General features: G+C 36.0%; 42 protein-coding genes, 1 tRNA gene and 1 pseudogene (1 of these 44 running past the window's edge). 9 read left to right on the top strand and 35 right to left on the bottom strand.

Annotated elements, in window-relative coordinates; all coding sequences use genetic code 11:
• Nucleotides 1-1,118: 1,118 nt before the first annotated feature.
• Nucleotides 1,119-1,370, top strand: a complete 252-nt coding sequence (locus tag A0O34_RS00015; protein ID WP_066749867.1) for a response regulator — start codon at nucleotides 1,119-1,121, stop codon at nucleotides 1,368-1,370.
• A gap of 89 nt (nucleotides 1,371-1,459) precedes the next feature.
• Here the strand turns inward: A0O34_RS00015 and A0O34_RS00020 are convergent.
• Nucleotides 1,460-6,885, bottom strand: a pseudogene (locus A0O34_RS00020) (N-6 DNA methylase).
• Nucleotides 6,872-7,309, bottom strand: coding sequence for a DUF1896 domain-containing protein (locus A0O34_RS00025; RefSeq protein WP_066749868.1), 438 nt, complete (start codon nucleotides 7,307-7,309; stop codon nucleotides 6,872-6,874). The pseudogene A0O34_RS00020 and the gene A0O34_RS00025 overlap by 14 nt, the downstream one beginning before the upstream one ends.
• Nucleotides 7,310-7,461: 152 nt before the next feature.
• Between A0O34_RS00025 and A0O34_RS00030 the strand changes: the two genes are divergently transcribed.
• A complete protein-coding gene (locus A0O34_RS00030; RefSeq protein WP_066749871.1) occupies nucleotides 7,462-7,638 on the top strand; it encodes a histone H1 in 177 nt (58 codons plus the stop codon).
• A gap of 337 nt (nucleotides 7,639-7,975) precedes the next feature.
• On the opposite strand, the gene A0O34_RS00035 is transcribed toward A0O34_RS00030, so the two are convergent.
• From A0O34_RS00035 to A0O34_RS00080, 11 genes are all read right to left on the bottom strand, one after another.
• Nucleotides 7,976-10,060, bottom strand: coding sequence for a type IA DNA topoisomerase (locus A0O34_RS00035; RefSeq protein ID WP_066749873.1), 2,085 nt, complete (start codon nucleotides 10,058-10,060; stop codon nucleotides 7,976-7,978).
• Between the two features lie 31 nt (nucleotides 10,061-10,091).
• Nucleotides 10,092-11,603 carry a DUF3945 domain-containing protein gene (locus A0O34_RS00040; RefSeq protein WP_066749875.1) on the bottom strand — a complete coding sequence of 504 codons (1,512 nt, stop codon included), beginning with the start codon at nucleotides 11,601-11,603 and terminating at the stop codon, nucleotides 10,092-10,094.
• Nucleotides 11,604-11,700: 97 nt separating this feature from the next.
• Complete coding sequence (locus A0O34_RS22015; RefSeq protein ID WP_082891058.1) at nucleotides 11,701-11,994, bottom strand: helix-turn-helix domain-containing protein; 294 nt, start codon at nucleotides 11,992-11,994, stop codon at nucleotides 11,701-11,703.
• A gap of 382 nt (nucleotides 11,995-12,376) precedes the next feature.
• Complete coding sequence (locus tag A0O34_RS00045; protein WP_066749877.1) at nucleotides 12,377-13,225, bottom strand: RteC domain-containing protein; 849 nt, start codon at nucleotides 13,223-13,225, stop codon at nucleotides 12,377-12,379.
• 750 nt (nucleotides 13,226-13,975) lie between these two features.
• The gene (locus tag A0O34_RS00050; RefSeq protein WP_157885918.1) at nucleotides 13,976-14,485 is read right to left on the bottom strand and encodes a hypothetical protein; all 510 of its coding nucleotides are present in this window, start codon (nucleotides 14,483-14,485) and stop codon (nucleotides 13,976-13,978) included.
• A 392-nt stretch (nucleotides 14,486-14,877) separates the two neighbouring features.
• A complete protein-coding gene (locus A0O34_RS00055; protein WP_066749881.1) occupies nucleotides 14,878-15,204 on the bottom strand; it encodes a hypothetical protein in 327 nt (108 codons plus the stop codon).
• A 15-nt stretch (nucleotides 15,205-15,219) separates the two neighbouring features.
• Nucleotides 15,220-15,408, bottom strand: a complete 189-nt coding sequence (locus A0O34_RS00060; RefSeq protein WP_066749884.1) for a hypothetical protein — start codon at nucleotides 15,406-15,408, stop codon at nucleotides 15,220-15,222.
• Between the two features lie 61 nt (nucleotides 15,409-15,469).
• Nucleotides 15,470-15,661 carry a hypothetical protein gene (locus A0O34_RS00065; protein WP_066749886.1) on the bottom strand — a complete coding sequence of 64 codons (192 nt, stop codon included), beginning with the start codon at nucleotides 15,659-15,661 and terminating at the stop codon, nucleotides 15,470-15,472.
• Between the two features lie 357 nt (nucleotides 15,662-16,018).
• Nucleotides 16,019-18,658, bottom strand: coding sequence for a peptidase associated/transthyretin-like domain-containing protein (locus A0O34_RS00070; protein ID WP_157885919.1), 2,640 nt, complete (start codon nucleotides 18,656-18,658; stop codon nucleotides 16,019-16,021).
• Entirely contained in the window at nucleotides 18,659-19,411 is a 753-nt protein-coding gene (locus A0O34_RS00075) for a GLPGLI family protein (protein ID WP_066749890.1), read from the bottom strand.
• Between the two features lie 68 nt (nucleotides 19,412-19,479).
• Complete coding sequence (locus tag A0O34_RS00080) at nucleotides 19,480-19,647, bottom strand: hypothetical protein (RefSeq protein WP_157885920.1); 168 nt, start codon at nucleotides 19,645-19,647, stop codon at nucleotides 19,480-19,482.
• Nucleotides 19,648-19,958: 311 nt separating this feature from the next.
• Between A0O34_RS00080 and A0O34_RS00085 the strand changes: the two genes are divergently transcribed.
• Together A0O34_RS00085 and A0O34_RS00090 are read left to right on the top strand one after the other, a co-directional pair.
• Nucleotides 19,959-20,666, top strand: coding sequence for a LytR/AlgR family response regulator transcription factor (locus tag A0O34_RS00085; protein WP_066749894.1), 708 nt, complete (start codon nucleotides 19,959-19,961; stop codon nucleotides 20,664-20,666).
• 1,055 nt (nucleotides 20,667-21,721) lie between these two features.
• Entirely contained in the window at nucleotides 21,722-22,090 is a 369-nt protein-coding gene (locus A0O34_RS00090; RefSeq protein WP_066749896.1) for a LytR/AlgR family response regulator transcription factor, read from the top strand.
• Between the two features lie 223 nt (nucleotides 22,091-22,313).
• Here the strand turns inward: A0O34_RS00090 and A0O34_RS00095 are convergent, their stop codons facing one another.
• Nucleotides 22,314-22,622: a hypothetical protein gene (locus A0O34_RS00095; RefSeq protein WP_066749898.1), complete on the bottom strand. Its 309-nt coding sequence runs from the start codon at nucleotides 22,620-22,622 to the stop codon at nucleotides 22,314-22,316.
• A 337-nt stretch (nucleotides 22,623-22,959) separates the two neighbouring features.
• On the opposite strand from A0O34_RS00095, the gene A0O34_RS00100 reads away from it, so the two are divergent.
• Nucleotides 22,960-23,229 (top strand): helix-turn-helix domain-containing protein, encoded by a 270-nt coding sequence (locus A0O34_RS00100; RefSeq protein WP_066749900.1) that lies wholly within the window; start codon nucleotides 22,960-22,962, stop codon nucleotides 23,227-23,229.
• A 302-nt stretch (nucleotides 23,230-23,531) separates the two neighbouring features.
• Here A0O34_RS00100 and A0O34_RS00110 read toward each other — a convergent pair whose 3' ends face one another.
• From A0O34_RS00110 to A0O34_RS00135, 6 genes are all read right to left on the bottom strand, one after another.
• The gene (locus tag A0O34_RS00110; RefSeq protein ID WP_066749905.1) at nucleotides 23,532-25,001 is read right to left on the bottom strand and encodes a site-specific integrase; all 1,470 of its coding nucleotides are present in this window, start codon (nucleotides 24,999-25,001) and stop codon (nucleotides 23,532-23,534) included.
• A gap of 272 nt (nucleotides 25,002-25,273) precedes the next feature.
• Nucleotides 25,274-25,358 (bottom strand) — tRNA-Ser (locus A0O34_RS00115).
• Between the two features lie 165 nt (nucleotides 25,359-25,523).
• The gene (locus tag A0O34_RS00120) at nucleotides 25,524-25,718 is read right to left on the bottom strand and encodes a cold-shock protein (protein WP_054510986.1); all 195 of its coding nucleotides are present in this window, start codon (nucleotides 25,716-25,718) and stop codon (nucleotides 25,524-25,526) included.
• Between the two features lie 32 nt (nucleotides 25,719-25,750).
• On the bottom strand, nucleotides 25,751-26,179 hold the full coding sequence (locus A0O34_RS00125) for a cold-shock protein (protein WP_066749907.1): 429 nt from the start codon (nucleotides 26,177-26,179) through the stop codon (nucleotides 25,751-25,753).
• A 16-nt stretch (nucleotides 26,180-26,195) separates the two neighbouring features.
• Nucleotides 26,196-26,957, bottom strand: a complete 762-nt coding sequence (locus A0O34_RS00130) for a DEAD/DEAH box helicase (protein ID WP_082891059.1) — start codon at nucleotides 26,955-26,957, stop codon at nucleotides 26,196-26,198.
• 510 nt (nucleotides 26,958-27,467) lie between these two features.
• Nucleotides 27,468-28,970 (bottom strand): acyl-CoA dehydrogenase family protein, encoded by a 1,503-nt coding sequence (locus tag A0O34_RS00135; protein ID WP_066749909.1) that lies wholly within the window; start codon nucleotides 28,968-28,970, stop codon nucleotides 27,468-27,470.
• A 537-nt stretch (nucleotides 28,971-29,507) separates the two neighbouring features.
• On the opposite strand from A0O34_RS00135, the gene A0O34_RS00140 reads away from it, so the two are divergent.
• The 3 genes from A0O34_RS00140 (at nucleotide 29,508) to A0O34_RS00150 (ending at nucleotide 34,603) form a co-directional block, all read left to right on the top strand.
• Nucleotides 29,508-30,371 carry an NAD(P)-dependent oxidoreductase gene (locus A0O34_RS00140; protein ID WP_066749911.1) on the top strand — a complete coding sequence of 288 codons (864 nt, stop codon included), beginning with the start codon at nucleotides 29,508-29,510 and terminating at the stop codon, nucleotides 30,369-30,371.
• 142 nt (nucleotides 30,372-30,513) lie between these two features.
• Complete coding sequence (locus A0O34_RS00145) at nucleotides 30,514-33,324, top strand: TonB-dependent receptor (protein ID WP_066749913.1); 2,811 nt, start codon at nucleotides 30,514-30,516, stop codon at nucleotides 33,322-33,324.
• 253 nt (nucleotides 33,325-33,577) lie between these two features.
• On the top strand, nucleotides 33,578-34,603 hold the full coding sequence (locus A0O34_RS00150) for a phytase (protein WP_082891230.1): 1,026 nt from the start codon (nucleotides 33,578-33,580) through the stop codon (nucleotides 34,601-34,603).
• Between the two features lie 62 nt (nucleotides 34,604-34,665).
• Here A0O34_RS00150 and A0O34_RS00155 read toward each other — a convergent pair whose 3' ends face one another.
• Nucleotides 34,666-35,466 (bottom strand): Cof-type HAD-IIB family hydrolase, encoded by an 801-nt coding sequence (locus A0O34_RS00155; protein ID WP_066749916.1) that lies wholly within the window; start codon nucleotides 35,464-35,466, stop codon nucleotides 34,666-34,668.
• A 130-nt stretch (nucleotides 35,467-35,596) separates the two neighbouring features.
• Nucleotides 35,597-36,469: an AraC family transcriptional regulator gene (locus A0O34_RS00160; protein ID WP_066749917.1), complete on the bottom strand. Its 873-nt coding sequence runs from the start codon at nucleotides 36,467-36,469 to the stop codon at nucleotides 35,597-35,599.
• Nucleotides 36,470-36,612: 143 nt separating this feature from the next.
• On the opposite strand from A0O34_RS00160, the gene A0O34_RS00165 reads away from it, so the two are divergent.
• Entirely contained in the window at nucleotides 36,613-37,209 is a 597-nt protein-coding gene (locus tag A0O34_RS00165) for a hypothetical protein (RefSeq protein ID WP_066749919.1), read from the top strand.
• Between the two features lie 358 nt (nucleotides 37,210-37,567).
• Here the strand turns inward: A0O34_RS00165 and A0O34_RS00170 are convergent, their stop codons facing one another.
• The 13 genes from A0O34_RS00170 to A0O34_RS00230 form a co-directional block, all read right to left on the bottom strand.
• Nucleotides 37,568-39,604: an alpha-glucuronidase gene (locus A0O34_RS00170; protein WP_066749921.1), complete on the bottom strand. Its 2,037-nt coding sequence runs from the start codon at nucleotides 39,602-39,604 to the stop codon at nucleotides 37,568-37,570.
• A gap of 75 nt (nucleotides 39,605-39,679) precedes the next feature.
• Complete coding sequence (locus tag A0O34_RS00175) at nucleotides 39,680-40,651, bottom strand: glycoside hydrolase family 43 protein (RefSeq protein WP_066749922.1); 972 nt, start codon at nucleotides 40,649-40,651, stop codon at nucleotides 39,680-39,682.
• A 108-nt stretch (nucleotides 40,652-40,759) separates the two neighbouring features.
• Nucleotides 40,760-41,875: an endo-1,4-beta-xylanase gene (locus A0O34_RS00180; RefSeq protein WP_066749923.1), complete on the bottom strand. Its 1,116-nt coding sequence runs from the start codon at nucleotides 41,873-41,875 to the stop codon at nucleotides 40,760-40,762.
• Between the two features lie 82 nt (nucleotides 41,876-41,957).
• Nucleotides 41,958-43,400: an MFS transporter gene (locus A0O34_RS00185; RefSeq protein WP_066749928.1), complete on the bottom strand. Its 1,443-nt coding sequence runs from the start codon at nucleotides 43,398-43,400 to the stop codon at nucleotides 41,958-41,960.
• A gap of 120 nt (nucleotides 43,401-43,520) precedes the next feature.
• Entirely contained in the window at nucleotides 43,521-45,428 is a 1,908-nt protein-coding gene (locus A0O34_RS00190; protein WP_082891060.1) for a sialate O-acetylesterase, read from the bottom strand.
• A gap of 61 nt (nucleotides 45,429-45,489) precedes the next feature.
• A complete protein-coding gene (locus A0O34_RS00195) occupies nucleotides 45,490-47,199 on the bottom strand; it encodes a GH35 family beta-galactosidase (RefSeq protein ID WP_066749930.1) in 1,710 nt (569 codons plus the stop codon).
• A 526-nt stretch (nucleotides 47,200-47,725) separates the two neighbouring features.
• Nucleotides 47,726-48,778, bottom strand: a complete 1,053-nt coding sequence (locus A0O34_RS00200) for an aldose epimerase family protein (protein WP_082891061.1) — start codon at nucleotides 48,776-48,778, stop codon at nucleotides 47,726-47,728.
• 48 nt (nucleotides 48,779-48,826) lie between these two features.
• Nucleotides 48,827-51,340: a glycosyl hydrolase 115 family protein gene (locus A0O34_RS00205; RefSeq protein WP_066749934.1), complete on the bottom strand. Its 2,514-nt coding sequence runs from the start codon at nucleotides 51,338-51,340 to the stop codon at nucleotides 48,827-48,829.
• A 29-nt stretch (nucleotides 51,341-51,369) separates the two neighbouring features.
• A complete protein-coding gene (locus A0O34_RS00210; protein WP_066749936.1) occupies nucleotides 51,370-53,058 on the bottom strand; it encodes a glycoside hydrolase family 43 protein in 1,689 nt (562 codons plus the stop codon).
• Nucleotides 53,059-53,243: 185 nt separating this feature from the next.
• Nucleotides 53,244-54,059, bottom strand: coding sequence for an SDR family oxidoreductase (locus tag A0O34_RS00215; RefSeq protein ID WP_066749938.1), 816 nt, complete (start codon nucleotides 54,057-54,059; stop codon nucleotides 53,244-53,246).
• Nucleotides 54,060-54,156: 97 nt separating this feature from the next.
• A complete protein-coding gene (gene uxuA / locus A0O34_RS00220) occupies nucleotides 54,157-55,332 on the bottom strand; it encodes a mannonate dehydratase (RefSeq protein ID WP_066749940.1) in 1,176 nt (391 codons plus the stop codon).
• Between the two features lie 186 nt (nucleotides 55,333-55,518).
• Nucleotides 55,519-57,462, bottom strand: a complete 1,944-nt coding sequence (locus A0O34_RS00225; RefSeq protein ID WP_066749942.1) for a RagB/SusD family nutrient uptake outer membrane protein — start codon at nucleotides 57,460-57,462, stop codon at nucleotides 55,519-55,521.
• Nucleotides 57,463-57,473: 11 nt separating this feature from the next.
• A protein-coding gene (locus A0O34_RS00230) for a SusC/RagA family TonB-linked outer membrane protein (protein WP_066749943.1) crosses the window boundary here: on the bottom strand, nucleotides 57,474-57,671 show its 3' portion. It continues 2,682 nt past the right edge of the window; only the last 198 of its 2,880 coding nucleotides appear in the window; the start codon falls outside the window, past its right edge; it ends in the stop codon at nucleotides 57,474-57,476.

Genomic DNA, 57,671 nt, shown 5'->3' on the forward strand with positions numbered 1-57,671 from the left:
CTACTGTTCAGATACTCCTTTACAAGATTTTCCATGCCCCAAAATACTCGTAAATGAGTTTCCGGTGTAGATTTGCTTTTGTCGCTACCTGCTACATTTAAACCTGTAAAACCTTCTTTCTTTAAGATCACCAACCGCGGTCAAAAGCTTCATTTTAGTTCTTTCCTTATCCCTGATCGGGCCACTGGTAGTCTTTCTTGTCATTTGCATCAAATTATAGAGGCAAATTGCCATTTTTTTCCTTGGGATTCAAAGATTCTTACCATTTTGTTTACAGCTCTTAGGGAGGGAGATGCCAAAGGGATGCTCATATAGAGGCGCCTTGAAATGGTTTAGGACTTTTACCACCACTCTTCAGCTCAATTCATTCTGGAATTAAAGTAGTAGAATTTTATTTTTCACGAATTTTCTGGGATTGGTTTAAATTTATTTGAATTAAGTAGCGAGGCAATGCCTCGCTACTTAATAAGACAAATTTAGCTGTTGTGATTAATCCAAATCTGCATCTGTACGTGTGCCCAGTATAGAGAATCTGCCTGTCCCCAACCATGTGACATTCCATACTCATATCCCTCCGCCCAGGCAGCCAATGCATTAGTAGGTTGTTTTGGTCTTGAGGAAATGGCGTGTTTGATTTACTTTGAGCGTTGGAAGATGTTGGCATAAAGGCTACCGTGACAAAGCAAAAATTGCTGATAAAATAATTTTTTTCATGATTTGTAAATTGAGTTTATATTAAATATTTAGTAATTGTGTTTCTAAGTACAGGGTTAATCAATATCAGTAATAATCAATCCAGTAACTGGCCCTTTAATGTTATGAATATGATTGCGACACAATTATAAATATTTTATTTCACAACAACGAGAAATAAAATAAATTTGTTTTTTATTATGTTGTTTAATGAATACACAAAGTCTTAGCACTAACATATCCGGAATAATTTCCGTGCAACGCTAACATTAGATTCAAAGGTTCTTACTATTTTATGCCGCTGATTTTCCCATTATCGGTTTTTCGAACGCTCTATATTCTTTTTCATACATTTACATTATATACTGACAGTTTATGAAAAGAAAGTTGTTCTTATTCAGGATAATCAAGATATACTGGATATCATGGATCATGTATTGACGGAAGAAGGTTATGATGTTACTCCATCACTAACAACTAAGCCTATTGATAACATTGATGAGATTAAACCTGATGTAGTGATCGTAGATGACCACATTAAGGGAAATAAGAAAGGATCAGAGGTAATTGAAGAACTAAAATCTGATACGGAAACGGAAGATCTATCAGCGGTACTGACTTCTACATCTCCCGATGTACCAAAAAAGCAAAAGAATGCAAAGCGGATGACTATATAGAAAAACCTTTTGATATCGATCAAATGATTGAGGTCGTTAAGAAAATGCTTAATTTATAGGATTAAAAGTTGTTCCTAATGAGTTGATCATTACAATTTCACTTTAATATGCGGTGCATTCATTTCTTTATTTTTATCATCGTCAGTTTCTACCGCCTGACCTTCTGGGGCGGGTGCACGTTCTTCTTTATCAGCAATTGATAACTGTATCTGTCTTTCCATGGCTGAAAGTTCTGTTTTCAGTTCCGAAAGTTTGTGTTCTTTTGACCAGGTGCTTTCTACTACCTCCCGAAGCACAGGGAGATCCCTCTCAAGCTCATCAGCTTTCTTTTGTTCCTCCCGCATCAATCCCGGTATTTTTTCCAGGGCACTTAAAAAGTTCATTGCCGCCAATTTTGGTTCTGAGGCCATCATTCCATTGTTATACGTGTACTTGATATTGCTTTCACCCATCACGAAAAATTTATTAAGTTTAATTTCCGTATCCTCTTTCTTAGAAATCTCAGTTTTGACCAGCAAGGTAAAACCGTACAGACTGCCTATCTCTTCGTATTCTCCACCCGTTCTTGCTTTTTTTGAAATTTCACCCAGTGTCATCCCGACATGTTTTACCTCTGCATCCGCAGCAAGCCCCAGGAGCTTAATGGGATTTAACACGACTCCATCCTGATTTTTCTCTAGCCTTTTCTCCAAATTGTTCCAATCCAGCTTCATCCGATCCAGTCTTGATTTGATAGCCTCTACGGTTGCAGTCATATCTTCCAATTTGTATTTTGAGGTAAACTTAGAGCGGTTGAATGCCTGTCTTTCACTCTCCAGGCCTGCAATCTGTTTTTCTAGCTTCGCTTTTTCCAGTAATTCCGTATTGCCGGAGAGGATCGCTACATATTCTGAAAAGTTCATGCCCGATTTCTCGTCCATGCTGCCTTCATCAATGGTACGCTTTCCAAGGCTATTGTTTTTAAGCTGGTCAATAAACAACTGCTTATTATAAAGCAGGTTAAATTTATAACTGTCCAGCGATTTTTCTACCGCATAAATAATAACGTCCACGATGTTTTCTGCAAAGAATTTCGCGATCTCATTGCCTTTTCTAATGGCCCGGCCATCCCGTTGAGCCAGATCACTTGGCCGCCAAGGAGTATCCAGATGATGAATCGCCACCGCTCTTTTCTGAGCATTGACCCCCGTGCCCAGCATATCGGTTGACCCGAACAGCACCCGTATCTTTCCTTCATTCATCCATCGAATGAACTCCCTGCGCTGTGTATCGTTCTTCGCTTCCTGAATAAACCGGATCTCTTGAGCAGGAATACCATGATCTTCGACCAGCTTGCGCTTGATCTCAGAATACACATTCCAGACCTCCGGTTTATAGGTGCCCAGATCAGAAAATACAAATTGGGTTCCTTTTTGGGCATTGAACTTTTTATAATACTTAGCAATAGTAGCAGCGCAGTGTGAAGCCTTACTATCGGGATGATCCTCATATTCTTGGCTGATCATTCGCATGTCTAACGACATCTTACGGGCATAATCCGTAGCAATCAGCATTTTGGCTTTTTCCTCACTTTTAGATAAGGGAGCTCTTCCAAGCAATGTTGCATTCCCTGTTTTCGCAAACTCCATCAGCTTTTTGATGAACGCTTCCTGCTGCGGCGTTGGAGGAATATTATACAGGATCTCGTTCTTCTCTGGTCGGTCGATCCCGATGTCCTTTGCCGTACGGTAATCGGTGATCTCAGAGTAGAACTGAGCCAGCTCAGGCACTTTGATAAAATAACGAAAGCGTTCTTTTTGTACAATATTATTGGCTACCGAAAATTCATAATCGGTGGTTTTCCTGGCGTAGATCGCTGCCCAGGCATCAAAACAGGTAATACCCTGCTTTTCCAACGCCTGCGGGCGTAGGTATTTAAAGAGTAAATACAATTCTGTCAATGAATTACTGATTGTAGTCCCAGAGAGAAAGGTTGCTCCCATATCTTTACCGGTTCTTTCCTGAATAGTACGAATGGCAAAGAGTAGATTGAGTGCTTTTTGGCTTCCCTGCATGTTTCCAAGCCCTGCAACACGGTCATGACGGGTGTTAAACATCAGATTTTTAAACCTATGGCTTTCATCTACCAATAAATGATCAATACCCATCATCTTAAAATCCACCACATCATCCTTGCGGTTTTCGATATCGTGTTCCAGCGTTTTAAGCTTAACCTCCAGATTTTGTTTTCGGATCAAAACGCCTTTGAGCATGGCTCTCGAAATTTCACTGCCCTGAGCTTGCAAGGCAGAAAGGTTCTCTTCTACACTATTTAATTCTATCTGTAGAATTTCCTTTTGCAGTTCGGGCGATTGGGGAATCATACCAAACTGATCATGGGTAAGAATGATGCAATCCCAGTCATTATTCTTGATATCACCAAATATTCGTAATCTTTTTTGGGGCGTAAAGTCTTCTTTTCCCGGATATAAGATCTTTGCATGGGGATAGGCGGTACGGTAGATTTCTGCAATTTCATGGACATTGGCTTTGAGTCCGATCACCATGGGTTTATGAGCCAGTCCCAAGCGTTTCATTTCCTGCGCTGCGGTACACATGATTAGGGTTTTTCCGGCACCTACTTCATGGTCACATATGGCCCCATTATTAAGTTTTATCATCCAAACGGCATCTTTTTGGCTTGAGTACAGATCCTCGATACCCAATGCTTTTCTATCTAACCCCGGAAAGTCCTGATGGCTTCCGTCGTACTGCGGGCGTACAAAACAGTTGAAGGTATCGTTGTATTTATCAGTCAAACGTTTTTTAAATTCATCATTCTGATCATGAAGCCAATCAGTAAAGGCTTTACGGATCTCGTCTATTTTGCTGTTAGCCATCTGAATGGCTTCCATATCCCGAACTTTCACTTCCTGGTCACCAATTGTTACCTTCTTCGTAATATCCGGAGTCGTATTAACTAGTGCATTTTTGAGCAGTGTAATACCATCATAAGTCCGGCTTTCTGATTTAATGGCATATTTATCCCTTATATGCGCATTCTTTTGATCGCACTTAATAGAAAAGTCATCGGTGTTTTCAGTATAATGAATACGAACCTCAGTATCAAAAAGGTGCGAAGCGAATCGTTCATAGATGCCGGTAGGTATCCAACGTTCACCGAGATTGAAATCCAATTCTTCAAATTCAATCTGCCGGGGTTTTGCTTCTTGCAATGCAGCAAGACTTTCTTTTGCTTCTTTATCATCCGGATGATGATCTAAATAAGCTTCCAATTCTTTGGCTTTTTCTACCACATTACCCGAAACCCACCTTTCTGAAATATCATACTCTTGCGTCAGTGGATTATAGAAGATACGGCCGTGTAATGAATCCTTCAAATCTTCAGCAGCCATATCGCTGATCTGCGACATATAAGACAAATTCACGTTCCCGTATCGGTTCAGTGATGCAGCCAATGCTTCATCAGGATTATTGGTAGCCAGTGTTGTGGTAGAAAAACTGACCGGGCGGTGAAAAATATCCGCTTTATGTACCACCCCACCCACTACCCGCTCCAGATAAGGGATTTCTTTGCCGGCAGCGTCGGTCTTGATGAGCTTGATGTTTTCGGCAGCGTTCAGATTGCCGTATCGTTTTATAAACGCATCATATAGCTTATTTAAGGTTTCTCTTTCCGGCTTATGTTCGGTCTGCTGTTCTGCTTCCTTTTCGTAGAGATCGATGTAGGTATCCCTTACCAAAATATAGGCTTCTGCTTTTGCTTTCTGGGCAGTTGGTAGTGATAATGGATGGAACATGGCTTTTCCATTTTCTTTATTAAGATCTTTCAGATAACCGACCTGTCCATGATTCGTCACCAGGCAGTCGTTTCGATGGAAAGACCGGATCGTTCCGGTATACACTCCAGGCTGAGGAAGACTGCTCGTTACAAGACCCGTTTCATTTTGGGTATTAGCATTAACATTTGAGAACAGATCGCCAAGCGAAGTCTTTGACTTACTATTTATCTGCTGATTGTTATTGACAGGGCTTGTACCCGTAGTCTTCGCAGAAATATCCTGCACCTGCATGGTTGCACTAAATAAAATCCCCTGACGGGCACGGTCATTGAATGTTTTTTTCTTTATTGTGGTTTTCTTTTGTTGAACCGGTGACTTTTTTGTTTTGGTATTTTTTGCGACGTCTATTGCTGATCCCTCATTTTCAAACAGATCAAACAAACTCAATTGTACTTCACTTTTTGCAGGAATATGAGTAGAGGTACCCCCATCCTGTTTTTCCTTTTTTGTAGGTACGGTTTCCGTGACAGGAGGTGTTATTTGTGGCGTAGCTGAAACCTGTACAAAAGATTTTTCATTTTGTACACCTTGATATAATCCCAGATTGAAATGATCCCGGAAGTCTTCCGAAAGCATTACTTTTAAGTCACCTGCAATGCCCCCACACCATCTTTGTGAGTGTAGACCAATGCTGGCTGTCCGTAAGGATCTGTACCCAGTACACTGGATGTATGTATGATCCTTTTATTATCATGAAAAAAGGCATTACCTGTCGTTTGGTATTCTGTTAATCTGCTTTCACAAAACAATTCTTCCGCTTCGCTTACACCGTGTTTTAAACTGTTCTTTTGAAGAATGATCAGATCACTGCCAACCTCTGTGCCGGCATGTTCCGTAAAAAGATTGTTGGGTAAACGCACCGCGGAAACCAAATTACAATCTCTCATCAATGCCCTGCGGATTGGTTCATTCTTCGGGCTGTTGAGTACACCCTGTGAGGTAATAAATGCCAGTATACCGCCTTCACGCAGCATATCGCTTCCTTTGAGAAAAAAATAATTATGAATACTTCTTGTGGCCTGTTTCTTGGCCTCGTCTCCACCTCTTGAAAAAGACAGGTCAAAAACAGAAGTATCGCCAAAAGGTATATTACTGGCAACAACATCGTACTTTTCTTTCTCACTGTCAGGAATCTCTTCAAAACCCGATGTATGAATATTACAATCAGGATACAGTTGTGTTAGCACCTTTCCTGTAAGCAGATCCTTTTCATACGCAGTAACACTGCCTATGTTTTGGCGGGAAAAAGAATTTAGAAAGGCACCTATTCCGGCCGATGGTTCCAAAAAATTTTGGATTTTTACCCCACTGTTGTCTAAACTGTCCGCTATCGCATCAATTATTTCCGGCGGGGTATAAAAGGCAGATAACACAGAACTCCGCATGCTATCTACATAGCGGCGGTACTGTTTTTCATCCAGTGCATTGCTTTTGAGAAGCTGATGAAGTTGCTGCGTGAGCGGAAAAAGATCATGTTCTGTTTTTCGCCAATGGTTAACATCGATCTCATTTTCCACCGGATTGAGGATAAATTTCAACCCGCCAAATCCGCTGTACTCAAGTAAAAGTTTCTGCTCTCTTTGTGTAGCCGGGCGTTTCTCCCTCTCTAACTGAAAGACAACTTTTAAAGCATCGATGTTCTGGCGAAGATGCTCCTTCTTATTGAAGCCCATTCTCTTCAATCCAGAGTTGAATCGTGCCCGTTAATTCTGTATACAATACATCATATGCGATACTATAGGCAAAGTCATCAGTCAGCTCATACCCTTTAAAGACAGATTCACAAACCGGGAACATTTGTAAAGCAAATGGCCGCAGCGCCTCATCAGCCATAATCGTGTCGAACTCATTGCAGACTACACGCAATACCATATCGAATTTTGAAAAATGCAGGTTCTCAAATAAGATGAAATCCGCAATTTCATTGCACTGTTCAATCGAATTTCCTGAAAGAAATGCTCCTTCATAGGCACTGGCAGCGAGCGAGGAACGGCGCGAAATAAATGTTCTGTCTCCTGATAATTCCGGAAAACTGCTGTTGATATGTCCCTGTAATCTTAAGGTGAAATACGAAAGGTCGTTTGTTGTTGTTTTCATAAAATATTCTATTTTTTTTAATTGTTATTTTTAATTGGGAAGGCATCACTCCAATTGGTAATTGGGCTTTGATTGGCATTTTTACAGGTTATTATTGACTTGAATAGGTTATAATTCCTACTTTAGCAGCTCATTATTAGAAAAACCATACAATGAAAGAGTTATTGGAAAAAATCAGTGCAGAGCTGGAAAAATTCAAAGCAGATGCTGATTTACAGGCTGAAAAAGGAAACAAGGCAGCCGGTACAAGAGCCCGTAAATCGGCTCTGGAACTAAGTAAGCTATTTAAGGAATTCAGAAAGGTTTCTGTTGATGAAGCTAAAAAGTAAAAACAATCCCTGTCGTAAAACAGGGATTTCTTCTTTTCAAAACTACACGGGATCAATAAAATTGTAATTGCCTGTCAAAACTTCAATTTTCCTTTTTCCCTTGACCTCTACCCCGCTTGAAACACTTACTTTTTTTTCGAGTTTTTTTGCTAAACCAATATTTTTCTCAGTTTAGAGATTCAGCAAATCTCTTGGGTTTCTTCTTACCCCAAAATACAGCGCCGCCACCAATAAAAGGTTCAATACCTATCGTGCGGAGGATCAGCGGTAGAATTACCGGAACTAGCGATTGTTTACCCCTATGGTAGGTCAGCGAAGTTTTGCTTACTATCCCGGATTATTTTTTGTGAAATCTGTTCTTATCAAATTCAAAAGCTGTTTCTGTCTGTTCATTCAATACGATCCGTGCATCGAATTTCTTCCCCGCCTTACTTGTCATTCCTTTTAGAAGCGTAGTCTTTCCTGTATTAACAAGATTCTCAACTTCTTTTACATTTAACTGTACCCCGCAGATGCTGCGAAATAAAATCCAATTACAAACCGCATCAGGACATTTAACGATCTTGTCCCTGATGAGTAAATGCATGGTCTTACATTTCGGACAAATTAAATCAGGCAGGTTTTCGGTATTTAGAGAAACTGATAACAATTCTTCGGTAATGGATCTCGTATAATTTTCAATTTCCAATTGAAAATCTTCTGCACTAGCCTCTCCGTTTTCAATCTTTTGTAAAGCAAGCTCCCATTCGCCCGTCATAGCCGCATCAGCAATTTTCTTTTCCTTGATCAAGTCATACACTTTAAGTCCCTTTTCTGTTGGAAAAAGTGATTTTTTTTCACGTTTGATATAATCTCGGCTAAATAAAGTCTCAATAATTGCAGCCCGGGTTGCCGGTGTACCAATACCCACATTCTGCAATGCTTTGCGTTCTTCCGCATTTTCAATTTCCTTTCCACAATTTTCCATAGCGGACAGAAGACTTGCCTCGGTATATAGGGGTTGTGCTTTGGTCTGTTTCGCTATCGCGTCAGCTTCCTGTATGATTAGATTATCACCTATTTTTAGTATCGGAAGTGGCTCTGTAGCATCTTCGCTTTCATCACTAAAGTTTCCCTGGATGATGCGCCAGCCCGGTTCTTTAATCACAATTCCTTTTGAAGAAAATTCGTAATGAAGAACCTCTGCGCTGATCGTGGTAATTTCCTTTTTGCAGGGCTGACAGACTGATTCCAGCAGACGAACGGCGATCATATCGTAAACGGCAGATTCGTTGCCCGACAAAGCAGAAGGAATTTTATCCGTAACGAGTAAACCATGATGGTCGGTTACCTTTAAATCATTAACGATCCTTTTATTAAAGTGTCCCCACTTTAATTTTGAAACGGCTTCGGTTAACGTCTTACGGTCATTCAGTGACTTGATTAAATGTGGAATTTCTGCCCAGACATCTTCGGGAATGTAGCAGCTTCCTGTGCGCGGATAAGTAATGAACTGCTTTTCGTAAAGGCTTTGCGCTATAGTGAGCGTTTGTTCTGCGGAGAGATTCAGCTTCTTATTGCATTCCTTTTGCAGACCGGTTAAATCAAACAACAAGGGAGCCTGTTCTGAAACTTTTTTGGTGTCAATTGTACTGACCTCGGCCGTTCCACTTTTAAGGATTAACTTTAACGCATCCTCAGCTTTCTTTCGATCATCCCACCTGGTTTGTGAAATACTTTTAAAATCTATAGACTCCTTGCTATGTTGCAGTTGTATCTGCCAGTATTTCTGAACCAAAAAATTTTTATTCTCTATAAATCGTTTGCAGATCAAAGCTAAAGTTGGAGTCTGCACCCTACCCAATGAATAAATGCCGTTTCCGGCGGAAATACTTAATGCCTGTGAGGCATTAATTCCTACCAGCCAGTCTGCCCTGCTCCTGCTTTGCGCCGCATAAAATAACTGATCAAAATCATTTCCCGGTTTAAGGTTCATAAAACCCTGCTTGATGGCTTTTTCTGTTAAAGAACTGATCCACAAACGTTCAAATGGTTTTTGACACTTCAAGTATTGATAAATATACCGGAAGATGAGTTCTCCTTCTCGCCCTGCATCAGTAGCTACAATAATGCTTTCACATTCTTTTAATTTCCGTTCAATGATTTTTAGCTGTTTGGCAGCTCCGGAATCAATGACGTAAGACTTTTCCTTTTTGACTTTCCGTACGATCAGTTCAAAGGGGTTTGGCAGGATGGGCAGGGATTCTTTACTGAAGCCCGCTATACCGTAATCTTCCGGCATAGCAAGGGTGATCAGATGTCCAAATGCCCATGTTACACAATATGAATTTCCGGATAGATAACCATCGTTTTTCTCTGTAGCACCTAATAATGCGGCAATTTCACGGCCAACACTCGGCTTTTCTGCGATAACTAATTTCATCTTAATTATTTTTTTATTTAGTATGCCCGAATTATGCTTTAAGACCTTTTCTTACAGGTCTTTTGTTTTCAGCTTTCTGTGTGTCTTGCTGTTTCTCACTGTCCGGTCCTTTCTGTCCCGATTTTAAAGGCTCTTTGATATTTTTTGTCGACTCATTGGTTTTACCCTCTGAATTAACAGCGACCTGGGTTTTGTGCCCTTCTGCCGGCTGAACATTTGCTTTCAGATCATTTGGATTTTTAAAGTCAAAATCTGTCCTGCCTGTCCCTTTATTAAAGGTGATGTACCCCTCGTATTTCTTTCCTTTTTTATCCACTAACCCCGAAATTTTTACAGTCTTACCGTCTTTTAGATCTGTATGCTGTTTATCGGTAAGCTCTTTATCCCTGAAAATTTTGTTGGGTTCTGTGGCTATATTTTGCTGTAATTTGCTGCTGAGATCATCATTACGTAAAAATTGTACGTAACGCTTTTCGGCATTAAACTGTACCTTACCATCAAAGAGTTCCCCTTTATTCGACGTCATCCCCTCCAGATAAAGGGGCTTCCCTTCCATCAAAGTTTGCTTTTGTTCGGCAGTCAATACAAGTCCCTTGAGATTATCCGGAATTTTGATCTTGTCTGTTCTTAAGGCCACGATTTCATTGGTCAGCTTATCAATACTAATGATAGAAGGGATCTTCTCACCATTTTTAAGATTTTCAAGCTCTACAACCCTTCCCATATTTCCAGTTTTCAATAAGTTTTCCTTATCTTCTTTACTAAACTCGTGTCCGAAGAATTTGAAATCCAGATTGGGTTCTTTGCGGATACCATGAATGGCAACGGTAACTTCTCCTTCAGCATTTCTTTGCAGAGACAACCTTGCATCCATGCGGGTGATGACCGTACCAAGGTTAAGACTTACCGGAACAAGTTTATCTGTTTTAAAGCCTTTTAGTAAATCCTCTAAAACGTTCATTTTCTCCAGTTTTTCCTGGTTAAGACCCAATTTGGACATGGTATTCCAATCGATGTCTTCCGCTTTGTAACGGTTTTCGGTGGTTACCGGAGCTCCTTGATTTGCCTGCGTCGTGTTTTGTGCCGCCTGCTGGTTTGTTTGTGATGTTTCCATATTATTTTGATTTTGAGGTTTATTTTCCTGCTGTTTATGACCAGTTACTTCGTATTTGGATAAGATTTTATTTCCGTCTGCTGATGGAACATCAATAGACTTTTGAATTTCATCAGCTGTTTTAACAGCAGTTTTAGCCGGTACTTTAAAAAAAGAAAAGTTGGTGGGATTTTTAAGCTGGCTGAAAAAATTGGAAAAGAAGTTGGAAAAGAGATCTCCATTTTTATCCACCTTCATGAACTGGTTTTGATTTTTCTTATCAGGCGGGACAGTTTCCAGCTCGCCATTTTGTCCGATTCCCTTAACTGCCTCAATTCTCATTTTTTCTTTGTTTAAAACCAGTAAAATATCCGACAGCTGATCGGGAGAAAACTGACCGGGTACTTCCTGTTTAGGATTTTCTTTTGCTGCGTTTTCTAATTCACTCATGATACGATTGTTTAAGATTTGTGCTCAAAAGTAGAAGCCTCGTCGCGCTGGCACACCAGATTGACTTTCCAGCGGTATTATTTGTCTTTTACTGGCTTTATGATGGCCTCGTTTTGTTAGAACTACTGTGTATAAAATTCCTGACATCAGATAATTTGTAATACAATTTGCCGCTAATGGTGAAGTACTTTAATTTACCGGAAGAGCGGTACCGCTGCAGGGTACGCGGACTTATTTTAAGGGTGTGAAGGATATCCTGATTATCCAACAGCTCCTCATCATCAAGCACCATACGTTCTCTGATGTTCAAATTCAGATGATCTGAAAGGATATCAAATCGCTGCATGATTCTTTTCATCCAAAAGCTGAATTCCATTTTGTCTATTTCCATGGCCTATAATTTTTTTGGTTAATACAACCGTTACCCTTTCACTTCTGGGTTTCAGGATAATGCCATACAAAATTGACCAGACGCCATTTTATTCTCTGCCAAGTTTTTTTAAAAAAAATATGGGCAGACAAGTAAAAGCAAAGAGGTATTTTACGCTCCCGATGTGTGGTTTGAGATGGAAAGGACTAAACAATTCCAGTAATGGGAAGGTTTTTGGATTTTTGCCGTAAAAAAGTGATAACATGCCAATGGGCTGGTCATGGGCAAATAGGATAGAAAGGTGCAAGAGTGTAGAGCAGATAATAAAGGCAGTTTCATTAATCAATCAATAGGCATTACTGCCTTTACTATTGAGTCTAGGTTAATTTGATATCAAAAGAAATCACATAAATTCTTTATCCATGTATTGTTCCAGCGAAGATTTCATACGTTCCAGAAAAATACTGCGGCTGCCGCTGCGGTATTTCATGCGGTGGAACGCATGATGAACATCACCAAGATGGATATTAAAAAGACTTTGAAAAGCCAGGGTGACCTTTTTAATACCAACGTTTCCATTACCTATACATTCTGTAGCATATAACGCGTAGATAAGTTCAATGAGCGCATTTTTAGAATCGGTCCAGTTAACAGATTCATTCCCGAAATCGGATAGTAAAAGACGGCTGTTTTCGAGATCATTACTCGTTCGCATCAAAAGGTATTCATACAATAAATCACTTTCTATAATCCGTGATACCTTATAATCATAGTAAGTGGAAAATAGCGGATCTGATTCAAAAAAATGACTTTGGAGGCCGGTATCGAAATCCATTCTTCCACGGGTAAAGTAACAGTTATCCCTTTCCCTGCTGCCTGACCGATAATACCGATAGAACTCGGAACCCGAAATATGTTCATTATAATTTTCTTCCAACCGTTGCAACTGAGTCAAAAAGTACGTCTGGTAAATAGTACCAAAATTCACCGGACGCCCGATCTCAATACGGAATACCTTATTGTAATACAGCAGCTTTCCCTGAACTTCAGGTTTTATTTTACGGAAAAATTCTTTTTCCTCCTCCCCATCTTGAAATCCGCCTGTTAAAACGCGCGCCCTTAATTCATTTAACAGCTCCTTTAATAAGATGGTCATTCTTCTAGATTCGTCAATGGCATTTTCTGAATCCAAACTGATCTTTTGTTCAGCATTTTTAATTGTTTCCTGAACGGTTTTGTAAAAAGTTTTCATGGTTATTTGGGATTTAGTTAGTGATGACATCCTACACGGATGCCTTTTTAATCAGCAACTTAATCATTTATTATAAATATTTCTCACTAATGAGATATAATAAAATCACGCAAAACCTCCATCTATCTAGTCCTGCTAAAAACTTTTATTTCAATCCGGATCATAAATAGTATAGGTATGTCTTTCAATACCACTTATGAATTGTAGACCTCCAGGCTATAAATCAACCCCACAGCATCACAAAGAAGGTGTAGTACGATATTTAGATTTGTAAAGAAATTAAGTAATCAGTAATGGAAATGTCCCTACTCGCACTTAAGGGCATATCTTATTTTACCATATTAATAATTACTATAACAATTATTAATACAATAAATAATTGAACGTCCACAGGATGTGCAATAAGTCTAGCTTATAACCGAATTAATTTGAATATGCTTTTCTATAAAGTAAAAAAGAAATTAGAAGTCCTTGACAGAGAAATCTGGTGTGATCGTTCAAATCCTAGACAAAAGGTAGCAACTAAAAGTATTGAAGTGCGTATTAGAACTAAGAAAATTCTGTCAAATTCGATAAAATCAAAGTAATTTTTTTCAATTGCGAAGAAGTGTGTTAAAAACAGTAGTGATAAAAAAATTGATATGAAGATATAGAGTCTACTTCATTCGATTGGATTATTGACTTGCTTTTCATCATACAGAATGAAGCAGAAAAAACCTAATTAATAAGTTTTTTCCCGCTTATACTATTTTACTTATCGAAACTGATACTTGGCATTAGTGATTCTAATGTTGTACCCGCCTTTGATTTTGATCTTTCATTAAACTCCAAAAGTCCGTTTACTGAAGAGGTGCCCTCTGGGTTTGTCCCATAGAAACGGATCTTGCTTTCTGTATTATTTTGGGTTATGAGGAATTTATTTCCGTTAACCTCAATAATTTTTGAACTATATCCAGCAAGGGTTTTCCCCCATTCGTCAAGACCTTTTTTTAGTTTAACAAGATCAACCTGTTCCTTTTTTTTAGAAGCGAACAATGTTATTATTACATCATCTTTAATATAAGTGCTTTTATTTTCAGAATTTGGAAGTACAGCCAATTTAATATCGTTCTGTTTGGCAACAACAGCTACGTTGGCATTGCTGATCTTTTCTACTTTAGGTGGAAGCTGAATATTTACACGGTCATTTAAACCAATTTTCTGAGCCATGATGCTGGACGATGACAGGATAGCTAGGCATATCAATAGTATTATTTTCATTTTTATTTTGTTTGCTAAAGTTAATAAACACATGCCTTATCCGTGACACCAAGACGATTATGGTTCATTATCACTTTCACTATTTTTCACATTTCTATTTTCAATAACACTCATTGTATGTTTCAAATTACCAATCATTTACGGCAATATTTTTTTTGAAAATAGAAATTATAAATTATTTATAGTAGTTTAGTCTCGTGGGGGTGAGAGCCCACGATCATTATTTACATAATGAGAGCGTTAATTTAGATTGGCAGGCGCATTAAGTTGTGTCTGCTTTTTTTCTGAAGCTTTTCTCCACTGGCTTTTAACTTTCTGTTTAGCTGATGGAAGTGGGATATGGATAATCATAATTCTTTTTTTTATGAATTTCTGACCAAAGGAAGTAATATTTATTCAATCTTTAAAAAACGCTGATGGTTCCAGTAACCCAATTTTGACCATTCTGAAGCCGTCGGAATTCTAATTAAGTACAACTCCATTTCATGGGCTGGGTCATCGGTCCAATCCTGAACCTTAATTTGATAATTTCCTAATATAGTTAATTTAATATCTGCAACTTTGCACGAATTAAATCTTTCATTCACCCAATCCTCTAATGCAATCACAAGATCATCGTAATTAGTTACAATAAATAGATACTTTAATGACTTTCCATGGAAATATCCATCTTCCCCTTCTTCGTCATTGAGAAAATATATTCCTTGATCTATTTTCATAATTTTAATTGTTCCCTATTGAGATTTATTATTTCTTTCTTGAAAGACTTTTAGAGCATCTTCGTGAGTCAAATTTTCTTTTTTTGCAATTGCTATTATTTTTTCAAAATTTGATCTGCCTTTACCACTCGCACCCAAAATAATTCCATTGGAAAAATTATCAGTACTATTTTCTTTAATTACTTTTTTGATTTCATTTTTCATATCATTGTTTTTCACTTGGGTTCGTTTTTTTTTAAAAATTAAATGTTTGTCTTACATAAAGTTAATTAGGCCATTCAACAAATAGATAAGAGTAGAACCCAGGTGTTAACTTATCAGTTGAATCCTCAATCTCTTGATGTGGGTAATTTATTGTTGCTTTATCAATAAATACAGTGATTTCGTTATCCGTCATTTTGCGGAAGCTTTCAAGAAAATCAATATTAGTTCCTGCCAAACGTTGGACTTCGAGCATTACCAAATAATGTATTTTATAATCCTTTACCAGCCTATTCTTCTTTTATAAAGGCGTTCCGATCGCGATATTGTATTTTTTCTATTTTCTTAAATACTACCTATTATAAGCGGTTACAGTGATAAAGTAACAATAAAAATCCGAAGTGGCATCATCGGATTTTTTTTATTGCATTTTTCATGAGCTATAATTATTTGGATTCTTACTCTCATTAAGCAGAAACCTAGATGTACTTCCATTCGTTGGCAACACGTAGGGTATATCCGAAATATCTAGGTTTTACCATTAACTAATAAATTTACGATTGTATAATGTTGCGTATAGCCATTGTTCAATATTTTAACTGAAATACACAGCTTAAAACTGAAATCCAACCTTAAACATCAGGGTTCTTTCACGCAACGTATAATCTGAGTTGATAAGAATATTCCCGTCATTTGAATAATTATTGTAAGATCTGACATTAAAAATATTTGAGAGGGTAATAGAAAAATCAAGCTTTGGTTTAGTCAGACTCTTTAGAAGCGTAAGATCTGCGAAATAGTGATTTTGTCCTTTCGAAATACCTCCCTGATTGTAATACTGCTCCATGTTTAAATGGGTCTGAAACTCATTTGGCAAAAAACACTTAACCATCAATGTCTGCTTCAGTGTTTTGGTTCCGGGATAAAGGACCGGCTCCGGTAATGAAGCACCTGATGTTTTATCAACTGTTAAATCAAGGGAATGTTCAATGGCAATGCTCTTCCCTACTTTGGTATTTATCTTTGTTCCGGCGATGTATGTATTACTTGAAAAATCGATTAACGAACCTTGCTGCAACTGCCTTGATTTTCCTCTATTATATTTAAGATAGAGATCAAAAGATGTTTTTAAGCTGAGATAATATTTATTGATATTCCAGCCTAAACCAATATTCCAATACGGATTTTCCTGAACCAATGCTTTTCTGGTTGTTAAAATTCCATCAAATGTGGTACTCACCAAAATGTTAGATCGGTTATAGGAATAATTAACATCAAAATTTGAATAAACTGCATTGATAATATTTTTATATCCGAGACGATATAAGATATTTTTACCACTAACCCTTTTGGCAGGAATATCATTACTGACCAGGCTTCGATAGTTCTGCAGAATAAAGGCTGGATTAGAATCAAAGCTTATCGTATTTGATGTCGCTCCACTGATACTTGACTCCCAAAAGGCATTAAACTTGTACAGCACGTTAAAGTTAGGATTGAAAAACAAACCGGTTACTTGCTTTTTAGCGCCCGGCTTCCCATTATTCAATAGATTGAAACTTGTCCTAAGTCCAACCGAAAAGTTAAATCCATTGGTGGAAAAATTTCCATTGATTTCATCGTATAACTTAATGCGCATCCTTTCCAGTTCATTGAAAAAATTACCACTTGCGCTTTTCTCAACGCCATCTTTCAGGATGATAAGATCATTATTAAGGGTTTGAAAATGAGCAAGGGCACCCAGCTTGTTACTGATGGTTACATTTCCCGTTTTTTTTGTAAATGATGCTGAATTGTCGGTGAAGAACCCTTTAAGTTGAATCTTTTCCGAAAGCTGATCAAATGGCTGACCGCCATTCAGAACATCGTCAAATTGTCCCGGTTGAACCGTTAACCGCTGTGGAAGATCGCTATACGAGGTGTAAGAACTGATACCGACTAAATTGTTCCCTAATTTAATCAAGGCGGAAAGATCGTTTATCAGATTAATGAAAGGATTTCGGACATTCTGATGTATGTTTGTCGAGGTGATATAATCATTCGCGCTGCCCCAGACCCTCTGGAATTGTAGGCCATCTTTCAAATAAATCTTTTGGGTATTTGCCTCAAGGGTTAAATTAGTCAGTAATTTAGAATAAACATTGAGGCCCGTATGGCCTTCATCTATCACAATCGTATCATTGGGCAGATAGACCCTTGTCCGGGCATAGGTATTGTCCTTGATCCGGTCATGTTCAAATGCTGCCCCAAATTTAAGGTCAAAAGTCTTACTCAGTCCGAAAAGATAATTACCGGTAGCCAGTGCATTACTGTTAAACCAATATCTTGATTGATCAACTGGCGGTACACTGGTCTTTACCAAAGAAATAAGATCCTGCTTTACACTTCCACTGTTGAATAAATTCGGTGAAAAATTCTGTTCTGTAATTTCGTCGTCCAGATTAAACCCGGCATTATTATATTTTAAAGAATTTATATACTGAATACCTTTTGCAAATTTTAGAAGCGTGAGGTTATTGTCCGTAACGAGCGGACTTAATCCAAGGCCCACATTACCATTACCCAGCATACGCATTTTAGATTTTCGATTGAGTTTGATGTTGATGGCTGCCCTGTCACTCTGTTCTATCCCGTTCAATAATGCGATGGGCTGATGATCCTGTAAAAGCTGTATCTGCTCGACGGCATCCGCTGGTAAATTATTACTGGCTATACTGTAACGGTTTTCCAAAAGGTCTTTCCCTTCAATATAAAATTTGTTGATGGCTTTGTTATTGAAGAGTATCTGACCTGTTTCGGTCACTTTTATACCAGGAAGTTTACGGATAACGTCGACAATTACACGGTCACTTTTATCCGAAAACGATCGTGTATTATAGCTTATCGTATCTCCCTTAACCTTAATTGCCTCTTCCTTAATGATCACATCTGGCAAAAGGTTGATTGCCGATTTAAGGATCAGGTTGATTTTCTGTCCTTTTTTATTGGCTAAGAACACCGCTGCCTTTTCATAACCTACAAGGCTAACCTCCAGCTTTAAACTGTCAGAATCACTATTAAAAGACAGTGAGAAATTACCATTTCCGTCAGAAACAGAATAAGCGACGATATCGTCGCTTTTCCTCTCATAGAGAATGACATTTGCATTCTCTACAACGGTATTAAGTTCATTTTTTAAATTCCCAGAGATTACCGTCTGGGCGACCGAATCACCACCAAACAGTAAAACAGTCAATAAGACTAGGTATTTCAATTAGTTTTTTACCTTTTCAACTTTGTCGCCATTTGAATAAATACCCTGCTCTGCCAATGCTTTGGCATTCTTTTTCGCTTTGTCTAACTGCTTTTCAGAAACCATGGTGTAACGTGGGATTTTTATAATTTTGCCCTTGTTGGTGTTCGCATTGGAATTCTCCAACTGCGCCTCCCAGCCAAGGCTGTTTTTTACGCTTACAATAAGACCAGGCAGACCATAGTAATAGAAAGGACCTTCCTGCAATGGTATCGATGTAGTAAACCAGGCAGTCGTGATGACATCGCCCTTTTTGATCTCAGCTTTATAGCACACGATGTTATTAATGACTTTCTTCTCTTTGGCAATCATCCAGCCTTTAGAGGACAGTGTATCCTGCACGATAGCCAACTGCTGGCTACTAACCCTTTCAGAAACAATTACCTGTTTGGATTTATAATTTTTAATGGTTGAATATCTGTAAATATTTTTTTTGTAATCTTTACTGGTCAGCGTTGCTACAGTTCCGGTCTGTTGAGCCTTTACGAATGCCTCTGTAATTTTTTTCTTTCGGTCTTCATTGCCCAAACTATAGAAATAGCTTTGATTTTTTGAAACATCCAGCTGGCAGATATCATCAACTACCGTTTTGCCCTTATCAACGAAAGAAACATGATAACGGTAAGATGAAGAAATTACATCGGCTGTCTGACCAAACGCTGTTGTTAATGATAGGAGAAGAATGGAAAATAAAATACTTATTTTTCTGTACATACTAAAATTATAAAGGTGGCAACGGATTGCCACCTAATTGTTTATTAAATGATAGAGATATTTTAACTCTATGTAGGCGTATCGGCACACTTTTGTTCCAAGCCGTCAATCAGGTCCCCGTAGTGGCTTGCTCTTTCGTTGTTGTTATCTGTTTCGTTACCTTGATCCTCAAAATGAATGATCAAAATCCAATTGTTTCCACAAGAGTCTTTATACTTCATTGTTTCTCTGAGCATTGGAGCACTTTTGCTAACTAAGCCGGCGTGAGATGCAATGTTTAACATTAACAAACATAGCGTCAATTTTAAAATTTTCATAATTTTTTCTTTAAAGTTTATTATTGAATAAATTCCCCAAACATATTTCAAAAAGCATTAATAAAAAATTTTTTGCACCAATGACAATCCAGACGACATGAACGACAAACGAGGCTACATGAACGACATTTCACCAGGAAACTGACAAGAAATGACTTGCAAAAGAAAATACAGAACCTTATTTTTACGACAGATATCCCTGATAAAATTAACCTCTTAACTACTGGGGAATGTATACCTGTTTTATTATTGATGATGAATTCTCTGCGTTGGAACTTTTATCGGATTATATCGCCCTGACGCCTGAACTAAAACTGCTTAAATCTTTTAATAATCCATTGACCGCCCTGGCAGAAATCGGGAAGTTAAAAAAACCGGTCGACATCGTATTTTTGGATATCGAAATGCGGGAAATGAATGGTATTGAGCTTGCCAGCTTGATCAAAGACAAGACTAATAAATTTGTTTTCACAACTGGTTTTGCAAATTACGCTGTTGATTCTTACGAATTGGAAGCTGACGGATTTCTATTGAAACCTATATCACCATCCAAATTTTTCCATACAGTAAAAAGACTGTTCCCTGTTTATGAGAATTATAGTAAAAGGGATTTCATTGATATGGTGATAGTTAAAAGCCCTGAGCAAAGAAACCGCTTGTTGAATATCAGGGCTGCTGACATTATTGCCGTTGAGGCTCAGGAAAGAGCTACGAAAATCTACACAACCCAGGAAATTATTCTTTCCAAGTCGACATTATCCGAAGTTTTTGCATTGTTGCCCCGCGACAGAGGCTTTTTTCAGATACACAGATCATTTATAATTGCCGAAAGCCATATTAAAACTTTAGAAAGGTCTTATCTAGTTTTAAGTAACGATTTAAGAATATCAATCGGCAGAAAATATGCCGGATTTTATTATACGAAAGCAAATAAATAATCCATAGTCAACCAAAATAACCAATCTAAACCACCCGAGTAAGCCCCCTTTGTTAAGTCAAAACATACTGCTCGCCAAAGTAAAATGCTCACTTTGCACCAGTTCAAACTGCCACCCTTGAAAAAACCTGGTTATTTGTGCCAACTGGTTTTAGAACACATGGTTTAGTTTTGAGCTGAACCTAAACCTATGATTATCATGTCGAATAAACCGATCAGAAATGAATAAACTAAGACATACCATCCGTCTGTACTGTCATTGTCATATAGCTCCCTACATCCATTTATCTCCAATGATACTGACTTTTGATATTCCCTCATTGTAAGTGACCACCACAACTAACTTAATCAATTAAAAAATCCGAAGTGACGCTCTTCGGATTTTTATCTTGCATTTTTCACAAACTATTAAATTATCTCTAATCTTTTAGGTTTTTATTCTCATTAAGCAAACCTAAATTGACTTCCTTTTGTTGGATGCAACCTCCGGAAATTTCGATATCCCCAAATTACACCAATTCACTAATAAACTTATGATAAGTTACAATATTGCATAGGTGCGAGTTGGACTTTAGTTTATACGTCTAGTATTAAAAAAACCTACAGTAACTTTTTTCGTGCTCGATTATTTATTGGACTGTTCTTGTACCTTTTATTTAAAGTAAGTCATTCATAAAGGAAATAATACGATGCATGTAGAAAATGCACCGATATATGTAACCGACGGACTTTTTACTTAGATTAAATATATTTTCGATGTAGTGATATACGCACAATACAATTAGTATAAAAACGCTCAATCGCTGTCTGTTAATACTGATCCATACGTTGAATTTTATGAACATTAATTATATTAATCCACATATTTAAAAACAACTTATGAGTACAAATTATCTAATGAAAACACGAAAGTATTTGACCATTGGAACAAAAAAGTGCCTGACCTCATTTGTGGTACAGCCAATTTTTTTTATTACCAACGGAAATAACAAGACCCTTAATTGTTTAAAACAGATCCAAGACATCTCTTCAGAATAATCACTTGACAAATTAATTATGAACCTTACATGCTACATTGTTGATGATGAACATCATTGCATCACTTTTATTACTGACCTTATCAGGGAAACACAGTTATTCAGGATTATCGGTACTACGACCGATCCAAGAACTGCAGTAACGGAGATAAAAGAACTAAAGCCTGATGTTATATTTACAGATATCAATATGCCATATATTTCGGGTATTGATCTAGCCGCCCAAGTTGAGCACATAGGGTTAGTGGTATTTATTAGTTCTGACATACTATATTCGCACCCACGGATAGATCTTCAGAAGTCCATGTTTCTAGGTAAGCCGGTGAGCTCACGTGAGTTCTCAAAAGCTGCCGCTCAAATTAAATCAAGATTAGGTCATAAGGGATAACAGCAGTATAAATGTAATAGGCATAAGGTCAGCCAAGAGGATTGATTATTTATGGCATCCCTGTCGGGCGGGCTTTCCGCTATATCTCCCATACCGGAGGATGCCGCTGCAATCCCTGATGCAGAAAAACCGCATTTTCAATGCACTGATTTTTACGGATCAGTAGTAACCTGCACCAATCCATATTTTTATACAGTTAATTTCAATGGATGATTGTATCCGTCTATTCTATGTTTGGCTTTAAATCTGCTTTTTTATCGATATGAACTCTCTTTGTTTTAAATATATCTTTTGCGAGATTTATCATTCGTAAAGATGTTAAGTATTCCGAGGGGTCATCGACAATTACATTCTCCATGATCAGCAATTGCTCACCTGGCATAAATTTCAAAACGTGTTTTTCATTTTTAATTCTAATTGTAATTATATAATAATCACCGTCCTGCTCAATTTTGCGGATTAATCCTAAATTGATCAGATAATTCCCAATTTTAAGATCTTTAGCTTCAACCTTTTTTATACCCTCAATCATATCATTAGGTTAGTGAAAATAAATACTAATATAAATATAATCTGCACCTTTGACTAAAGTACGAGGATAGTAAAGATTTTAAACCTTGATGTGAAACTATACGCAGTTTGATCAGGCACTTGCCAAATAACATGGTAAAATATATGATTATTAAACTCTTTGAAAAGCGTTAATTAATAACCACAAAATTGCAGATTAAAAAATTGAACTCTACTTTATTACTAGCACCAAAAATAATTCATAAAGCCTAAAAGCGCAAAAGAAAGCCTCTCAAAGCCACATTAGCTATTTAATAACCAGAGAGGTATACATTTATTCCATTCAAATACTTCTCAAAATGGAAAATGTTACTAAGGATGATCTTAGACAGTTTAGAATGTTGCTCTTAAATGATCTCGAAAAATTATTCAATCAAAAAAAATCACCAGATATTGAGCCTGAATCCGAGGAGTGGCTCCGAAGTAAGTCTATTCGTAAAATATTAGATATTTCACCTGCTACACTTCAAAATATCCGTATCTCAGGAAAAATCCGTTTTCGAAAGGTGATGGGCTCTTACTATTATAGCAGAACAGACCTGTTAAAACTATTTGGAGATGGAAACTAATAGTGCTGATCAATGGTTAATCTACCTAAAGAAGGTAGCAAAAGACCCTCGACTGAATGTCTGGCATATGACATTATTGATCGCCTTGGTTCAGCTTGCCTATTTTCAGAATGAAAAAAAATTAATACATGTAAGCCGCAGTAAATTAATGGTATTATCACATATAAATACGCTGCCTACGTATCACAAATATTTTAAACAGCTTCAGGATTTGGGCTATATAAAATATAGCCCATCATATCATCCTGCATACCGAAGTACTGTAGAGTTTTTAAACCTTTAGAGTCCATACACTAATCTTGTTAGATTTTATTCGCCTGCCCACGATTACTATTCCGGTCTCCCCGGGTGATGCTCGGAAAGACAAGCCTATCAGGTTGATTGGAATTAACATTCAACACTTTTAATGCATTAAGCCTTTCTCCAAAATCAAAAAGCATCTGCTCATAAATCTCAGGATTTATGGCAAGCTGATTTTCTTTTAATTGTTCAAGATCATTTCCGAACTGTTCCAATAAGCTCTTTAAATCATCGTCATTTTTTTCCTTAATTACCACGGACAATCTTTCTCCTAACCCTGTCATTTCTTTACTAATTGATTCATGTTCAGTAATAGCATACTCCTCGGTTTGCCTCACCGAATGATGTCCCAGCAGTTCTTTCACAACGTGAATAGGGACGCCATTATTAAGGGTGACCGTACTGGCAAATGTTCTTCGCGCTTTATGGGTGTTGAGCGCAGTGTAAACATTACTTAGCTCTGCAACTTCTTTCAGATATTCATTCATCTTTTGATTCGATTTCACTGGAAGTACAATTCCTTTCTTTACACAGACAGGATTATTTTTATATTTTTCCATGATCTCCATCGCTTTTGGAAGTAAGGGAATATCAGTATTGGATTTTGTTTTTTGTCTGTTGCTCATAATCCATAATTGTCCATCCACTCCCTGCTTTATATCATCTTTTTTTAATTGATAAACATCGATGTAAGCAAGTCCGGTATAGCATTGAAAAATAAATATGTCCCGGATTGTCGCAAGCCGTTCACTGGAAAATTTTTTATTTTCCAGCAGATCTAATTCTGCTTTGGTCAAAGGATATTTCTTAATCTTCACCTTTTTACCCTTAAATAAGGTAAAAGGGTCTTTAGAAATAATCTCCTTTGCGATAGCCCGCAGAACAATCTTTTTTAAATTGGATATATATTTCAAGGTGGTGTTATTCGAACAGTTCCTGACGGTCTTTAAATAAAACTCATAGTCTGTGACAAATTCATAGTTAAGCTCACGAAATTCCAAATCGTCCTTTTTGTATTTAAAAAGTATAAATTCATGCACATGAGATCGTGCAGTAACATACCGTGTATGGGTTCCCTTTGCGACTTCTTCCGTTTTAATCAAAGCCTTCATTTCATCATTGTGCAATTGGAACTCCTCAAGCACTTTTGCTTTCGAAACTGTTTTTCCCTTCACAAAATCAATAATTCCATTGGCAGTAATCGTCTGTTCTTCATTGATTAATTCCGTTTTAAACTGGTTTACTTTTGTGATTAATGATTCCAGGAAAAAATTGAGCGTGCGGGCATCTTCTTTAGTGCCCACTGCCCGACCTGAGTCTTGGTCCCATCTGCGGGCATCCCATTTCATCTTTGTAGAAGTCTCTTTTGGAATTCCGTCTACGGTAACTCTCAGATAGATGTATCTGATCTGTGTGGTTTTCTTTTGTGGGCTTTTCAAAAAGAAAGTGAGCCCATAGCTTGTTTCTAACATAATTCAACATTTTAAAGTTTAATAAATGTCGAACTAAAGCGTTCTCAAGTCAAGTCGTTAAAGTGCTTTACCCGTTGATTAACAGTTATTTACACTAATTTTTGTGGCATTATTTTTCAAAAAAATTTATTGCCACGAACCTGCCACAATAATTATGAGTATTTTTGAAAATTATAGCAATTTCTTAAAAAAAAGAAAAGCCTGCAATTACAAAAATTGCAGGCTTTATCAGCTTTTTCCACGCTTAGAAGATGTCTTCTTTCGTATTGTTGCGGAGAGAGAGGGATTCGAACCCCCGGACCTGTTACAGTCAATAGTTTTCAAGACTATCGCAATCGACCACTCTGCCATCTCTCCTTAAACTCCGATTGTATCGTTGTTTTTGGTGGTGCAAATATATAATGTTTTTTGATTCTGACAAAATATTTTCAAGATAAAATTTAAAAAATATTAACTTTCTCCTGAAAACAAAAATAAAGCCCCGAAATGGGGCTTTACCTGAATCGATATATTAATTGAAAATTAAGCTAAAGTTACATTTACTGCATTTAGTCCTTTTTCACCTTTTTGTACATCAAAAACCACTTTGTCATTCTCACGAATTGTTCTTGTCTTTAATCCTGAAGAGTGTACAAAAATGTCTTGTCCTCCGTCTGCTGGAGAGATAAATCCGAAACCTTTTGTTTCGTTAAAAAATTTTACTGTGCCTTGTTGCATTGTATTTGTATTAAAAATTGTTGTTGTATTATTTATTTTACAAGTTCGATATTGATAGCCGAAAATCCTTTTGGAGATCTTTCTTTTTCAAACGAAACTTTATTTCCTTTTTTTACTTGATGTATACAGTTATTACTGTGGAAAAATACATTCTCTTTACTATTGTCTTCTGTAATAAATCCGTAACCTTTTTCACTGAAAAACGTAACGATACCTGATTTTCTTAACTCCTCTACAGGAATTGGAGCTGCTCCTAACTGAATATCTTCAGGATTAATCTCCATTCTTTCTTCAGGAGGTGTGGTAGTCAATCTACCATATGAATCAACATAAGTAAGCATATCATCAAGACCTTTTCCTTTATTATTATTTGTCTTACGATCTTCGCGTCTTATTGCTTTTTCTTTTTGTTTTTGAATTTTTTTCTTGAAATTTTCCTTTTTAGAGAAAGAATCTGCCATAAATTTTTTTAATATTTTAATTACTATACTGAAATGTTTGTTTACTTTGCTTACTTACCGGCAATGTAAAACCTGTCTGCTTTTGGATATTTTTAAGATCCATACGTTCATTTTCTTCAAATGAACTTGTTTTTCCTTTCACTCCTGTTTTTGCTGATACTATAATCTCAACAGGATTGTTTAGAATAGTACTTGCAAAACTTCGGATATTATCCGACATGGTTGCTGAAAATAATAGGGTTTGTCTTTTCTGAGAAATCAGTTTAACTACTTTTTTCACATCATTTACAAAACCCATTTCAAGCATTTTGTCTGTATCATCCAAGATCAATATCTCGATTTTGGAAAGATCAATATGTCTCTGACTCGTTAACTCCAATAATCTTCCCGGCGTTGCAACAAGAACATCTACTGTTTTTCTCAAAGCTGCTAGCTGTCCTCCCAATGAAACGCCTTCATAAATAGAAAGCTGAGATAATGGAAGATATTTGCTGTGCAATTTAAGATTTTCTTCGATTTCCGTTACCAACTCGCGAGTCGGTGTTAATATTAAAGTTCGGATTTCTTTATGTTCCGGAGCCCTTTTTTTTAATAATTGAAGAACAGGCATTGCAAAAGCTGCAGTTTTTCCTGTTCCTGACGGTGAACAGCCCATGATATCTTTACCTGCCAAAATATGTGGAATAGCACTACTTTGTATCTCTGTAGGTTGTGAATATCCCGTTTCTGTAACGGCACGAATTATTGGATTTATTAAATTTAAATTTTTAAAATTCATTCATGGGGTTTTGCCGGATCTCCCGACGTTATATAAGATCAAATACGTTTTAAGGAATTTAAAATTATCATCTTTTTTGAGAATAATTGGAAGAGAAAAATCAACTTTCTTTTATTCATCCATTTTTTGCTTTTATCAATAGTATTGAATCCTGCAATAACTTTCTATGTCCTTTTCATCGGGCACTCCTACAAACTTTCAATTTTTAAAACTGATAAATTTGTTTGTAATAATTTTTAAAAAGGATAAAGCTTTAAGGAATGGTTTCCTAATTGTTTTCGGTAGTCTGAAAATTCAGTTAGCAAGTTTATAAAACCGGCAGCTGAAAGAGCAAAAACTGAAAGAAGAAAATGGTTAATTCTAATCTGTAACAGAAAGCAAAAGGCAAAAGCCTAATTATTAATTATTGTACAAATATACAACAAATAAACTGAATAACTGCTATTTTAATTAATTGATTATCAAAAATATATTAAACCTCAATACTTATCCTCCAGTTTTCCGACTTATTTACGAAAACTTCATCCAATCACTTTTATCGTTATTATGTTCTACAATATTTAAATTCTGATGTTGATTCATAGAGCTAAGAAGCGTTACAATATCCTGTCTCATAACCTCTACAGCACTATCTGTAAGTTCCTGGCTGAATCCTGAGTTATTTAATTCCAACAAATCATTCACAGTAACTACTCTCGCCAGAACTTTTCCAAGATCGATCATTTTACGCTGAGAAAGTGCTGTATTGATATTGAAATCCAGCTCTTTAGTATATAATTTAACCGAATTATTGGTCAATTCATTAATAGCAAGATATTCGGCAAAATTTTCGATCTTTTTCTTCTTCATATCTTTTAAAATTCCTTCCGAAATTTGTGTGTAAAGCATCTCATTAGAGCCTTCAAAGATTTGAAAAGGTCGGCTATCCATAATTCCGCGTCCTCCGATGTGAGTCGTTCTATATCCTTTTCCACCCGAAAGCTGAACAAGAACCTGAGCAGATTCCTGCATCATATCAGTAACCAAAGCTTTCATACTGTTCGCATGAGCACCGCTTCCGGAAACATCATGATCAATTCCGCTTACTTTACAGCTTTTTGCACACATTGCAGAACAAAGCGTAAAAAAAGCCTGCATTCTTGTCAATTGATATTGAACCTGATCCAAAGCGTAAAGATTAGAAGCTCCCACTACCCTTTCCTGACAGTGTTTTGTAGCCTCATCCAACATTCTTTTCAGGAAACCCATTCCCATTCCGGGAAACTGTAGTCGACTGCGGTGAAGCGTGTCGAGCATCATTTTTAATCCTGTTGTTTCGGGAGTTAATTTATTGTATTCCGGAACCCTGATATCAATTTTATTTAATCCATAAGGAATCATATACAATCCCGGATTGTCGTAATATTCTAAAACTTCAATATTTTGTTCTCTATAATGCGTATTAGCAATGAAAAAATCTACATCTCTGGACAATTTTCCTTCAGAATTTGCATTTCTTGATGTGATTAACCAATAATTGGCCAATCCTGTCAATCCCTGCCAGTGTTTTGTTCCTTTTATATGGTATTCATTATCTATTAAGGTATTCTGGGTTTTCATATTTAACGCATCACTTCCGTACTCCGGTTCCGTGATCATTAAACCTCCCATTGCTCCATGATCAAGGAAATTTTTAAAAATATCGGCTTTTACAAGATCGTTTCCGTATTTGGCTACAGGTTCCAGGAAAAGGGCAATATTAATCCCAAATGTTAATGACAAAGAAAGCGATTCATAAGAGGCAGCGGATAAAATACCCAAGCATTCTTTCACCTTTACTCCTCTCCCTCCAAATTCTTCCGGAATGGCTACAGATAATGGTTTCAGATTCATTATTTCTTTCCAGACATGTGGTGGAAGACCTCTTGAAAGGCTTAGCTTATCAATATTTTCTTTTTGAAAAAGATTGTGAAGAGAAGTTGAAAAACCGTTGAGAAACTCCGAATAAGGTGTTTCAGATGCGGATCCATTCATAATAGATTTGAAATTTAGCGCTGCATGCCATCTATACAACAATATAATAAAGCGAAGCGAATGGCAACAAAAACTTAATAATCAAATATCAGCAGCTTCGCGTAACGTAAATATTTTTCTAAGGTACAACTAAATAAATTGCTTACCTTAAATACTGCATGAAATTTTCATTAAAAAATCAGAAAAGGAAGAATAAAAAAATTCCCCAAAAACAGGGGAACGAAAAATAAATTATAATAAGGTATAAATTTGAATATATAAAAATGATATGGTGTTGCTTATTAAAATATTATTTCGAGGCTAAAGGTAAATCAATAAAATTGAGCTCAACTATAGATTATTAAAAAGAAAAAGTTATTAGCACGCCTAAAACATTGATATTTTCATAGATTTTAACAGTATAGTTTTAAATTTAGATATCAAACTCATCCATCGGTTTCAACAATCAATCCCATCGAAACAAAACGTTTTACAGATTAAAAAAAATTAAAGAAATTTGTAGTCTTACTATTTTCAAATAAATAAAAATCACCAAAAATGAAGACTCAGCCGGTAATTGCCCTACTTTCTCCGGGAGATATGGGAACTCAAATAGCAAAAGCGCTTATAAAAAATAATTTTAAAGTGGTAACTGCCGGAGAAGGAAGGTCTGCAAAAACACTTCAAAACATTCAGTATACAGGAATCGAAGATGCTGGTTCACTTCAAAATACAATCGAACAAGCTGATGTAATCCTTTCTCTTACAAGTCCGGAAGGAAGTATAAAACTTGCTGAAAATATTGTTTCATGTTTAAAAAATACTTCAAATCGTCCGCTGTATGTTGATTTAAACTCTAACACACCTGCAATAGCTTTATCGATTGAAGAATTACTTTTATCAATGAACATCAAATTTGTTAACGGTGCTGTCATGGGAGCTTCCAAAGATATTCCTGAAACTGGAGTTTTGGTTATAAGCGGAACTCATAGACAGCTTTTCATAGATCTTTTTGGAAAAGTTTTCAAAATAAAAAATGCCGGTGAAAAAACAGAAGCAGCATCAGCTTACAAATTGTTATTTTCAATGGTTAACAAAGGAATTAACGCCTTATTTTTTGAAACAATGACCGCCGCAGCCCATTTCGGAATCCTTGATGAACTGAATGAAAGTCTTCAAAATTTCCTTCCCGGAACGTATCAGGATCTTCTAAAAACTACACCGACTTATCCACAGCATATCTTAAGGAGAATTGATGAAATGAAAGGCTTGACCGAAATGCTTAAAAGTGAAAACTTGCCCAACATTATCGCCTCAGGAACTGCCGAAACATTCGAAAGAATTCATCAATCAAATATTTTTGAAAATGAAAAACCAAAAGATGTTATAGAAACTTTCCAGAATTTCAAAAAAATATCATAAACTTAACTAACAATTTATAAGTTAACATATGATGAACATTAGCTTTCCGTTCATAATTTATTAAAACAATCGTAACCTTCACTTCAAAGCATTTTCTTTCGAACCCTTTAATTTTGCTCGAATTTAAATCTAAGAAAAGAAAGTGAAGAAAATTTTTACATCCGTTTTGTTTTGTGCATCAATTTATTTTTATGCTCAATCAGGTACCGTTTCAGGAAATATCAATGATGATTCTAAAATTGCATTGCCAGGAGCAAAAATTTCTCTGTCACCGGGAAATATCTACACTACTTCCGATGAACACGGAAACTTTGTTTTTCTAAATGTTCCTGCGGGAAATTATTCTATGAAAATAGATTATTTAGGTTATGGAATTCATGAATATACAGTTTCTGTAGAATCTGATAAAAATACCCAGCAAAATATCGTTTTTGCAAGAAAAGAAACAACAATTGAAGAAGTTGTGGTTGCAGGAGCAACTCTTAAAAATCAGGCAAGAGCTTTAAATAAACAAAAGAATAACGCGAATATCACCAACGTTATTTCATCCGATCAGATCGGGCGTTTTCCGGATGCCAATATTGGTGATGCTTTGAAGCGTGTTCCGGGAATTACCATTCAAAATGATCAGGGTGAAGCGAGAAACTTAATTATCCGAGGTCTTGCCCCAAACTTGAATTCCGTTACATTAAACGGCGACAGGATTCCGTCTGCTGAAGGTGATAACCGTAATGTTCAGATGGATTTAATTCCTTCCGATATGATCGCTACAATTGAGGTGAATAAAACGTTGACACCCGACATGGATGCCGATGCCATCGGAGGTTCCGTTAATTTGATCACTAGAGCTTCCCCGAACGGACAGAGAATTTCTGCTACATTGGCGGGAGGTTACAGTCCGATCCGCGAAAAAGGAAATTATACAGCCGGATTGGTCTATGGAGACCGTTTTTTAAACAAAAAACTAGGTGCTGTATTCAGTTTTTCATATAATAACAACAATTTTGGTTCAGATAATATCGAACCGACGTGGGAAATTGCCGATGATGCCGCAAAAACCGCTTACATCAGCAAAATGGGAGTTCGTTATTACAACGAGCATCGTATCAGACATAGTTTTGATTTGAATTTAGATTATGAATTTAATTCTAAAAACAAAATCTACGCTTCTGCCATGTATAATTTCAGAAATGATAAGGAAAATCGTTACGCTTTAGGTTATAAAATAAAACCAATTTACAGCGATGACGAAAGTGAAATCACAGGTTGGAAAGGCAGTATCACAAGACAAAATAAAGGTGGAGATTTCAACAATGACAACACCCGTCTTGAAAGACAAAAAGTTCAAAATTATGCCTTGAGAGGAGAACATCTTTTAGGCACAAAAATAGATTTGGATTGGTCAATGAACTACGCAACCGCAAGCGAAAAGAAGCCTCACGAACGTTATATCGAATTTGAAAATGACGGCCTTACCTTTTCTTCAAATTTCAGCGATCCGCGAAGACCGATGATCACGCCACTTACTTCTGACAACTTGGGAAATTATGAGTTAAGTGATCTTTCTGACTCAAATAGCTTCACTCAGGAAAAGGAATTTGGTGGAAAAGTTAATGTCCGTTTTCCTTTTTCTGTAATTGAAGATCAGAAAGGGAGAATTCGTGTAGGTGCACGTTTGCGTTTGAAAGAAAAAGAAAGAGAAAATGATTATTTTGCTTTCGAACCGATTAATGATATGGGAAGTTTGCTGTCTATTCCGACGACTAATTTTGATGGACACAATTTTCAGCCGGGAAATTACGTTCCGGGAACTTTCGCGGCAGCTCCATATTTGGGTGGATTGGATTTATTTAACCCTAATTTATTTAATTCAGAATCAAAACCTGAAGAATTTCTTTCCGGAAACTACAAGGCAAAAGAAAATATTTACGCAGGATATATTCGTTGGGATCAGGATTTCAGTGATAAATTATCAATGATCGTCGGAGCCCGTATCGAAAGCACAAAAATCGATTACACAGGAAATTACGTGATGGACGAAGAAGATTTGGTAGGAAAAATCAACAATACCAATACATACACGAACGTCCTTCCGAATTTATCATTTAAATATGTTCCGGTTCAGAATTTGGTGCTTCGTGCAGCGTTTACAACCGCTTTGGCGCGTCCTAATTATTACGCATTGGTTCCTTATTTAAATGTAATTTCAGGTGATGAAGCTATTTCTGCAGGAAATCCAAACTTGAAGGCAACTTACGCTTATAACTTCGATTTTATGGCGGAAAAATATTTTAAATCTGTCGGAATTCTTTCCGGAGGTCTATTTTACAAGAATTTAAAGGATTTTATTTATACGTATTCAAGAAGAAATTATTCTGCGACAGATTTTGCTCAAGATTTCGCAGGACAGTCAAACCCGATTCCAGCAGGTGAAAATAAATGGAGTTTCACTCAGCAAAGAAATGGTGAAAATGTCGATATTTTCGGCTTTGAAGTTGCTTTACAAAGACAATTAGACTTTATTCCGGGAGCATTTTGGAAAGGTTTGGGTGTGTATGTAAATTATACCTACACGCACTCAAAAGCAAAAGGAATCACAAACGAAGATGGAGTTGAAAGAACCGATGTTGGGCTTCCGGGAACAGCTCCACATATGTTCAACGGGTCACTTTCTTGGGAAAACAAACGTTTTTCGGCAAGGGTTTCCATGAATTATGCTTCCCATTATATCGACGAATTGGGCGGAAATGCTTTTGAAGACAGATATTACGACAATCAATTATTTCTTGATGCCAATGCTTCTTATAAAATTACAAGTCAGTTGAGAATTTTTGCTGAAGCTAATAATTTGACGAATCAGCCGTTAAGATATTATCAGGGAATTCCAGACAGAACCGCGCAGGTTGAATATTACAGACCAAAGTTTAATATGGGTGTAAAGTTTGATTTTTAATTAAACTTAAAGAAAAATATTAACCACAAAAGTTTTTATTAAACACTTTAGAGCACTTAAGTTTTAAAAAGCTTATTACTTTAAAAATACAAAGCTCACATAAGATGAAAATCTTTGATTTTCAAAAAACTTAAGTGTTCTTCTATGATTAATTCGATTAACTTAAATAAACTTAAGTGCTAAAAATCTTTTGCACCTTTTGACTTCGTCGAATCTTCGATTTGTGGTTAAAAATAAATTTTATATCAATTCAATGAAAAAAATAAATTACATGATAGCTCTTTCCGTTTTGCCGTTTGTGGTAAATTGTGTTGGGCAAAGTCAATTAGGAAAAAAATTACAGCCGACTGCAATTACAGAAGCGGTTTTACATGACACCGACGATCCCGCAATCTGGATCAATCCTCAGGACGCTTCAAAAAGTATCATCATCGGAACAGATAAAGATACGAATGGTGGTTTGTACGCTTTCAATTTAGACGGAAAAATTATCAATAAAGTTTTAGGTTTAAAACGTCCGAACAATGTTGACCTGGAATACGGATTTAATTTAAACGGAAAGAAAATCGACTTTGCAGCAGTAACCGAAAGAGAAACCAATAAGGTAAAATTATATTCACTTCCCGATTTAAAAGAAGTTGGAGAGTTCACCGTTTTTGATGGCGAAACCGAACGCGGACCGATGGGAATTTCAATCTATAAAAATCCGAAAACAGAAGAAATTTTCGTGATTGCAGGAAGAAAATTCGGACCAAGTGACGGCTATCTTTGGCAATATAAATTATCCGAAAAAGACGGAAAAATCACAGGAGAAGTTGTGAGAAAATTCGGAAAATACAGCGGTTTGAAAGAAATTGAAAGTATCGCTGTGGATGATGAAATGGGATATATTTATTATTCTGATGAGCAGTTTGGTGTTCATCAATATTACGCAGATCCGGCAAAAGGAAATGAAGAACTTTCGGTTTTCGGAAAAGGCGATTTCAAATCTGATGTGGAAGGGATTTCCATCTACTCTACTTCTGCGAACACTGGATATATCTTGGTTTCTAATCAGCAGAAAGATACTTTTAATGTGTATTTAAGAGAAAATCCGGCAAAAGGCATGATTGCAGAAATTCCTGTTTCTACAAGCGAAAGTGACGGTTCGGAAGTCACAAACGTAAATCTCGGATCGAAATTCCCAAAAGGAATATTTGTCGCGATGAGCAACGGCAGAGTTTTCCATATTTACGATTGGCGAATCATTGAAGAAAGGATTAAAGCTAATATGAAATAACAAAAAAACAGGGTGCATTCACATCCTGTTTTTTATTTATATTTAAAAATTACTTAAAAATTTTAATTATTATTCAAATAACTTTTAATTGTTTCCAACACTCCAAAATTATCATTAGAACACGCTTCAAAGCTTGCCACTGCTTTTACAGAAGGATGCGCATTTTTCATCGCATACGAATAATGTGCTTTTTTAAGCATCTCAATATCGTTCATATAATCTCCGAAAACCATCGTTTGTTCGGGAGTGATATTCAATACTTTCTGAAGTTGTTCTAAAGCATTTCCCTTGTTGATATTTTTATTCATAATATCCAGCCAATACTGACCTGATACCACGACTTCAAGATTATACTTTTCAAATTGCTTTAAATAAGGATATAAATGCTCTTCTGAACCTTCAGGATGATAAACGGCAATTTTAAAAATACTGTCATCCAAAGCTTGCGTTAAATCTTCAACTCCTTGATTTCCTGTATAGAATTGTGAAATATAATCTATAAAACCTTGATTATCTGTTTCGTAATATGCTCTTTTCTTCCCCGACAACACAGCTGTTGCGCCAGGAATAGTACGGATCGTACTGATAATCTCAGCAACATATTCCGAACCTAATTTATCTGCAAATAATTCTTCATTTTTGTAGACCATATAGCCTCCGTTTTCTGCAATAAAAGCCATTTCGTTCTCGATATCTCCAAAATATTTAGTGATTCCCAACATCTGTCTTCCACTCGCAGGAACGAATAAAATATTTCTTTTTTTCAGTTCTTCATAAATTTCAGGAAATTCCGGACTTACTTCGTGTGAAGAGTTCAGAAACGTTCCGTCCATATCGGTTACAATTAATTTAATATCTTTCATAATGCTAATCTATCCGCAGATTTCAGGTATAAAACTACTGAATTCATTTTTAAAATTTTAATTTCTAAGCGCTTTTATTCTTTTTTTATGATAAAGTTTAAGGTGTATTAACGCTCAATTCATATTCAAATTATTCCATAAAAAAATTAAACTCTTTTCTGTATTGTGACGGGCTTTTTTGAATATATTCTTTAAATGTTTTATTAAAATAACTGAAATTATTAAAGCCAGATTCAAAACAAACCTCAGTAATACTCATTGGTTTTTCCGCCAACAGTTTTAATGAATGAGTGATCCTGTATTCATTGACAAACTGAGTGAAAGTCTTGTTGGTAATTTTTTTAAAATAACGGCAGAAAGATGGCACTCTCATATTCGCCAGTTCAGAAATTTCGTCCAAAGTGATCTGTTCCTTGAAATGATCTTTCACATAATTGAAAATAAGATTAATCCTTTCATTATCTTCAACCTGCGTTTGCAAATAATATTTTCCGGCATTCAAAATCCTGTAATCCTGAGTAGAAGCCAATGCATCCAGTATTTCTATAAACTTGACAAGCCTTTCCAAAGAAGAAGATTCGTGCATTTCAACGATCTTTTTTCCGATGGCTTTTTTAATATTTTCAGAAAATACAATGCCTGCTTTTGACCTTTCTAGTAATTGGGTAATTCTATGCATTTCAGGCAATTCCCAAATGGTTTCACCTAAAAAATCAGGCTTAAACTGAATCACCATTTCATAATCATTATTCGTGTTTTCATTGGTCATTCCACAATGTGGTAAATTGCTTCCCATCAACACAAGATCTCCGTCCGAAAAATAGGAAATATTACTTCCGATCTGCCTTTTTCCCGAACCTCCGCAGACAAAAATTAACTCAACCTCAGGATGGTAATGCCATACATGAGATTTGATGTTTTCGTTTCGAAAAAATTTCAGACTTGTGAAACTGCTTCCAATATTAGGCTTCACCGCCTCAAAGGCCGGATGTGAATGTTTCATTTTAACTAATTAATTCATGCACAAAATTAACAATTAATTTTCAATTAAATAATTTTAAGGTTAATATAGCATATAAATATGAAAATTACATTATAGTTTAAGCAGATTACCTGCTATACATTTGCAGTATAAAACTTATCATTATGAATAAATTATTAAAATCTGCTTTTCTCGTAGGGTCTCTATTTATCTCAGCAAGCTTGATGAGTAAAGACAGGGATTTTTCTCTTTCAATTAAATCAACAGAATCAAAAACTATCAGTTTTGACGTTCTGAATGGAAAAAACATATCCTTGGTTATCTATAATGATGCTTACGGAGAATTATTTTCTGAAAAACTAGAGAGTGAAAATAATGTAACAAAATCTTATGATCTGAAAGATCTGGAATCCGGAACTTATTATCTGGTTGCAGAATCTGATCAGAAAATTGAAAAATATAAAATAAACATTAGTTATAACAACACGGTGGAGATTGAAAAGACTCCATTTTCAGAAATTAATAAACCTGAATACACAATTTCAGGGAATATGGCACAACTTCATCTTTCGGGTTTGAAAAACAGCGCAACTATTTCTGTATCTGATTTTGCAGGAAATGTTTATTACAATGCAACAAAAAATGCAGCTAACGGAGAACTTAATATGACCTTTGATCTTGATCCTAAAACTTCTGACAGATACATCATCAGTGTTGAGGAAAAGGGGAATGTTTTTAATAAAATAGTTACTCTTAACTAAAATTAAGAGGATTCCATTATTTTTCGTATTTATATTGGAATTAAAATTTTACGTACAATTCAATTTATTGAGGCAACTTTTCTTTTTTAAATCACGAAGAATGAGTTGCCTTAATTTTTTTTAATTTATTTATTTTTTAAACGCAAAGGTTTCATTTATATATCTTCTTATTTTTAGTTGAGCAAAGGCAAATAAAATTTGCTGCGCGAAGCTTGAAAACATTAAGCTTAATCAAATCAACTTGTTGATTATCCTTTGCTCACTTATAATATGATACTTATAAAATAAAACTTTGCGTCAAAAATATCTCACTGATTTTGCAGATTACGCAGATGTTTACATTTTATCATTCTTTTTCCTAATTATGATGTTTAAGATCTAGTTTTATCTTTTTCAGATCCTCCAATTCATGAACAGGTCTTTCAATATTGTACGGAATTGGCATTTTTGAAAATGTCTGGAAATACAACAGACAGGCATCTTTCCACCAAACAGCATCCTTAGACTGAATTTTCAGTTTTGACTGAACCTGTTTAAATCGTTCAGCATCAACATAAGGTTCCATTTTATCCCAAATTTTCTGATATTCACGAACATTTTTCACGCCTGAATCATATTTAAAACATAACTCTTCCCATAACGTTTTTCCATCTTTCATTTGATAACTCCACGGAACATGATGAAACCAAAGGAGAAGATTTTCCGGACAGGTTTCTATATTTCCGAACGTATTATTTAATGGTGAAAAATATTGCGAAACGGCGTTGCTTCCTGATTTTGTTCTGTCGAATCCTACTCCATTTTCATCGGCTTTGTGATAATAAACAGGCATCCAATCCGGTCTTCCTCCCTGAATATTTCCCCACGGTTCGGGTCCATAATGATGATCGAACGCAAAAATATGGTGTAAACCGAGCGGCATCATATAATCTACCGCGGTTTCTCTTGACGAAAGCATCATTTCTTTCACAGGATTCACAAATTTTTGATTATCTGTGAAAGTCATTTTAAGCCATTCATTGACAATTTGTTCAGAACTTAATTCATGATTCCAAGCTAATCTTCCGAAAGCGTACCAATTGGCTTGTGCAAAGATATTTCCTGTCCAATTCGTATCTTCACCGATATTGGCAACGCCTGCAATGGCCGTTATTTTATTATTTCTTAAACTTCCGTCTGTAATTTTGGCTACGGTTGAGCCTTTTCCATCAGCGTAAGTATCACTTTCCAGCGTTTCTTTAAACAAAGGCGCCAGAAAAACCAAGTGATTTGAAAACCCTAAATATTCCTGAGTAATTTGAAATTCTGCCATTTCTGAAGTCTTTTTTAACGCTCCAAATAATGGATTAAATGGTTCACGAGGCTGAAAATCAATCGGTCCATTTTTGATTTGAACAATGACATTATCCTTAAATTTTCCGTCTAAAGGAAGAAATTCTAAATAAGCCTGTTTTGCCCGATCTTCTTTGCTTGGACTGTACACAAAAGCTCTCCACATAACAATTCCACCAAAAGGTTTTAATACATCTGCCATCATGTTAGCTCCATCGGCGTGGGTTCTTCCATAATCTTGCGGCCCGGGCTGGCCTTCCGAATTGGCTTTCACCAAAAACCCTCCAAAATCAGGAATTAATTTATAGATTTCTGATGTTTTATCTTTCCACCAATTTTGAACATTTTTATTTAAAGGATCTGAATTTTCCAATCTACCCAACACTTTGGGAGAAGAAAAATTGACTGATAAATACACTTTAATTCCATATGGTCGGAAAATGTTTGCCAGAACTTTTACCTTTTGAAGATAATCTGTTCTGAGCATATTTGGGGAAGCATTTACATTGTTTAAAACAACAGAATTAATCCCAATTGAAGCATTTGCTCTTGCATATTCTTCATATCTAGGCGAAATTTTATTCGGTAAATCTTCCCATTTCCAAAGCGATTTCCCCGCATACCCTCTTTCCACACTTCCGTCCAGATTATCCCAATGGTTTAGAATTCTTACATCATAAGATGGTTTTTCTGTTATGTTTAAATGATTAACATCAGATTTCGTCTGCTGAAGTCTTAGAATATGATACACTCCGTACAATAAACCGTTTTCTTTACCCGCAGAAATAATGATCTTATCTGAATTTGACTTGATGATATAGCCGTCTTTCAAATGTTTCAAAGATTTTTCCGTGCGAAGTTCTATCATCTGACCCTGCCAATACGTTGTTAATTCCTTTTTGGCAATTTCAAGCGTTGGATTTTTACCTTTTGAAATAATTTTATCCGCCGAAATTCCTTTTTTAACATTCGGGAAACGAAGCCATAATTGACTGCCGTCTTCTGCGAAAAAACTTAATGGGAATAAAAGAAAAATGAGTAAATAGGTTCGAAAATTATTCATGGGAATTTTTCTACTAATTAATATTGATAGGATTTTATCCTACCCTATTCTAAATCGTCCCTTCAGGACTCTTTCTTAATTATTATCTAAGCCTTCAATTGTTTTGAAAGTTCCGTCTTCGTTGTATTCCAGTTCAACGACTTTCATGCTTCTAAGCCATGTTCTTCCTCCACTTGGAACAGAATCATGGAAAAATAAATACCATTTTCCTTTGAATTCAACAATGCTGTGATGGGTTGTCCAACCTACAACCGGGGTCAGAATTACGCCTTGATAAGTAAATGGGCCGTAAGGATTATCTCCAATCGCGTAACACAAAAGATGAGTGTCTCCCGTGGAATAGGAGAAGTAATATTTGTCATTGTATTTATGCATCCAAGACGCTTCGAAAAAACGGTTTTTGTTGCCGTGAAGTAATTGATTTCCATTTTTGTCGAGAATTAAAACGTCTTTCGGTTCTTCCGCAAATTCCAACATATCATCACTTAATAAAGCTACTTTTGAGGGAATTGCAGGTTCATTATCATTCGGAATTACCGCAGATTCCAATGCTTTGTTATTTCTGTAGCGTTGTAATTGTCCGCCCCAGATTCCACCGAAATACATATAATGTTTTCCTCCCTCTTCAAAAATGCAAGGATCAATGCTGTAGCTTCCCATCATCGGATTTTTTTCAGGAATGAAAGGGCCATAAGGTTTATCACTCACCGCTACTCCGATTCTGAAAATATCATTTTTATCTTTTAATGGAAAATACATATAATATTTCCCGTTTTTAAAAGCCACATCACAATCCCACAACTGTCGACCCGACCAAGGAATATCTTTCACCGAAAGGGCAACGCCATGATCTGTGATTTCTCCATTTTCGACATCATTCAAAGAAAAAACATGATAATCATTCATGTCGAAATGATCACCGTTGTCATTTTCTTCAATTCCGCTTTCTCGGTCGTGGGATGGATAAATGTAGAGTTTTCCTTCAAAAACATGAACGGATGGATCGGCCATGAAATCTTTTGGGAATAAGTATTTTGATTTGTTCATTATTTAATTTGTTTTTAAACGCAAAGGGCGCAAAGATTTTTTATTAATATTGAGAATATTCTAAGTTCGCAAAGACGTTTCACTTAACTAAGAAAGCAAATTTTAATTCTATTTAATTTCCGTTGATAGTTTTATAATTTTTTCGACAATAGGTTTTGCTTTGTATTGACGGTCAAATAATAAGGGATAATCTGTTCTGCCTTTTATGGGAAAATCATTTTTCCAGGATTGAGCATCTGTTAAGCCCCATAGTGTTACTCTTCTAATGTCTTTTTTATGTTTTAAAAATAATTGGAAGAATTCCAGATATCTTTTTTCCCATTTTGCTTGTACATCAGCAGGAAGACCTTTTTTGTAGGGATTCATTTTTTCATCATATTCAATTTTATCCGCAATATTTGCGGAAGTTCCCCAAGGTGAAGGGAGCGCACTGATGTCTAGCTCCGTAATATTAACTTTTACTCCACTTTCAGAATAGGCTATGATTGCTTTTTCATATTCATCAATCGTAGGAGAATCCATTCCCACGTGAGCCTGCATTCCGACTCCATCGATTCGGATTCCTTTTGATTTTAAATTTTTCACTAATTGAGTGACCATTTTCACCTTATCCGGGTGCCATTCATTATAATCATTGTAATATAATTCTGCACTTGGATCGGCTTCCTGAGCATATTGAAAGGCTAAAGGAATAAATTCTTCACCCAAAATTTCATAAAACTTAGATTTTCGGTAAGAACCGTCTTCCATTATGGCTTCATTCACAACATCCCAACCTTTTACTCTTCCTTTATAATGGGAAACAATAGTTGTAATGTGGTTTTTCATTCTTTGTTTTAAAACTTCTGGAGAAACATTTTTACCGTTTTTATCAACAAAAAACCAATCCGGAACCTGAGAATGCCAAATCAAAGTATGTCCGATAATGAACATGTTGTTTTTCTCTCCAAATTCAACAAATTTATCTGTATCATCAAAGAAAAATTGTCCTTCCTGAGGTTGCAGATACATACTTTTCATGCAGTTTTCAGCCACAATAGAACTGAATTGATTTTTGATAATATCTGCTGACTTTTGATCCGTTCCGTGAATCTGTTCCAAGTTCATCGCTGTTCCGATATAGAATTTATCTTGGAAGGCTTTTTTTAAAGAAGCGTCAGACTTTTGAGCATTAAAATTGGAAGCAGCAAAAGTTATTAATCCTAATATAATAATGCGTTTCATTGTATTTTGTTTTTTATCAAACCTAACAGGTTTTGAAAACCTGTTAGGTTTAGGTTACGTTTAATTTGGATTTAATTAAAATTTATTTTCTTCTCTCGGCCAAATCATGTTCAATCTGAACCTCCATTTTTTTGTTGATCTTATAAAAGAAAAGCAATCCACATGCAAGGAAAAAAGGAATAGCGGGGAATATGCTCACCAACATTTTAGCTCCTGTTGCAACTGTTTCCGGCTGAATGATATTTTGATTTCCTTTTGTAGAAATATAGCCGTATTTTCCAATAATTAAAGCGACTAATGAGCTTCCGATGCTCAACCCAACTTTTAAACCGACCATCATCGCAGAAAAAATAATGGCGGTTGCTCTTCTTTTATTTTTCCATTCCGAATAATCGGCCACATCAGCGATCATTGCCCATAAAATTGGCGTACTGATTCCGTAGAAAAAACCGTGTACGATTTGTGATAAAAACATCATTCCAACTGCTTTTGGCGGATATAAAATAAATACCAAAACGAATAATGTAGAGATAAACAATGAAAAAATAAATACATCTCTTTTCCCGTATTTATCCGCAAATCTTTTAGAAAAGGTAATCCCTACAATCATCATGATAATTCCCCCTGCATTAAATAATCCAAATCCTGCAGACTTTACATTCTCACCGAAAAAATTCATTCCAATAGAATCAAAAAATGAAGTAATTGGAGAAATAAAATTCTTCAGGCTCGCTTCATCCACATAATTATTAAAGTAGTAGACATACGAACCTCCTTTCATTGCCAATGTAATGAATATCAAAGCCGTAACCGTCAACATAATGATCCACGGCTTATTTTTAGATAAATCTTTTAAATCGTCTTTTAAGTTTGATTTCTGATCAGCATTTGGAACCACTCTTTCTTTTGTCGTGAAAAAAGTGATCAATAACATCACGCTTCCGATAATGGCCAACCATGTCATGACAACCTCAATTCCTGCTGCTTTATCGCCATTTCCAATTGATAAAATAATCGGTAACATGAAAACCTGAACAAAAAACTGTGAAAACATCACCGCTACAAAACGGTAAGACGAAATACTGTTTCTTTCGCTCATATCACCAGTAATAACGCCACTTAATGCCGAATAAGGCAAATTATTTGAAGCATACAAAAGCAATAAGATGGAATACGTAACCGCAGCGTAAATGATTTTCCCTTTATATGAAAAATCGGGTGTACTGAAAGCCAACATAGCCGCCACCCCAAGCGGAACAGCCGTAAATAAGATCCATGGACGGAATTTCCCCCATTTTGTCTGCGTTCGGTCTGCCAGCGCACCAATCAGCGGATTGAAACCAAAGCCTGCCACCAATCCTACAATCAATGTAATAACCGAAGCGTCTTCAGGTTTTAAGCCATAAATATCAGTATAAAAATATGCCAGATAAGTTACTAATGTCTGAAACACCAGATTGGCAGCCAGATCACCTAAGCTGTACCCTATTTTTTCGGCGACCGATATTTTTTGAGAATTGTTCATATGTAGTTTTAATTTTTTTTATAATTGAATTTTAACGCAAGACTCGCAAAGATTTTTTATAATTATTGAGAATATTTTACGTTCGCAAGGGCGTTTCACTCAGCAAAGAGCATCTCTTTTTTATTCCGTTGTAAATGGTGAAGCTGGTAGGCCACTTTTGTTTTTAAGATTTGCTTTATCAGGATTGTCTGCCCAAGCGTATCGAACGGCAATCGGATCTTTAATTTCATCATTCCAGACGATGATTTTGCTGCCTTCTATTTTTGCCTGTGCCCATTTGAAAACTCCGTCTTTCCCTTTGATCGCAAAACCTTTTAATTCTGAAACAGAAGAAAAATTATTTGTCCCTTTTTTGAATGAAAGAATGATTTTATTTCCATTAATTTTCATGGATTCATAAACAGGGCCATCTGCGATGATATTGCTGTCGAAAAGTGTTTTCTGAGCTTGTAGCGATAATCTTTTTCCTACCTCTTTTTTATTTAAAGGGTGAATATCATTCCATTCACCAATATCAATGGTAATGGCAAGTCCGGTCTTTGGAATCGTTTGAGAAACTCTTCTTTGTTGTTCCCTTAATTCTGCCCAATTGCTTTCTGTAGGTTCAGGTTTTGCTTCCATAAAATTCGCTAATTGAACGATCAAAAATGGTAAGTTTTTCTGATTCCATTTATTTCGCCAATCTAGAATCATGGTAGATAATAAATCCTGATATTCCTGAGGTTTCGCTGTATTGCTCTCACCCTGATACCATAAAACTGCCTTTATTGGATATTGAATTAATGGATTTAACATTGCATTGTATAATCCCGTTGGTTTCCATCTGATGAAGGTCTGTCCCGGAGCTGGTCGGTTCATGATGGCTCCGATTTTATATTTCCACTCTCCTTTTAAATCAATTTTTTCTGAGCCAATTTGTAAAAAGTAATCTTTGTCTTTTATAAATTCTCCTTTTCCACTTCCGTTGGTGATTCTTACCGCGATGATGTTTTTACCTTCCTTTAAGACTCCAGCCGGAATATCATACCAACGTGGAGGATATTCGTAGGTAACATTTCCTACTTTTTTACCATTAATATAAGTTACATCTGCATCTTTAATTCTCCCTAAATTCAGAAATGCTGTATTTTTTTCAGCACCTTTTGGAAGGAATATTTCTTTTCTGAACCAAATACTTCCATCAAACGGTTTTTCTATATCTTCCCAAGAGCCTGGGACATTCATTTTTTTCCAGTCGAAATCATTGAATTCTGGTTTTTCCCAATGATTAAAGATTCCCGCATCCGATTGATCTAATTCTGCAGACCAAGTATCACTCAAAACTCTTTCAGAAGATTCGGTTTGAGAAATTAATTCATCATTTCTCCATTTTTGAGCTTCAGCAAGATATTCGGGATATTTTTTAAGCGAAGATTCATCCATCCAAGCCTGAATGGGAGAACCTCCCAAACTCGAATTAATAATCCCCACCGGAATTTTATTATACTGATACATCTCTTTCGCAAAAAAATAGGCAACCGCAGAGAAATTTTGAATGCTTTGAGGATTGGTTTCTTCCCAAATTCCACCGTCTAAATTATTCTGAGTTATTTTAAAATCATACTTTTGAGGAACCGTAAAAAAGCGAATATTGCTATTATTGGCATTCTTTAATTCTTCAGGATAAAGCATTTTTACTCTTCGCATCGGAAGTTCCATATTTGACTGACCCGAACACATATACACATCTCCGATCAAAATGTTTTTCAGGGTAATTTCATTGATGGTCATGGTAAAAGGACCGCCAGATTTCATTTCAGGAAGCGTGATTTTCCAGTTTCCTGAATTGTCGGCAATAGTATTGTATTTTTTATTTTGAAAATTGACTTCAACTTTTTCTCCAATATCAGATGTTCCCCAGATCTTTAGTTTTTGGTCGCGCTGCAAAACCATTCCGTCTGAAACTAAAGTTGGAAGTTTGATTTTAGCATCCACGAAGCAAATGCTGGTGAAAAATAATATAATGTTGAAGAATTTAATTTTATTCATTATTTTTTCTTTTTAATAGGATTTTATCCTATTCTTTGTTAAATCGTCCCGTTGGGACTCTTTATTGATATTCATATAATTTTACGTGAAGAATTTGGAAATCATCAACTCCGATACGAACGTGTCTTCCTTGATGCGTCTGATCACCATTTAATCTTCTTATCGGACTCAATTTTCCGTTTTCATCAATACTGATTTCATCTACCCAACCAATTCCCACTCTGGAAGTTCCTAACCAAGTATTTTGAGTATTATTTTTTCCACCCTGTGCTGCAAAACCGTCTTCACCCAAATCTTTAGTTTTAGTTTCTTTTTTCTCGTTTTCTTTCTCAAATTCTACGACAATTCCGCTTCCTGCGATGATATATTCATCTTTTGCCAGTCTTAAAATTAAACCTCCTCCTTCTGGCCAGACACTTCCATCTTTTGCTCGGGCGTCCCAAGGAAGACTAAAGAAATGTTTTGCCGTAATTTTCAAGTCATCATAATTGATAATACGTTCTGTATTTTTTTGATCAAACAACAATCCTTTTGACTGTCCTTGCCCTTGATATTTTGTCAGAATTGGCATCAATTGTTTCAATTTTGAATAAGCTTCTGACAATCTTTTACTTCCCAATTCAGAATTATTTTCAATCGAAAATGGACTATATCCAATCGCATCATGCTCCCCAAAAGCATAAAAAGCCTGCACCCCATTATTTTGAGTCATTTTGATCTCAGGAACAAACAACGGATTGTTGTGAAGTCTATATTTTGCAGACCAGCTCGTAAAATCTCCGTCATATAAATCCGGAGAAAGCATATCTATACTCGGCGCTCCAGCATGCCAAATATCAATTAAATGAGCCAGTGGTCCACCTGCCGGATATTCTCCCGGAAGTCTGTTTCTACTGTTCATTGCCGCGTTGACATACAACGGAATATTATGAATTGAACGAGCCGTTTTTGCTAAATTTTCTACATATTGAGCATAAGACCAAGCAGTAAATAATTCATCTGTGTATACATCATTTCCGAAGATTTCCTGCCAGTTTCCTTTAGTTTTAAAATTTTGTTTTCCCCATTTCTCAAGCAATGAAGGATGAAGCTCTTTTTTATTTTTAGTTACAAATTTCATTAATGCTTCCGGAACTTGGGTGTTAAAAGCAGCATTCGCTTCTTTAGAATAATCACGAGCGCCCTCCAACATTCCGATTTCGTTTTCAACCTGAACCATAATTACCGTTCCCTGCGTTTTATCAACCACAGAAATATGCTTCATTAATTCACCAAAAACTTTGTTATCAGCTTTCAAAACATTTTCAGAAAAAGAGTTCGCAATTTCCATTGGTTTTCCTGCTTTTGAATAAGCTCTCGGGTATTTTTTGTAGTCTTTTTTAAACCAAAGCGGAGCATAACAGCTCATTGAATTTTTATAAGACCCAAACCATAAAAAGACAACTTTAAGATTGTTTTTTCTTGCCTGATCAATTGTTTTATCAATTAAACTAAAATCAAATCTCCCTTCTTCCGGCTCAATCAAATCCCAATAAGCAGGGACTAAAACCGTGTTCAGACTCATTTGCTGAAGCTTTGGAAAATCTCTTTCAATATCCTGAAAAGATGACGCGGAAGAGTTTCCCAACTCGCCACCTAAAATCAAAAATGGTTTTTTATCCACGGCAAGCTGTGTCGCCGTTCCTTTTTTCTGCAAACGAGGAATTTCCTGCGCCTGTGCGAAAAACGAAAGAAAAATTCCGGAAAGGATAAAAGCTTTATTTATATTCATAATAGGGATATTTGATTCTAGTGACGATTTTATCAAATTCATCAAAAAATTAAATAATACTTAAAAACATTTTCTAAAATTCATTTTAATTAAATAAATATTTCAAGTTTTTTAAAAATAAAAGAAAGTATCTATATATAAAACTGTTTTTGTAACGTGAATATTTTTGCGATCAAATTTTAAAAATAAATCATCAAAAAAATTCATAAATAACATCGGGCTTATCATTAAAAATAAGATTAGACCAAACAATGAAAAACCCTAATTTTGTATTGGAAAATACATTCACAAATATTTTAAACTTATGCTTCAAAATTTAATAGAATAGCTTATCATATTTTTAACAATAACCGTCATGAATTTGGTGTTTAAAGTGAATCAATTACGCAAACAAAATTTTAACATTAATTTAACATTCACTTCATGTCATTTTAATCGATTTCGAGCAAAATTTCCATTAATTAGTCTTTTAAAAATCCCTAAAAACTGACATAGCAAGTCCTAAATTCAGAGGTTTCATATTATATTATTTTACTGAAAATTGATAAACTGTTTTTGTTGAATATATTTCTCCTGGTTTAAGCTCAACAGAGGGAAAAGAATTCCTGTTTGGTGAGTCCGGAAAATGCTGTGTTTCCAGACAAATTCCTGTCCGTGGGTTATTTTTTCCACCCGTTTTCGTTTCAAATTTTCCATCCAAAAAATTCCCGGAATAAACCTGAATGCCCGGCTGATCCGTTAATACATCTAGCTTTCTACCTGTTTCTGGATGATAGAGCGAACCTGACAATTTCATTCCAATTCCGTTCAAAATCCAGCAATGATCGTAGCCTTTTGCCCGTTGCAACTGTTCATTATCATCATTAATATCTTTTCCGATTGTTTTAAAATTTTTGAAGTCAAAAGGAGTTCCTGCAACATTTTTAAAATCATTTTCCGGAATAGACGATTTGTTAATGGGAATGAATTGATCGGCATCAAGCTGAAGTTCATGATCGGTAATTTCTCGTGAAAAATTCCCCGAAAGATTGAAATATGAATGATGCGTTAAATTGACAATCGTAGGTTGATCCGTCGTTGCTTCATAAGAAATTTCGAGTGCATTTTGATCTGTTAAAGTATAAAAAACGGCTGTCGTAAGTTGTCCCGGATAACCTTCTTCGCCGTCTTTACTGATGTATGAAAGTTTGATAGTTTGAGAATCTGGGATTATTTCTGCGTTCCAAATTTTTGAGAAAAAGCCTTGATCTCCGCCATGTAGATGATTTTCGCCATTATTTTTATTTAGATTAAAATTTTTCCCATTTAAACTAAATTTTCCATGCGCAATTCTGTTGGCAAATCTTCCGATAATTGCTCCGAAAAAGTAAGAATTTTCATTAAAATAATCTTCAGGATTTACAAAACCTAAAACTACATCTTCATAATTTCCTTTCCTGTCAGGAGATGTAAGTGAAATGACGATTCCTCCGTAATTTATGATCTCGACTTTCATTCCATTTTTATTGGTTACTATATATTTCTTTATTTGGTCGCCGTTTTTTGTTATTCCAAAATCTGAAACTTTAATTTTTTCCATTTTTTGAGTGATTCTTGGTAATTTTTTATGTGAATATTGAATTTTATTTTAATTGCTACTTTCGGGAGCTCCCAAATATGAAGGTTTCAATCCACCTGTGTTAATCAGGATTTTTTCTAAAACAATTCCTGCTTCTAGCACCTTAAAACGTAAAGTATGTCTACTCGATTTTGTTATGGTATGTTTTGTAGCAGATTTTATAATATGTTCTGACTGCCATTGTCCCAATTCTCCACGATAATGTTCATTAAAATTGACAATCTGTGGTTTTTCTCCATCAAACGAAATTTCATATCGAAGTCCTTTATTATTGTTAAAATTAAGCGTTGGAGCGAGTAATAATTGAACCTCAAAAGTTCCTGTTGAAGAGAAATCAACATCATATTCCAGATAGATATTTTCATTTTTTTTTGGATTAATATTTTGAGGAAAAGTGGTAATTCCGGATAATGTTTTTCCAAAATCGGGAATGATTTTCCATTGAATTCTGTCTGAATTATTCTGATGTGAAAAATTTTCAGCTTCAATAGAAATATATCCGTCCTTTTCCTTAAACACTTTATTTTTTTCGCTTTTGGAAACATAAACAACTTCAGGCATCGTATTTTTATCTGGCTGTTGCCAATTTGTATAACCAATTCTAGTCTGATCCATCATATGTTGCCATTTTCCGTCAGAAATTTTATTGTTGTATTTATCCTGTAAAATAGAATCATATTCAAAGTTTTTCTTCGCTTTATAGCCAAAATCATTAGCTTTTATATCTTTTTTAGAGGCTAACTGATGGTTTTTTGCCACATTAAAATAAAGCTCATACAAATTACTGCAGGCATCGATCGGATAAAGAACCAATTGAAAATAAGCATCTTTATATTCATTAGGAATCTCGTTGTAAAGCCTGTTTGCATCGAGTGATAATTTTTGATAATCATTTACAACCGTTTCAAATTCATTATAATTTTCAAGACTGTAAGTTTCAGAATTTAAGGTTTCGGGAGTTACGCGACGATTGTATTTTGCGTATAAATTGATCATTCTTGCGATTTCTTTAGAATATTTTTCGCCAAACTGTTCTGAACTCCATTTTTCAGTGTATTCTAAAAGATTGTCAGCATTGAATTGCTTTGGATTCCAAGCCATATCCATAAAGAAATTAATTGGAAATTCCATTGGCTTCAAATCTCCCACGTTTACCACCCAGAGCTTATTTACTTCATGTTCATAAGTCAAATTCATTTGCTCCCAAACTCTTTGAATCGGACTGATATTGATCCATTTAGAATTTCTCGGTCCGCCCACATAATCAAAATGATAATACATCCCGTAACCGCCTTTGTGTAAGGGTTTAGATAGATTGGGGAGCTTTCGGACATTCCCCCAATTGTCATCACAAAACAATAAAATAACATCATCCGGAACGCGCATTCCTTCATCATAATAATCCTGAACCTCTTTATACAAAGCCCAAACCTGGGATGTTTTTTCTGCTTTTTTTCCTGTAACTTTTTCTATGATTTTTCGTTGATCCTTTACAATATTCTCCAAAAGCGAAATATTGGTTTTATCTCCCATTGCCTCATCTCCCTCACCACGCATTCCAACTGTGACAAGCTTTTCCCAGTTTTTACTTCGTTCGATTCCTGATTTCCAGAATTGTTGAAGAATGTCCGAATTTTTAGTGTAATCCCAAATATTCGGTAAATTATTCTTTTTGATGTATCGATGCCAGTCGGTTTGTGCCAATGCCATTGGTTCGTGGTGTGAAGTTCCCATGATAATTCCCATTTCATCAGCCAGTATTCCGTTTTCGGGATCATCGTCATAGAAAGCTTTTCCCCACATTGCAGGCCAAATGTAATTTCCTTTTAAGCGAAGAATTAATTCAAAAACTTTTTCGTAAAACTTAGAATTAATACCTCCAAAAGTTGCTATTGCCCAACTTCCCAACGAAGGTTCTTCATCATTTAGGAAAATTCCGCGATATTCTACGGCAGGCTCATCGTCGGTGTAAATTCCATTTTTAAAATAGAGATTTTCCTTTTGCTTAACGGGAACATCCGCCCAATAATACCACGGCGAAACACCAATTTGCTTTGAAAATTCATAAATTCCGTAAATAGTTCCACGCTTGTCACTTCCTGCGATAACAATCACTTCTGAAACTCCATTGAAATCTTTTATATTCCGAATGATAAATTTTTCACGTTTCCCTTTTAGTTCATTTTCATTAATTTTTTTCTTTTTGATCAATTCATCAATCACCGAATTTGTACCCACAGTTCCAATGATAATCAATGGAGATTTAGAAGTTGAAATTTGATTTAAAAGATCTGGAAAATCACCCGTTACTTTCTGAAAATCAGCCTGAAGATTATGTATTGCTCTTAAAATTCCCTTATCAATTCCTTTGTCTGAATAGAATGAAATTTTTGTCGATTTATCTTTCAACAGAATAGTTTCTGAACTTTTTTCTGTAGTAATAAATGGCTGTGTAGATTTTATCTTAATTCCAAAGAATAAAATGAAAACCGACATTGTAATTGACTTAAATAAAGAATTCATACTATTAAATTTGTGAATTAATAAAAAAATTAAGGCTGAATATCATTCGATAAAGTTGAATATAAACCAATCAAACTGCCTGTAAAACCACCTGCAACATCTGTTGATAATATGTCACCCGAAACCTTTCCACCTAGATTGATGAAATTATTTCCGTCCAAAGAATAATTAAATTGATAATCATCACCTTGAGCAACAACCTGAAGTTTTATATTTTTCGAAACTGAAATTTTTTCACTTTTAATAAGAGTGGAATTTCCTTTTTCTGTTCTTTCCAATACCAAATAGAAGTCTTTATCTTTTTTTGTCAATCCAAAAACATAATTAAAATTTTCACTTTGATAACAAGTAATTCCGGCTAAATCTTTTCCTGATTTTGGCTTAAAATCTAAATTCACCGTTGCTTCAAAAGAAGCGTGTTGTTGCCTATGAAATAATGCAGAAACAGGAGCTTTCGCTTTAATATTAGTTGTGAAAGGATTAATTTTCACTCCATTTTTAGTCACATTTACAAAATTTTCTCTTGAACCTCGCATGGCAATCCATTGATCGTCCAATTTATTGTTTAAATTATCGGAAAAAGTGAAATTTCCGTTCAGGAAAAATCCGTTTTGACCTGTTTGGTTTTTAACTCCGTTTGGCATTTTTACTTTTGGTTTCATGGGAACCAAACCGTTTTGGAAAACAGGATATGTTCCACTCCAATCTACGGGAAGAATAAAGGTTTCGCGACCCGTATTTACACGATTTTTTTCATTAGGACGGATGCCAAGAAATACCCCGTAATACTTTCCATCAGGAGTTTCTACTAAGTCTGCGTGACCTGCCCAATCTACTTTATCTTTTCTGTCTTTGGGAAAATATCTCTGAGTCAAAATAGGGTTATTTTCAGCAGGAATAAACGGACCTTTCGGACTGTCACTCATAAAAATTACTTCGCTGTGATTGCCTCCCGTTCCACCTTCCGCACACATTAGAAAATATTTTCCATTCTTTTTGTAAAGATGCGGCCCTTCGATCCAGATTGGTTTTTGAGTGATATCTACTCCACCATTCACAATGATTTTATCGCTTCCGGCAACAACTTGGTCTTTTTCCAAATCATAATCCCAGATCTTGATCACGCGGTGACCGCTATATTGTTCGGTTCCTTTTGGTGGCGCGTCATTATGAACGATGTATGCTTTTCCGTTATCATCAAAGAAAATAGACGTGTCGATTCCATCAAAATTCAGTTTTTGAACTTCGCTCCAGCCTTTTTTTGGATCTTTTGTTTTTACCATCATATTTCCTATTCCGTTCGCAATCTGAGTGGTAACCATGTAAAAAGTGTCGTTATATTGATTATACTTGATATCAGGAGCATAAATTCCTTCCGAAAATCCAGCTTTTTCTACTTTCAATTGAGAAGGCCGATTCAACACATGACCGATTTGTTTCCAATTCACCAAATCGTTAGAATGAAAAATCGGAACTCCCGGAAACATTGAAAATGAAGAATTTACCAAATAATAATCGTTTCCTTTTCTTGTAATACTCGGATCGGGATAGCAGCCCTGAAGAATTGGAGAATAGAATTCATCTTCTTTGAGAGGATTTTCTGTGTAAATTTTGTCATTTCCTTTGTAAATAAAATCTGAGAAAATTTGTGCCGAACTATTTCCAAATAAAAATAAAACAGCAGCTGCAAAAAGAGATTTGGTAAGATGGGTTTTCATAGTATTTTGTGATTATGGTAAGGAAAAATTTAGTTTACATTTAAAAATCACTTATTTCTTATAACCTTTCATTTTTACGTAGAAATAAGTGATCTAGATTTAATTCAAACTGAAAAAACAAGGTCTAGTCAAGCAAAAAAATGAATGACCTTATTTGGTAACTATATAAAATGATTGTAATTAATTTACACTCCACTGAAAGCACTGAAACCACCATCAACAGGCAATAAAGCACCAGTAATAAAACTTGCAGCATCCGAACAAAGGAACTGTACAGCTCCGTTTAATTCTTCGGCATCTCCGAAACGTCCCATTGGAGTTTTTGCGATGACTTTTTTGCTTCGATCCGTTAAAGAACCGTCCGGATTTAATAAAATTGCCCGGTTTTGATCTCCAATAAAAAATCCCGGAGCAATCGCATTGACACGAATTTTATCACCAAATTTCAAGGCTACATCTGATGCCAGCCATTGCGTAAAATTGGTAATCGCTGATTTTGCAGCAGAATATCCTGCCACTCTTGTGATCGCAGAATACGCCGCCATCGAAGAAATATTGACAATACTTCCACTTCCCTGTTCTGCCATTACTTTTCCGAAAACATAACTTGGATAAACGGTTCCGTTGATGTTGAGATTGGTTACCTCATCCCATCCATCCAAATTTTGATCGAAAAATGACTGATCCGGAGAAAGTGTAGCCGTAGGAATATTTCCGCCCGCAATGTTGAGCAGGATGTCTATTTTACCATATTTTTCGAGGATCTTTTTTGATGCTGATTCAAGACTTTCGATGTTCATTACATTGGCTTCAACGGCAAAAGCTTCACCTCCAGATTCTGTTAATTCTTTTACACGAACATCTAATGTTTCCTGATTTCGTCCCAAAGCCACTACTTTTGCACCTGCTTTAATGAAACTTTTGGCAAGAGTTCCCCCTAAAACGCCGGAAGCTCCTGTGATGACTGCGACTTTGTCTTTTATGCTGAATATTTCGTTCATTGTATTTTAGTTGTTGGTTGATGGTTGATCGTTTTTTAATCTTATAGATTTGATAGGATTGGCATCCTAATCTATTTTAACCGTCCCTTCGATACTTTTAATTTGATTTTATTTCGGTTTTTACTGCTGCCATTACGCCTTCAATTTGTCCGAGAGCAAGCATTCTTCCCAAAAATGAATAGCCGGGATTATAGCCTTTATCAATATCATCAGTTAATAATCGACCGTGATCGATACGCATTGGTAAGGTTGGATTTTCTTTTTCAAATATTCGAATGACTTCGATAATTTTTCCTCTGCCTTCTAAATGATGAGCTTCGATGAAATCTCCGTTTTCGAAAACATTGGTGCTTCTGAGGTGAACGAATTTTGTACGGGAAGCGTATTTTTGAGCCAATTTCGGAACGTCGTTTTGGAGTCCCGCGCTTAAAGAACCTGTGCAGAAAGTCAGCCCGTTGTGGGGATTGTCGACGGCATTTAAAAACCAATCGATGTCTTCTTCACAAGTCACAATTCTTGGTAAACCTAATAAAGCAAACGGTGGATCATCGGGATGTACACACATTTGGATATTCCATTTTTCACAGATAGGCATTATTTTTTCGAGGAAATATTTCATGTTTTGACGAAGTTGGTCTTTATCAATTCCGTCATATAAAGCCAATAAACTTTTAAAAATAGCTACCGGGTTTTGATCGCCTTCTTTAATATTTCCGTTGACGAAGCCTTGTGTTTTAACGATAATTGAATCAATTAAATCGCTTTTTTCCTCTTCAGTGATTGTCTTTTTTAATTCTTCAACTTTAGCAAGAATTTCAGGAGTATAGTCTTTTTCTGCTCCTTGTCTTTCTAAAATGTAAATTTCAAAATAAGCAAATTTGGCTTTGTCAAAATATAAAGATGACGAACCGTCTTCCCATTGATGAAAAAGATCGGTACGCGCCCAATCGAGAACGGGCATAAAGTTGTAACAAACGGTTGTAACTCCTGCTTTTCCTAAGTTTTCAAGACTTTTAATGTAGTTTTCGATCAATTGATCTCTATTTTCATCTCCATATTTTATAGATTCGCTTACGGGAAGGCTTTCTACGACCGACCAGCGAAGTCCGAAACTTTCGATATAATTTTTATATTCATTAATGGCTTCCAAAGACCAGATTTCTCCATTCGAAACGTCATGAAGCGCCGAAACAATGCCTTCAACACCGATCTGACGAAGCATATTGAGTTTAATCTTATCTTTTTTACCAAACCAACGCCATGTTTTTTCCATAATTTTTGATTTTTAAATTTTATCTAAACTTTTTTGAATATCTGCTTTAATAATATTTTTTTAACGCAAAGTCCGCAAAGTTTTTTTTTTTATTTTTAAGCATCTTGTTCATTAAACAAAGCAGGCGGGAATGAATCGCCCACTTTGTTGCTGATATGAATGTAAAAATTTTATTTTAAAATCTATCTAATATCCGGGATTTTGATAAGCTGCCAATTCTGAAGAACTCATATCCATGGCATCCATCTGTCCTTGAGGGATCGGTCTTAAATACAGATAATTCGGTATATTTCTGGTGTACGTCTGAGCGGTATGATTTCCCACTGCTGTTCCGCCAATGCTGTATGTTTTTGCGATATCACTCCATCTTTGGGTTCGTACCAAATCAAACCATCTGTAACCTTCGCCATAATATTCTCTTGATCTTTCAGCTAAAATATAGTCGATTGTAATGGTTGAAGGCGTTGCAGCGATCATTGCACCACTGTTATCTTCTATTTTTGCTACATTTCCGTTGTTGTCCCAACGCCATTTTCCGGCTCTAGCTCTGATCACATTAAGTAAATCTCTTGGGCTCATTGCTCCGGAAGCTCCTTTTACCGCTGCTTCTGCTGCTATGAAATAGAATTCTGAGAATTTTGCAATAGGAAACGGACGTGTAATTCCTCCATTTGGCTGTCCAAGTCCAGTTCCGTTATCGGTTCTGTAGGTTCCTATTTTCCAAAGATTTGGATAGGCGTATCTGCTGATTCCGCTTGGAGCGATCACATAATCTGCTCTTCCCGGAAGAACACCTGCGCCGACATTGCTTTTGTAAACTGAATTAGAATAATCAATAGTTTGTGCCGGATCGTCATTTAAGAACGTAAGAATCGCGCTTCCCGGCTGTACAGGTAATCCGTTGGCATTGTATAATGTTGGCGTTGAAATTCCGGCTTTGTTCCAGTTTCCGCGGAAAGTTGTTACAAAAGTACCGTCATATCTTGAATCCTGCGTTTTATTAGCAAATGTATTTTTCACCACTTCAATGGTTGGAGCCATCGTTTTCCAAGGTCTTCCGTAAGCCTGAGCAGCTTCTCTTTGTACAGTTCTGATAGGAGAACCTGTCCATAATGGGCTTTGAGAACTTTCAAGAAACGTATAATCCCAAGTCGTCATCCAAACTGCAAAATTTCCGGGAGAAGATCCTGTGTTGTAGGAATGGCTTGATCCATCATAATATTCGCTTGATTCTGTGTGATCTGCATAAAGAAGCATTTCCTTATTTCTATCATTTTGAGCTAAATTCACATCATAATACGTTGACTGTAAACCGTATGCTCCCGGTGCATTGATGCCTTCCAACGCAATATCATAAGCTTGTTGGAAATACCATTGCGGATTGTGACCGTTGGGATCTACTCTATCCGTCTGAGGATAGGTCGGAATTCCGTTTGGATTCTGAAGCCACCATCCATAAGTAAGATAAGCTTTAGCCAAAAACAATCTTGCAACAGTTTTCGTAACTCCGCCTGTAACACGAGCGCCAACAGGCAGATCCTGAACAGCTTTTATTAAATCCGGAAATATTACTTTAGTATAAACCTCAGAAACTGTATTTCTTTTTGAACCTCTGAAAGTACTGATATTGAAAGTCAATTCTCCTGAACCCAAGTCTAAAGGAACTCCTCCAAATGTCTGAGCCAACATAAAATAATCAAATGCTCTGAAGAATCTTGCTTCTGCAATAATAGCATCCGAGACACCAACTCCAGAACCTTTTTGAATAACTCCGTTGGCGGTATTGATATTTCTGAAAGCATTATTCCACAAAACATCGGCACGGCTGGAAGAAGGTGTTAAATTTCCCGCTCCGGACATGTCCATATCCTTGAAATTATTGTCTCCGGCGTGACCGTAAGTGTATTCGTCGGTTCCTGTTTCGCAGGCATTTAACCAATATCCATTTCCGTAAATGTATCGTAAATGGGCGTACATCGAGGTAACTCCTCCTAAAACTCCTGATTCGGTCTCAAAATATTCCGGTGTATAAATATTTCTCGGTTCTTCTTCCAATATATCTGAACAGCTTGAAAGTACTACGGTGCATAGCAAAATTTTTGCGGCTGTATTTATTCTGAACTTTTTCATTTGATTAATTTTTAGAATGTTAAGTTTAAACCAATCATATAGTTTCTAAGAGACGGTGTATTGGTTCCGATGGTTAAGAATCTTGATGGAATCTCGTTGCTTACCGCCTGATTTTCGTTCCCGTAGGAATTCGTTTCCGGATCCATTCCTGAAGCTTTATGATAAGGAGAGAAAAATACAAATGGATTGGTGACTGTTGTATACAATCT

It is taken from the genome of Chryseobacterium glaciei, from assembly GCF_001648155.1.
Lineage (GTDB): Bacteria > Bacteroidota > Bacteroidia > Flavobacteriales > Weeksellaceae > Chryseobacterium > Chryseobacterium glaciei.

Excerpts from the sequence above, each read along its gene's own strand:
- A0O34_RS00035 (WP_066749873.1), bottom strand. The coding sequence starts at position 10,060 with ATGAAATTAGTTATCGCAGAAAAGCCGAGTGTTGGCCGTGAAATTGCC.
- uxuA (WP_066749940.1), bottom strand. The coding sequence starts at position 55,332 with ATGGAAAAAACATGGCGTTGGTTTGGTAAAAAAGATAAGATTAAACTC.
- A0O34_RS00175 (WP_066749922.1), bottom strand. The coding sequence starts at position 40,651 with ATGAACAAATCAAAATACTTATTCCCAAAAGATTTCATGGCCGATCCA.
- A0O34_RS00095 (WP_066749898.1), bottom strand. The coding sequence starts at position 22,622 with ATGATTGAGGGTATAAAAAAGGTTGAAGCTAAAGATCTTAAAATTGGG.
- A0O34_RS00040 (WP_066749875.1), bottom strand. The coding sequence starts at position 11,603 with ATGAGTGAATTAGAAAACGCAGCAAAAGAAAATCCTAAACAGGAAGTA.
- A0O34_RS00160 (WP_066749917.1), bottom strand. The coding sequence starts at position 36,469 with ATGAAACATTCACATCCGGCCTTTGAGGCGGTGAAGCCTAATATTGGA.
- A0O34_RS00225 (WP_066749942.1), bottom strand. The coding sequence starts at position 57,462 with ATGAAAAAGTTCAGAATAAATACAGCCGCAAAAATTTTGCTATGCACC.
- A0O34_RS00155 (WP_066749916.1), bottom strand. The coding sequence starts at position 35,466 with ATGAAAGATATTAAATTAATTGTAACCGATATGGACGGAACGTTTCTG.
- A0O34_RS00080 (WP_157885920.1), bottom strand. The coding sequence starts at position 19,647 with ATGCTCAGAGAAACAATGAAGTATAAAGACTCTTGTGGAAACAATTGG.
- A0O34_RS22015 (WP_082891058.1), bottom strand. The coding sequence starts at position 11,994 with ATGGAAATAGACAAAATGGAATTCAGCTTTTGGATGAAAAGAATCATG.
- A0O34_RS00125 (WP_066749907.1), bottom strand. The coding sequence starts at position 26,179 with ATGGCAGATTCTTTCTCTAAAAAGGAAAATTTCAAGAAAAAAATTCAA.
- A0O34_RS00075 (WP_066749890.1), bottom strand. The coding sequence starts at position 19,411 with ATGTACAGAAAAATAAGTATTTTATTTTCCATTCTTCTCCTATCATTA.
- A0O34_RS00030 (WP_066749871.1), top strand. The coding sequence starts at position 7,462 with ATGAAAGAGTTATTGGAAAAAATCAGTGCAGAGCTGGAAAAATTCAAA.
- A0O34_RS00050 (WP_157885918.1), bottom strand. The coding sequence starts at position 14,485 with ATGAAAATAATACTATTGATATGCCTAGCTATCCTGTCATCGTCCAGC.
- A0O34_RS00205 (WP_066749934.1), bottom strand. The coding sequence starts at position 51,340 with ATGAATTCTTTATTTAAGTCAATTACAATGTCGGTTTTCATTTTATTC.
- A0O34_RS00200 (WP_082891061.1), bottom strand. The coding sequence starts at position 48,778 with ATGGAAAAAATTAAAGTTTCAGATTTTGGAATAACAAAAAACGGCGAC.
- A0O34_RS00170 (WP_066749921.1), bottom strand. The coding sequence starts at position 39,604 with ATGAATAATTTTCGAACCTATTTACTCATTTTTCTTTTATTCCCATTA.
- A0O34_RS00100 (WP_066749900.1), top strand. The coding sequence starts at position 22,960 with ATGGAAAATGTTACTAAGGATGATCTTAGACAGTTTAGAATGTTGCTC.
- A0O34_RS00090 (WP_066749896.1), top strand. The coding sequence starts at position 21,722 with ATGAACCTTACATGCTACATTGTTGATGATGAACATCATTGCATCACT.
- A0O34_RS00045 (WP_066749877.1), bottom strand. The coding sequence starts at position 13,225 with ATGAAAACTTTTTACAAAACCGTTCAGGAAACAATTAAAAATGCTGAA.
- A0O34_RS00190 (WP_082891060.1), bottom strand. The coding sequence starts at position 45,428 with ATGAATAAAATTAAATTCTTCAACATTATATTATTTTTCACCAGCATT.
- A0O34_RS00055 (WP_066749881.1), bottom strand. The coding sequence starts at position 15,204 with ATGAAAATAGATCAAGGAATATATTTTCTCAATGACGAAGAAGGGGAA.
- A0O34_RS00215 (WP_066749938.1), bottom strand. The coding sequence starts at position 54,059 with ATGAACGAAATATTCAGCATAAAAGACAAAGTCGCAGTCATCACAGGA.
- A0O34_RS00015 (WP_066749867.1), top strand. The coding sequence starts at position 1,119 with ATGGATCATGTATTGACGGAAGAAGGTTATGATGTTACTCCATCACTA.
- A0O34_RS00185 (WP_066749928.1), bottom strand. The coding sequence starts at position 43,400 with ATGAACAATTCTCAAAAAATATCGGTCGCCGAAAAAATAGGGTACAGC.
- A0O34_RS00165 (WP_066749919.1), top strand. The coding sequence starts at position 36,613 with ATGAATAAATTATTAAAATCTGCTTTTCTCGTAGGGTCTCTATTTATC.
- A0O34_RS00085 (WP_066749894.1), top strand. The coding sequence starts at position 19,959 with ATGTATACCTGTTTTATTATTGATGATGAATTCTCTGCGTTGGAACTT.
- A0O34_RS00140 (WP_066749911.1), top strand. The coding sequence starts at position 29,508 with ATGAAGACTCAGCCGGTAATTGCCCTACTTTCTCCGGGAGATATGGGA.
- A0O34_RS00195 (WP_066749930.1), bottom strand. The coding sequence starts at position 47,199 with ATGAATATAAATAAAGCTTTTATCCTTTCCGGAATTTTTCTTTCGTTT.
- A0O34_RS00135 (WP_066749909.1), bottom strand. The coding sequence starts at position 28,970 with ATGAATGGATCCGCATCTGAAACACCTTATTCGGAGTTTCTCAACGGT.
- A0O34_RS00110 (WP_066749905.1), bottom strand. The coding sequence starts at position 25,001 with ATGTTAGAAACAAGCTATGGGCTCACTTTCTTTTTGAAAAGCCCACAA.
- A0O34_RS00065 (WP_066749886.1), bottom strand. The coding sequence starts at position 15,661 with ATGCTCGAAGTCCAACGTTTGGCAGGAACTAATATTGATTTTCTTGAA.
- A0O34_RS00150 (WP_082891230.1), top strand. The coding sequence starts at position 33,578 with ATGAAAAAAATAAATTACATGATAGCTCTTTCCGTTTTGCCGTTTGTG.
- A0O34_RS00180 (WP_066749923.1), bottom strand. The coding sequence starts at position 41,875 with ATGAAACGCATTATTATATTAGGATTAATAACTTTTGCTGCTTCCAAT.
- A0O34_RS00120 (WP_054510986.1), bottom strand. The coding sequence starts at position 25,718 with ATGCAACAAGGCACAGTAAAATTTTTTAACGAAACAAAAGGTTTCGGA.
- A0O34_RS00210 (WP_066749936.1), bottom strand. The coding sequence starts at position 53,058 with ATGAAAACCCATCTTACCAAATCTCTTTTTGCAGCTGCTGTTTTATTT.
- A0O34_RS00060 (WP_066749884.1), bottom strand. The coding sequence starts at position 15,408 with ATGAAAAATGAAATCAAAAAAGTAATTAAAGAAAATAGTACTGATAAT.
- A0O34_RS00130 (WP_082891059.1), bottom strand. The coding sequence starts at position 26,957 with ATGAATTTTAAAAATTTAAATTTAATAAATCCAATAATTCGTGCCGTT.
- A0O34_RS00025 (WP_066749868.1), bottom strand. The coding sequence starts at position 7,309 with ATGAAAACAACAACAAACGACCTTTCGTATTTCACCTTAAGATTACAG.